Raw genomic sequence first — 56492 nt, forward strand, 5'->3', positions numbered from 1 at the left:
GTATTTTATCTGCCCGATCATAATGGTTGCCACCTTGGATTTGGCGGCGGCAGAGCCGCTCGAGCGTCGATTTGGGCCCGACAGGGAGAGAGGCCATCGTTCTGCACGGGAGTTCGAGGGAACGCGCGATGGCTTTAAGAATCGGGATCGCGCGAACTTTCTTGGAGTTGAGCAAAAGTCCGATCCCGAAGCGTCAGTCATCCGTCCTGACTTGCATCACTCTCCGCGCATAGGATTGCAGCGGTAGGTTGGTGCTTCCCGGGCAACTTGATTGTCGTTGACCCGCGAAGAAACTTCCAGCCAGCGAACCTTCTATTTTGAAACAGTTTGCGGCACGATCCAGGCGTGCCGCGATATGATCCTATCGATTTCCCGGCATGAAATGGTCGGCCACGCTGGCGATCTGTCCGGTCGCGATATCAGTAGCCTGTATCGTAATCGGCGCAGGCGCGACCGGTACCGGCTGGTGCGGCACTAGGATCGAAACGCGAACTTCTGTGGTCTGGTCCTGCCCAACCTTAACGAACAGCCGCCCTCCTACCTGTTTCGCCATGATTTGCTTGAAGTCGACGCGAAGCGGTGCGCTTGCTAAACGAGCCTGCTCGACCCAGCGAATTCCTCACTGGTTGCGACTCTGACATCGTGTCCGGCTCGCCTACGCCTCCGGCCTAGAGCCAAGAAGGGTTGCGCGTCGCCCCGCGATCCCAAAGTTTGAAGCACCACCAGCATCGCGTTTCCCATGCTGTCCATCAGCGGCGGCGTGCTCCGCGTGCTTCGCGCCGTTATCCGTCCAGAATGCGTTGCGATATAGCTCCCGTCGGCACCCGATGGCGCTAAATCGCAGCACCATGACTGGCATAATCGATATTGCAGCTCGGACCGCAGGCGCAATAGTATCCGATCATCGGGTAATAAAACACGCTGCTGCGCCGCCGCAGCTGGACGGCGAACATTCACAGCACAGCTTCCTCAAGCCTCGCAATGAGTCGGCGGATTTGCTGGTTTAAGCCTGCTCTTTGGAAGGCGTGACGCCACAAGCGTTCATATAGTACTCGATTACAAAAATGCGTATGGCGGCCGAGAGGTTGGCCATGTGGTGGTTCTCACCAATTGACCGGACCAGGGCCGCTCTGCTCTGGCCCAAATTGGCAGCGATCTCGTCCAGCGCGGCTAAAAACTCCCTCTCAGTTGTAATACTGACGGACCGGTCGGCCACGAAATACTTCTGGGTATGCCGTCGCTTCAAAGCGCGTGCCTTATGCCTGTTGAACCGGTCGAATATTCCCTGAGCGAGACTATCAGGGGTCGATAGCGCTTGAAACAACACCTATTGCCATCTGCTTTCAAAATTGTCTCTTGATGTCGCGACGCGGTGAAGGCATCATCGAAATCTCGTCGGACCCGATTTTTGATCGGGTGGCTCGGCCGGGCGCCTATCCCCCGGAAACCCCTCAGCGAATAGCACTTAACTAATTCAGGACCGATTGGGCGCTGCCCGTCGCCTCGCTGGTCATATTGGTTTGAAAATGAAAGTTTCCCAATCGTTGCGCCGCGAGTGGCTGACGAACATCCCTACCGAACTGATGTCCGGTGTGCTTGTGGCACTGGCTCTTATTCCAGAGGCGATCGGGTTCTCTATTGTCGCGGGCGTTGATCCCAAAATCGGCCTTTACGCATCGTTTTCAATTGCATGCGTAACCGCCATTGTTGGTGGCCGACCAGCCATGATCTCGGCGGCAACAGCCTCTACGGCCGTTCTCATGATCACCCTGGTGCGAGACCACGGACTGCAATATCTGTTCGCAGCCACGGTCCTTATGGGCGTGATCCAAATGGCGGCCGGAGCCCTGCGGCTCGGCCTGCTCATGAAGTTTGTATCGCGCTCGGTGATGACTGGCTTCGTCAATGCGCTGGCCATCCTGATCTTCCTGGCCCAGTTGCCGCAGCTGATGCACGTCGGCTGGGAAACCTATGCGATGGTCGCCGCCGGCCTAGCGATCATCTATCTCTTCCCTTATGTGACGAAGCGGGTGCCGTCGGCCCTTGTCAGCATTATCGTACTGACTGGTTTCACCATTTATTCCGGCGTCAAGCTGCGCACTGTCGGAGATATGGGTGAATTACCGTCAAGCCTCCCGTTCTTCGCAGTGCCTCAGGTTCCGTTCAATCTGGAGACGCTGAGAATTATATTGCCCTATTCGCTGACGATGGCTGCGGTGGGATTGCTGGAGAGCCTTCTTACCGCTTCGATCGTGGACGACATGACCGACACGGGCAGCAACAAGAACAGGGAGTGCGTTGGCCAGGGCATCGCCAACTTCGTCACAGGCTTCCTCGGCGCGATGGGCGGATGCGCGATGATCGGCCAATCGGTGATCAATGTCACCGCCGGCGCCCGGACCAGACTTTCGACATTCTTCGCTGGTGGATTCCTGCTCTTCCTGATCGTTGTTCTGGGCGACTGGGTCAAGCAAATCCCGATGGCCGCACTGGTTGCTGTGATGATCATGGTCTCGATCAGCACCTTTGACTGGTCATCAGTCACTAACTTGCGGTCGCATCCGTTGAGTTCAAGCGTGGTGATGCTGGCAACCGTTGTGGTTGTGGTAGCCACGGGCGACCTTTCGATGGGTGTTCTGACCGGTGTCGTCCTGAGCGGTGTCTTCTTTGCTGCCAAGGTTGCCCGGTTGCTCGGGGTCGTCACTGAGTTGTCGGGTGACGGTCGGAAGATCACCTATTTTGTCACCGGTCAGGTGTTTTTCGCGTCCTCCAGTAGCCTTGTCGACGCCTTTGATTATCAAGATGCCCCCGAGCGCGTCTGCATTGACGTGAGTGACGCACATTTCTGGGATATCACAGCAATCGGAGCGCTGGACGATATAGTTCTGAAGCTTCGTCGCCATGGCGCGCATGTTGAGGTGATCGGCCTAAACGAGGCGAGTGCGACTATGGTTGAGCGGTTCGGCACTCACCACAAGCTGAACGCGCAGCAGAAGCCCGTGCACTAGCGCATCTGAATTCCAGACATCCGATCCGCGTCTGTCATCAGGCCGTGGCGATTTTCGTGAAGCGTCGTGTCAATGAATTAGAGCCTGGCCGCTACGGGCCAAATCCATTTGCAGATCGTGTTGCTGCCATGACCGTCTCGAGTTTATCGAAGATATTTCACGATCTCGGCCACTGCGCAGCCCCAAACGATCACTGCGACTACGGCGATTCCCGTTGCTATCAAAACGTAGATCGCAGCAAGATCGGAGCGTCTTGATCCGTTGCTTTTTGAACTGCGCCAATGCGTACCCATCGTCATCCTCGGTGATTTAGCTCCTGAAAGCCTCTCTCCGTCGGGCAAATCGCGAGCAAGGAAATGTCACCCAATGATCTGCCTCGGCCAGTCGATAGACGTGTCCGGCTTTCAGACATCAATGGCGCCGAAAGCATCGCTACCCCAGCCGAGCCGAAGAGGAAACCGCGTTGGACGCGTCATATTGACGGACTGCGGCGGGAAGGTCGCGAGCCATTCTGCAGGAAAAGGACTAGTTCGCCGGCTTTGGGCTCATCGCAAGAACAACGATACCGGCCAGCCCCGCTGCTATGGAACCCAAAAGGACGCCAATTTTCACTTCGTTCAAGAGAAGTTCGTCGCCTGGAAACGCGAGGAGACCGACGAAGAGACTCATGGTAAAGCCGATGCCACATAGAAGCGCCACGCCATACACCTGCAGCCATGACGCGCCTGCTGGACGATTAGCCAGCTTGAGAGAGACGGTCAGCCACGTGGCCAAAAAGACGCCGCATTGCTTGCCAAAAAAAAGGCCGGCGGCGATGCCTAATGTCACCGGTGCTGTGAGCACTGACAGCTTTAAGCCAGCAAATGAAACACCAGCATTGGCAAAGCCGAATATTGGCACGATGAGGTACGCGACCCATGGCCGAAGAAAGTGCTCGAGGACTAGGAGCGGCCTCTCCCCCTTCCCTCCTTCAATTCGCGGCGGCAAGGGAATCGTGAAAGCAAGTGCGACACCCGCCAACGTCGCGTGAACGCCGGATTTCAAGGTGAACAACCACAGGAACACACCAAGCAGCAGAAATACCCAAAGCGAGCGTTGTCCAGACGAGGTCAGCGCCGCAAGCAATCCCAGTGTGCCGCCTGCGGCAAGAAGCCATCCAAGATGCAGGGCATCTGTGTAGACCAAAGCAATGATGGTGATCGCGCCAAGATCGTCAAGGATGGCAAGCGCTGTCAGAAATATCTTCAGCGATACTGGAACGCGACGGCCGAGAATGGCAATGGCGCCAAGCGCGAATGCGATGTCCGTGGCCGTCGGAATTGCCCATCCCCGCGCAGTCGCGCCCGACCACCCATTGATCGCCAGATACACCACGGCCGGCACAACCATGCCGCCCATCGCCGCAACACCCGGCAGAATGCGATCCTCCCATTTGGCCAGCTGTCCCTCGATCAGCTCGCGCTTGATTTCAAGGCCGACGAGCAGAAAGAACACGGCCATCAAGCCGTCGTTTATCCAATGCAGGACGCTAAATCCCGCTATTTTGATATTCAGGACTTCAAAGTAGTGCGGCGCCAATGCCGTGTTCGCGACGAAGAGCGCCGTCGCTGCGGCGAACATGAGGACGATCCCGCCGGAAGCCTCATTGGTGAGAAGTTCGCGAAGAGCAGAGATCGGTTTAGATTTTGAATTTTTCGAATGCATATTGCTCGCTTGCACGCCTCACTAAGTCCGACAACATGCATTGGTGAGACCGTTTGATGCACCCCGTCTCGTCAGCGGAAGCTGATGCCGGTTGCTATCTGCAATGCGATCAGCAGGAAGCAGCCAAGACTCAGGATTCCAAGACATTGATGAGGAGAAAACATTCGAGCTTCCTGGGTCGTCATACAGCTTGCTGTCTAGGGGCGCCTCAGATGGTTAATGAATACTTAAAGTCAACCAACAGCGATCGAATTGCGCTCATTTGCCTCATAAAGCAGAGTTCTTCCAGAAGTACGCCGGCTGGAGATCGATAAGAAGTGCGGGACTGCCCGTCTCGCGCGCGCGGCCCGACACACCGGTTCCTCGCATCAACACTGCTTAGCGCCGCCGACGAACGCTCCGCGAGAATGATGCGCTTCTCCAACAAGGATATCGGAACCCTTTTCCTCGGCAAGGCCCTTGGTCTGACACGGGAAGGCGGTCGCGTGGCGATGATACAACCGGCGGGCACGTTGCTGCTGAACGCTTCGGCGAAACGCCAGCGGACCAAGCTGTTCGCCGCTGCTCAGGTCGAGGAAGTCGTCAATTTCACCATCATTCGATTTCATCTCTTTCCGAACGCCGCGTCGCCTGCGTGCAGCGTGGTGATCCGGAAGTCCGCTCCCGACGGCTCTCCGACCACTTACATGTGCCCCAAGCTCCTCCATACGATCGAGGACGGCTAGCGAAACGCCCAATAGCCTCCGTTAGCAGTATCTCCAGTGCGTAGGACGGCTTGATGCCTCGCAAGGCCCTCGAGATTGAGAAGAAGCGAGCCAGACGCGGCATCGCTGCGGCTCAGACCCAACATCAGGAGCACGGGGCCGACGACCCCATCGAAGAAGATGATAACCGTGAGCCATGGAACGTCTGCGAGCCGCAGCGGCGCCTCCGATGCCGGAATTCCAAATCCCGCACGTGCGCCATGCACGATCGCCAGTCCGATACGTGCGCCCAGATAAAGGAGCCCCGCCAACAGTTGAGGCTCGACGGTGCCGAGCATGGCCTTTGACAGCGGGGCGGCAGCGCCAAACAGGACCGCTGATGCAATGGCCAACGGGACGCCTGGCCTAAGCCGCGGAGTCGTGTTTCCGGATGACATTTCGACGTGTGTTGAGCCCAGAGGCCCCTTTTTAGGGCGCCTTATGAACGTGGCCCCTTCTATCGGGCCTCGGTCGCGGGCTGCGGGACGATCACGCCGCCATCCGATGCCGGACGGTTGACGTCGGTGCGGACAGGCCAGCCCCGACGGATGGCCACTCCCGTTAGGGCTTCCTTCGTCCACCGTTGAAGCGGTCGCTCGACGAATCGCCAGATAGCCCACGACATGGCGGCTATGCCAAGGACAATCGACGCCGCGTAAGGCGGTGTCTTTTGGCTGATGATTTCGTTCAAGTAGATGGTGTAGCCCATCTGCATGTGCAGCAGATAGAATGGGTACGTCAAACCGCCCAACGCCAGAACCAAAGTCGCTGGAAGGGGCAGTTTGCGGACGCGGGTGGAGGCGAATATGACCGCTATTGAAATAACACAGATCGCGACGACCACTCGTTCGTCAAAGGAGCCGCCGGTATGAACCCCAAGGCGCTCCAGCTTGTGTAGCGCCTGAAACACGGCCGTCCCTGTCGAGATCGCGAACATGCAATAGAGCATGGCGTCGCGACGTCCGCGGTAGAATTCATGGATCAGCAGTCCGACTGCAAAGAATCCGCTGTCGTCCGCCATAAATATCTTTTCGAAGATCGGCAGGTCTACAGTCAATTCGTTGGCGAAAGTGATGCCCAGCCAGACCATAATGATCGAATCGATGCGACGCGGAAACAACCCTGCCGCCATCAGCACCGCCACCCAGGCGTAGAAAACGACCTCGATAACGAGCGACCAGTAGGACGTGTCCACATACTGCTGGCCGAGCGCCGGCGCCGCAATGAAAAGGTTTGCGAGCCATTGGATGAGGGTCACGTCGAAATGCGGCTTCCCCAACGCGATAATCGCCAAGAACGTCAGCGTCATGCATAAGGCAAAAGTCGGATATATGCGACTGAAGCGCGCGATGGCGAAGCCCGTTGCCGTCCTTCCTTCCGCGGAATAGGCGATGACGAACCCGCTGATGATGAAGAACACGGGCACGCCTAAGAAACCATATTGCGCGAAACCCGCCATTGACGGTATGGCGACCTGGGGGACACCCTGAGCCGCAGGGCCCCAGAAGCCGTAGTGATAAACGACGACGGCCGCCACGGCGACAAGCCGCAGCAGATCAAGCGCCTGAACTCGCGACGAGCCTTGGTCGTTCTTTGGCGACATCCGTTCACCGTCCCATCTGCGGCGTCCAAACGTAACGGTCCTTGGTAAAGGCGCTGTTAATGGATTTGTGGCGTTTTACGGAGCTTCTGGTCCTCGCGACGACCTCACTCATAGGTGTGTGGTCGGCCGCTCGAATCAGAATTAGCTCGGAGGCGCATGTTCGTCAGACGCATCGAGTGCCTCGGGAGGGCTGCGAGGGATCGGCGTATCCACATCAGTTTGAAATAGTGGGCGCCGCGGATCAATTGCCCATGCCGTTTTCCGGCACAATTAATGGAATGAAGCCGAACACACCTGGACTATCGGGATCGACGAGTACCCGCACCGCATGCACCAGTGTCTCGCCATAGACCATCAATTTTAGCACGTTAGGTATTCGCGCACCCATGCTGTTCTTCAAAGGTGTAAGCGAAAGAAAGTGTTCGTCACCATGAATTAGCAGCACTGGTTTGCCGAAACGCTTAGCGCCGGCTTCGATTGCATCAAGGGTTTGCACGAAGCCGGATTGCCGTGGCATCGCGCCGTTCGGAAAGCGCGCTTCGTCGAACTCTGCATGCATGAACATCACCACGGCTTTGGCGCCAGTTCCCTCTGCCTCGGCGAAGGCTGCAGCAATCCATGCGACATTCGCTTTATCACGGGCGAAAAACTCCTTCGCGGACTCGGGTTCCTGAGACTCGAAGCCGTTGTTGGAGCCGGGAACGTGCACGCTCGCGAACAGCACCTCGTTTTTCGAAAAACGAACATTCTCGACATAGATTGAAAACGCTGGCATCGCCTGCGCTTGGCTCGTGACCTTGATGGGGACCTTGCCCAAGGATTGTCCGGGATTCGCGAAGAACACCTGACGCAGCTTTGTCAGCCGTTCGCGAGGATCGAAACCGCCCGCCTGTTTTCGGTGACAATCCGTCCATTCGTTGTCACCGATCGTATAGACGAGCGCACCATCGAAAGTCTGCAGCTGCGCCAGCGCTTGATGGAAGGTTTCGTCACTGCACGGGATTCGGGCTGATTTAATGTCACCTACATGCAGTGTGAAGGCGGGTTTCAGCTTGTTGATGGCCGCAATTAGTCGGTCGAATTTGATGCTGTCATCCGGCAGATTATAGGGCTGATCACCCAACGCCACGAATGAAAACGCCTTATCTCCGCCGATCTGCTCCGCCACGGCACCCTGAAACGATAAAATTAGGAACGCGGCGGCGGGCAATAGTTTTAGGTGCATAGTTGTCACTTTCGAACCAAATGGCACTTACCCGGTCATTGGTAACACTAGGCACTAGGAGTCAACACGGTCCGCGATTGCGCTGTTCGGCAAGCCAAAATCGCGGCGCCGTCGAGGATCGGCCAGTTTTTTCAGAATCGCTATTCAAAGTGCTGAGCGGCTGGCCATTCCTGATCGGCTCACGGCGGTGGCAATCCTTCAAGCGCACACATATTGTCGCATCATCCCGGCATCCCCGTATTCGGGGATGTGACACATGAATGGATGTTTCCGCGCCGCAGACGGTGGCGCGCTTGCGAGCGACAAGATTAGAAAGACAAGGTATCACATAAAAGGCCGCCGGAATCTTTGGCACACATAGGAGACCTGCCAGTAAAGATCACGTGCTTTGACTAACGCTATCGGAAACCGATAATGATGTCCGATGGTCCTTCGCCTAGCAAAGGAGAAAGCAGATGAGATCCTCGGCCGATCGGCTGCGCCTATGCCCTCCTGACCAAAATCTTTTGCACGAAGCGTGCTTCAACCGTCGTGAATTGCTGCTGGGAGCCGGCACCACGGGTCTGGTGGCTGTCGCGAGCCGCCCTTGCTACGCACAAGCAGCGCAGCCGTCTGCCGATCACACTATCCGGATTGCCCCGATCTCGCTGGAAATAGGGCCGAACAAGGTCATCCAGACCACGGGCTACAACGGCACAGTTCCAGGACCGCTGCTCCGTCTAAAGGAAGGCGCGCCGGTAACCATCAACGTCATCAACGATTCCGGCTATCCCAACCTGATCCACTGGCATGGACTGTTCATTCCGCCCCTTCAAGACGGAGCCGTGGAAGAGGGGTCGCCGATCATTCCGCCCGGGGAGTCGTTAATTTACAACTTTACGCCTAAACCCGCCGGGACGCGCTGGTACCACAGCCACGCCATGGCGATGACTGATCTCAGTCGCAGCACGTATTCTGGAGAGTTCGGCTTTCTCGTCATCGATCCGGCCGCGGGTGATCCCGGCCGTTACGACCGCGAGATCATGCTCGCTGCCCACCATTGGGAGGGCTCTTGGGTGAGTATGCAAGACATGCACAAGGGGCCTCCGCCGGACAACGGGTTGGAGGCGATGTACAGTTCGGCGACTCTCGGCGACCGGATGCTCGGGCATGGCGACCCCATTCGCGTGCGCCAAGGAGAACGAGTCCTGTTCCGCATGCTCAATGCCAGCGGCAACATGGGAATCTCGCTTGCGTTGTCCGGACACCGATTTACCGTCATCGCACTGGACGGCAACCCGGTCCCCACGCCGACAACGATCGACACTTTGAAGCTGGACGTGGCAGAGCGCGCGGACGTCATCGTGGAAATGAACAATCCTGGTGTTTGGGTATTTGCATCGACTGACGACGATGACCGTAAAATGGGTATGGGCGTTGTCGTCGAGTATGAGAATCGAAGCGGAGTTCCGGTCTGGTCTCCTCCCTCCAAGGCGGCGTGGGACTACACCGCGTTCGGCCGAAGCAGTCCGTCCGCTTCGCCGGACGAGCGCATCAACCTGAAGTTCGAGAAGATTCCGGGAGGCCGTGGCGGCTACAATCGCTGGACCATCAACGGCAAATCCTGGCCCGATACTAATCCACTATTCACCGTGCAACGCGGGAAACGTTATCGCCTCGTCATGAACAATAACAGTGGCGACGAGCACCCCGTTCACATGCATCGGCATAGTTTCGAGGTCACCAAGGTGGGTGACAAGGCCACATCGGGGCTCATGAAGGACACGATCAGTATGCCGCGCTATTCCACAGCGGAGATAGACTTCGTGGCCAATGATCCCGGCGACACGCTGTTCCACTGCCATCACCAGGACCACATGGACGAGGGTTTTGCTGGACTGATCACCTATGCGGACTAGACCGACTTGCGCCAGGCCGCTTCGTTCCTTTTTCCGTAGTCGCTAAAGGCCTTCATCAGCGCCGAGCACCTCGGCCGATGTTTCAAACGTCGCCTAGAGCCGTGGTTCATGGACCTTCTGGATGTTTTCCCGCAGATGGTGACGGTCTCTGCAGGCGCGCGTTTTCATTTTCTGGGCGTGATGTTGGGGTTTCGGTCTGCCGAGGATGCCATTATTGTTCTATGTGTGGATGGGGCACTGGAGACGCTTGGCTTCAATATCGGTTTCCGATACCGTGGGACGATAGTGGGGACCGAAAACGTGAATTTGATCGATGAGATTCGACGACCTGCTCACCGGCTTCATCCGGCTTCACATCCTGCACCATGCGGCAGAGATGGAAATCTATGGGCAGTGGATGATCGACGAGTTGGCACACCACGGCTATCGGCTCAGCCCGGGAACCTTGTACCCGATGCTCCGTGCGATGGAACACAAGGGTTATCTGATTTCGCGCGTGCAGCGCGATGGGCGCGTCGCGAGAAAGCTTTACAAGGCCACGAAGCTAGGCAAGCAGGGCCTTGCGCTTGCAAAGGTCCGGGTTCGGGAATTCACGGGCGAAGCAATGAAGCGTTGACGCTAGTTGTCGGTGCTTCGTAATGAGCATTGGCGCTTCCGAAGGTCGCGTAAGCGAGGTCTTCACAGCATTCCTGAAGCTGGGCCTGACGTCTTTCGGCGGTCCTATCGCCCATCTCGGCTATTTCCGCGATGAGTTGGTGGTGCGGCGCAAATGGCTCGACGAGACGGCCTATGCCGACCTGGTCGCGCTCTGCCAGTTTCTTCCCGGGCCGGCCTCCAGCCAGGTCGGTTTTTCCCTCGGCATTCTGCGCGGCAATGGTCTTCTGGGTGGCCTTGCGGCGTGGTTCGCCTTCACCATGCCTTCGGCCCTGATCCTGTTTGCCTTTGCGATGGGCGCGGCCGCATTCACGGGACCGGTGGCCGAAGGTTTCCTGCATGGCCTGAAGCTCGTCGCGGTCGCGGTCGTCGCACAAGCCATATGGGGCATGTCGCGAACCCTCACACCCGATCGCACCCGAGCTGGCATTGCGCTCGCCGCAATTGTGATCGTTGTTTTTTTCACTGGATCGTTTGGGCAGATCGCAGCGATCGCGCTCGGCGCGTGCGCGGGCCTTTGGCTCTGCCGAGGAGACGTCGCGCCGGTTTCCGGACATCTAAGTTTTCCGGTCACGCGGCGAGCAGGCTTCATCGCACTCGTACTCTTCGTAGGGCTTCTCTTGATCCCTCCGGTCGTCGTCTCTGCGAGCGGCTCTCAGGCTCTCGCCTTGTTCGACGCATTCTACCGGTCGGGCGCACTTGTCTTTGGCGGCGGCCATGTCGTGTTGCCTCTGCTTCAGGCTCAAATCGTTACCCCCGGATGGGTTAGCAACGAGGCGTTCCTGGCAGGCTATGGGCTGGCACAGGCGGTGCCGGGACCACTCTTCACCTTTGCCGCCTATCTTGGGGCAGTGATGGGCCCTCCGCCGAACGGCTTTGCCGGTGCAGCGATTGCCCTCGTCGCACTGCTTCTTCCGGGCATGCTGCTCGTCTATGGCATGTTGCCGTTCTGGGATGTGATGCGTACGCGCCCCGCCGCTCAGGCCGCCATGCGCGGCACCAACGCAGCCGTGGTCGGCATTCTCGGCGCGGCCCTCTACAACCCTGTCTGGACCAGTGCGGTCTTGACGCCGCGCGATTTTGCGCTCGCACTCGCAGGCTTTCTGCTCCTCACCCTTTGGAAGCTGCCGCCATGGATCGTGGTGGTGCTTCTGGCTGGTGCCGGCATCTTGTCGAAACTCGTCTGAACATCGATCCTAACGGAGACTCCATGGCCAATGATCCTGTGATCGACTCCGCCGCGCTGCTCGATCTCGGCATGGCGCGCCTTCTCGACGTGCGGGAAGCGATGACCTTCGAAGCGGGTCATCGAGAAGATGCTATTCGCGTCCCCATCGAAGTCTGGGAAGCCGCTGCGAAGTCGGGCGAGACGTCCTTCGAGAATATTGGCTATTGGGAACATGCGATCGCTGCTCTCGGTGTCGACGGCTCGGTGCCGGTTGTCGTTTTCGACGATGGGCGTATGACCGAGGCAGCGCGGGTCTGGTTTATCTTGCAGTATTTTGGGGCCGAGGCATTCATCCTCAACGGCGGATGGCCGGCGATTCAGAATCGTGAAGATCTGCGCGGGTTCATTCCAGCCTCCGCCACACCTGCGATTTTCAAGGCGCGCCCTGGATCGGGACCCGTTGGGCTCGTCGATCGACAGACGTTGAAGGCCGAACTCGACGCAGGTATTCGGATTCTCGACGCCCGGACGGTCGGTGAATTTACTGGGGAGGATCTCCGGCGCAATTCACGCGGTGGACATCTGCCGGGGGCACGCGTGCTGCCGCACGTGAGTCTGCTTGAGGGCGGTCGCCTTCGGCCTGCCGGAGAGTTGCAGCAACTACTGACGAACGCCGGGTTTCAGTCAGGGGACCATGTGGTGACCCATTGCGATGGCGGCGGACGAGCCGCGCTCGCCGCGGCGGCAACATTGCGAGCCGGATATGATGATGTCCGCGCCTACTACTTGAGTTTCGCAGATTGGGCCAAAGATGAGACCTGCTCGATTGACCGGGGGGAGAAATGAGCAGGAAGTTCCCCGTCGGGCGCATGCGACGAGTAATCGCGTCCTGCGAGATTCGGAAAATCATCAACTCAGCGAGTTATCATGCTGGCATCGATCCGGGTACGAAGCTTACACGGTCGAGTCTTTGACAGATCCAACATCGCGGCCGCGCCATTTCTGTAGCAGACGATAGCCTGGCCAAGCGAAGCGCGTCAGTGAGGCGTCGATCTGCTGATCGCTTAGCCGCGTCGATGGCCAGCGGTAGATATACCCGTGCATCAGCCAGACCACTAAAAATGCCACTATTCCGCCAGCCACCACGTCGGTAAAGAAGTGCCCGCCGAACGCCATCCGGAGCAGACTGATGACGATGCCGAAAACCGTTGCACTTGCGTAGGCCAGCGTCCGCCACGCTGGCGGGGTCAGGGCGGCAGGCGCGTAAGTCCAGAATGCCGTCGCTCCTTCTCCGGTGAAGAACGAACAGTTTCGTACACAGTGACCACGCGGATCCCACCACGGCACGAACCCAAGGGGACCATTAAATTCTGCTACCGCAACCGGCCTCGGCCGCCCCCAGTGGCTCTTGAACGTGAAATTGGTGAGGACACCCGCCGATAGAATCATGGTGACAAGAAGAAACATCACTGCGCGTCCCGATATCAAGAGTGGCCGGTTCGGACGCAGAAGTTTTACAACGAGCGCGACAATTGCGGGCATCGCGAGCCCCCATGCGACATACATCGCTCCAAAGCGCACGACAGTCGCGATCGAACTGGAACTAAGAGGAAAGGTCCGACTCGCTGGATCGTAAAACAGCGAAGCCAGGAGCAAGTCGAGTTCAGGATGAATTCCGAAAACGATTCCAACAGCCAGCGCGAGGCCGAGCGCGATAAATAGTGCTTTTTTAGTCATAGCGGAGACTGTATCTCACCGAGGTCTAAGTTAGAAGAGCGCAAACGAAATTGAGTATTTTTACAGGCTAACGACCGCAGATGCGGTGCGGCGGAAACTGCTGAACTGAAAGTGCTGGACGGTCCCCCATGGCGTCGCATGCTCATGCGGCCGCGTATCGATCAGATCGAACTGGCTTCCGAGCAACGAGGCCAAGGCGAGTGCGTCATACCGCACGATAGGTAGACCGCTGCATCGTTCAGGACCATCCAGAGCAAACGTTCCAATGATGACGTGACCTTCTGACTTAACAGCCCCTTTTAGCCGTTCGACGTATGCAAACTGGTCGACCGGATTGGTCAGAAAGTGAAGCGCGGCGCGGTCATGCCAAAGATCGTAAGTTTGGGTGGGCTGCCATTTCGTGACGTCCGCCACCACCCATTCGACGTCGGAACCGCCGCTTTGAAGGCGCCTTCTGGCAGCCGTGAGAGCGTTCGCAGATAGGTCCAGCACCGTCAGATGGCGAAATTTCTTGGCGAGCAATTCGTCGACCAGACGGGACGCGCCACCCCCTATATCGATGATATTCGCCCCCACTGAGACGCCCGTTGATGCAATCATTTCGAGTGATGGCGCTGGCGTGTCCTGGAACCAACTGACGTCTTGCTCGCCTTTAGTGCCATAGACATTTTCCCAGTAGGCTTGCCGTCTCGCATCGTCCATACACAGCTCCTAAAAGCTTAAGATCCCAAATCGGACTCAGATGGATATGCCTCCCATACTCGACAATAAGGACACTTCGTCGCCTTCAGTTTTTGCGCCGGCGGCTCTGCTGCGCGAGGCCAGGCGTCAAAAGAAAATTCCTGACGTTCCGGTCCCTTCCGTCTGCTTGCTCGATCCTGACGGCGACCTGGTGCGCGCGTTGCGTGCTTCGGGACGTGCTCGACATTTCCCCGGATGGCCATGTTACCACACTGAATTGGATACCTTTACGCTCGCAGGACAAGAAGTCGGCATTATCGGTCGCGTGGTGGGGGCGTCCTTTGCGGTCCTGGTCGCCGAAGAGTTGTTCGCAAGCGGCTGCAAACTTCTTGTGAGCCTTACCTCTGCCGGACAAATCAAACCGGCCGGGAAGACGCCCTATTTCGTGGTGATCGACCGGGCTTTACGTGACGAAGGCACCAGCTATCATTATGCCCCCGTATCCGATTTCGCGGAAGCGGATACCGAGCTAGTAGCGGCGGCAGCTTCAGCGTTGGCTATTCTCGACCAGCGAAGCGTGGTCGGCGCGAGCTGGACCACAGATGCACCATTCCGCGAGACAGCCGATGCGATCCAATCTGCACGATACAGGGACATACTTGCGGTTGAGATGGAGGCCGCCGCCCTCTACGCGTTCGCGTCTGCTGCCAAGGTTTGCGTTCTTTGCCTGGCGCACGTTACCAACACCATGGGAATGGCGGGCGACGATTTTGAGAAGGGCGAAGCCGACGGGACAATGGATGCACTGGCCGTCCTAGAAGCGACCGTGGCGGCTCTGCATCCGTCGACCTGATCGGTCACGTATTCACCCCACCCTCGGGGCTGAATCATGTGCGCGGAGCGAATAATATAACAGATGCCCGCGCTATGCAGATGATTGCCCCCGTTATGTCCCACCGGTCCGGGCGCTGACCCTCGATAAGCCACAGCCACAAAACCGAAGCCACGATGTAGACCCCGCCGTATGTCGCATACGTTCGGCCCGCAGCTTCGCTATCGACGAGCGTAAAAGGATAGGCAAACAGCGCCAGAGAAGCCATTCCGGGAGCAAGCCAAACCACTGACTGTGAATAGGCATGGCGTTTGACGGTCTTATGAGGTGCGGGACAGCCGATCATCCATCGCAGAATTGCCCAGAGATCGCGGTCCAGTACGTCACCGTCAATCGGTTCGAGTGCGTCCACCACAGCACTGATCTCGAGTCCGCAAGGAAACGGCTCGCCGCTACGGCCAATAAAGACAAGGGCATACGCGATTCCCGACGGCGCACGGACGAAGCCCGGATCGGCCAATCCCTTGCGCTCGAGATCGAAAGTCTTCGCGAAGAACATCCGGAATTCCGGATAATGCCCCAGTCGGTCTTCGACGAGTCCGAATTCCAGACGCTTGTCAGAAAGATCTTGTCTCTCGATGACGGAGACAGCGTTCATTGCGCCCTCTCCTCTGCGTCAAGACGATCGAGGAACGCTCGGATCAGATCGGCGATCTCGGCGCCAGAGTCCTCCTGGAGGAAGTGTCTACCTGTAACCATGTGTGGGCCTTCCGCATGCGGCATCATTTGCTTGAACCTGCTGGAGAACGTTGCGGCGTCAAAGACCTCGTCCTCGCGGCCCCAGATGATCATTGTCGGAAGTTTCGACTGCGACAGTGTCTGTTCCAGCCATTCGAAGCGCTCATAGGCGCGGGCCTCGCTATCTAGCGGAATCCACCGGGGCCATGCCCAGGTCAATAATCTCGACGCTGGATCAGGCAGGACGTCTTCATAGGCGGCTTGTGCCGTCGCGGCGAACTTTTCCCGATCAACCACCGAAAGGTAGACGCCTCGCCCTGCGAGCGCCTTGTGATTTCCGAGTAGATACGGGCCGACCAAGGGAGCGTGCATCATTCGCCAGGGGAAGATGCGGGTATGGAATTCGGCTGGCGGCATCGGCCATGCCCACGTGCTCATGACCGTCAGGGCCCGGATCCGCTCTGGATTACTCATAGCAAACGATAGGCCGGTAGGGCCTCCCCAATCATGGCAGACTAGTGCGATCTTCTTGAGGTCCAGTTGGCGCATAAGGGAGGTCAGGTTGGCCGTATGCCCGTCAAGCGTATGCGCCTGCTCTCGGGTCGGCTTTTCAGACAGTCCAAACCCCACCATGTCCGGAACGATGACGCGGCGCCCTGATGCCACTAGCGGACCGATTACGTCGCGGTAGAGAAATCCCCACGTCGGGTTTCCGTGAAGCAGAACGATGGGATCTCCCTCTCCTTCGTCGACGTAATGCATTCGCCAGCCGTTTACGTTGGCGAATCGTGCCTCATAGGGCCATTCGTCGCGAGCCGAAGCGGGAAGCAGGCTAGTTGTTTCTCTCATCGCGGAACTTCCAAAACACCAATCAGGCGGCACTAGCAACAAACCGGGGCCGCATCGGGGTATTTTAGAGCATACGATCCATAATATGTCGAGGCTGGGTGTTGCGATCATGCCTACCGCAGTGCGAAAGAATCGTCTTCCTAATACACCTGCGGCGGTGGTACTGAGAAGAAAGGGCTATGAGGCAAGGAGAATAGCGAAGTGGCCAGACCGCGTGAATTTGACGAAGGCGCCGTTCTCGACGCCGCTATCGAGCAATTCTGGCTCCGCGGTTACGAAGCGACTTCGGTTCGGGATCTTGCTGGCGAAATGGGTATAGCCGGGGCAAGTTTGTACAACGCCTTTGGGGACAAGCGGACCCTCTATCGAAGCGCTCTCAACCGTTACCTTGAGCAGACCTTTCGAGAACGGATACGTCGACTTGAGAGCACCTTGCCGCCGCACGATGCGATCACTGCGTTCTTCGCGGAAATCATTGAGCGATCGGTCACTGATAAGCGCAGGAAGGGATGTATGCTCGTTAATTCGACCCTGGAGCACGTTCCCGCTGATCGCGATTTTCAGCAGATCGTCATGACGTTTCTGAGCGACGTCGAATCGTTCTTTCTGCGCAGCGTGGCGTCGGGCCAGCGGGAAGGAATAATCACGAAATCCCAAACCGCCGAAGACCTTTCGCGGATGCTTCTCGGCCAGTTGCTCGGAATTCGTGTCCTGGCGCGGATCCGACCGGATCGCCCCCTTCTCGAGGGGATGCTTCGCCCGGTCTTTGCCTGCCTTTTCAACGAACATCCGCGGTCCAACCGGAAGAAATCGAATTAATCGCACGGATGCAATAAATGGCTCTGTGTGCGGATGCGTGGCCGGACAGCTTTAGCCCGCCGTTGTCCGTGTTCCACCGAAGCACACGCCCTCCTCCATTGACGAGATCGCAGTCGCGAGGCATTCTAGAGCAGATGATCCAGAAACGGATCGGCCTTGGCATAATCCAGCAGCATGTTTGCCTTGCGGAGAGAAGCGATTGAGAGAAGCTCATAACCCGGTGCTTCGTTCACTGGTCGGTACGGCCATCAGCGTGCCTATGAAGCGGCCTCTCGGGACCAGCGCCAAGAAGATTACTGAGGCCTGTCTGCTTCTGGTTGATCTCCTTACCGAGGACGGAGTCGAGGGTCGCGCTTACGCTTTTTGTTATCAGCCATCGATTGCCCGCTCGCTGGTCCCGATCGTAGCTGAGCTTAGTGAGCACCTTGCGGGCAAGCCGTTAATTCCGCTCGACCTCGCGCAGACGGTTTTGCGTTACTTTCGGCTTCCCGGCGTCACTGGTCCGCTCGCGATGGCGGCATCCTCAATCGATACTGCGGTGTGGGATGCCCTTGCCAAATCGGCGGGAGTACCGCTGGCGACGTATCTTGGCGCCGGCCTTCAGCCGGTCCCGGCTTATAACAGCAACGGCCTTGGCCTGATGTCACCGGAGGCAGCCGCCGATGAGGCGGAAGCCCTTCTTGATGGCGGCTTTGCTGCCGTTAAGCTTCGGCTCGGCCGCGACCGTTTTGAAGATGATATAGCGACGGTGCGGAAAGTAAGACGCCGGCTTCCAAATTCCGTCCGACTGATGGTCGATTTCAATCAGGCGTTGACGTTTTCGAAAGCTGTGCAGCAGGCGCTCGCACTCGACGACGAAGGCCTCTACTGGATCGAGGAGCCGATCCGGCATGACGACTATCGTCATACCGCCTTGATTGCGCAAGCCGCGCGCACACCGATCCAGATCGGTGAGAACTTCACTGGACTGCCGCCGATGGCGGCGGCCCTCGAAGCGAGCGCTTCCGACTACATCATGCTCGACCTGGATCGCATTGGCGGCGTGACGGGCTGGCAGCGCGCTGCCGGGCTGGCCGCAGCATATAACCGAGAGGTTTCATCTCATCTGTTTCCAGAAGTCAGCGCGCACCTGATGGCGGCGACGCCGGGCCGCCACTGGCTCGAATACGTGGACTGGGCGAATCCCATCTTGGAAGAGCCGCTCGAGATCAAGGGCGGTGCGGCCATCATTCCGAACCGCCCCGGCAACGGGTTAGCGTGGAAGAAAGATGCCGTCGCCAAATATCGACTCACCTGATGATGGTGGCGCGCACCATCTTATCCCAGCGATTGCGGGAGCTCGCGCAACGCCAATGGCGCGACTACCAGGCGGCGATGCCGGGCGGCGTCTTTGCCGACCCGGAGCTTTCGCTAACGCTTGAAGAAGCGTATGCGGTTCAAGTGGAGGTCGCCCGTCTCCGCTGCGCCGATGGGGATGCCGTGGCGGGATATAAAGTCGGTTGCATTGGACCCGGAGTGGTCAGCCAATTCGGAATGAGCGGACCGATCCACGCGCGCGTGTTTCGAAGTGAAGTGCACGTGTCCGGCAGCAATCTCCGCCACGGCGCCTACGCTAACCTTGCAATAGAGGGTGAGATGGCGCTCCGTATAGGCGAGAATAATCTAATCGTTGCGGCATTCCCGGTGATCGAATTGCACAACTTTGTCTTTAAGGCCCCCGTCAGGACGCTGGCTGAGCTCATCGCCAACAACGGCATCAACGCCGGCGCTGTCGTGTCTCAGGATCTCCAAACGACCCCGCTCGATTATTGGGAAAGCTCTAAGACGTTGTCGATTTCCGTTAATGGAGCGACCATCGACAGTGGCGCCTTGTGGGCGATGACAGGCGGCCCTGCCGAGGTTCTTGACTGGCTGAGGAATGATCTCGTTCGCTTCGGCGGCGCCCTGAAGCCAGGAGATCTAGTGCTCGCTGGAACACCTCTCGGACTGCATCCCGTCAAGCCTAATGATCAAGTCGCGATTTGCGTCGATGGTCGACGACTTGTCGAATGCCGCATCTCCTGACAAGAGGCGTTTCGTGGTTTGTGCAACTACTCGGACGGGAAACGCATCGCGTTTTATGTCGGGCGATAGGGCACGACACGCATCGCCGGAACCATCTTCAACTGAATAAGGACAGGTAGGCCGATGACGATTACGACCGTTATTTTTGATGCCTATGGCACTTTGTACGATGTTCAGTCGGTCGAAGGCGTGATCGACGAGGCCTACCCCGGCTACGGCGAAGTCATCACGCAAATTTGGCGCTTGAAACAACTTGAGTACACGTGGTTGCGTTCGCTCATGAGCCGTTACGAAGACTTCGCGCAAATTACGCACGACTCTCTTCAATATGCTCTCACCGTCTTAGGCTTGCGGCCGGACGCGAACACGCTGAAACTCATCATGGATAAGTACGTCCACCTCGACCTGTATCCTGATGCCAAGCAAAGCCTGGAACGCCTTAAGGATTTCAGATTGGCAATCCTGTCGAACGGCAGCACCGCCATGCTAAACGAACTTGTTTGCAACACGGGTTTGGACACGGTTCTCGAAGCCACTATCAGCGTCGATGCCAAAAAGGTGTTCAAGCCCAGCCCGGACGCGTATTCACTCGTCGAAGCCAACCTTAGCGTCAAGCGGAGCAACGTTCTCTTCGTTTCGTCAAATCCGTTCGACGCTTGTGGCGCGAAGGCGTTTGGGTTTTCCGTGGCATGGATTGAGCGAATCTCAACGGATGCGATGGTGCTCGAGTGGAAGAATAGCGGCGGCTTGCGGCCGTTGACTATGTTCAAAGCGATGCGCATGCAGATGGACCATCTGGGATTCGAACCCGATTATCGTATTGCAAGTTTGAGCGCCCTTCCTGCGCTGTTAGCCGGAATGCGCGTGGCCTAGCGTCGAATGCAAGGCCGGTTCTGCTGCACCCCACAGCCCCTCGCGAGATCGTCTGGCACGGCTTAGCGAATTGTCCAATCTTGATGTTCGCCACAAATTCCACGAATCGGCTGCGTCTAATTTACGCAACAAAGTTCCTTGTTTTCAGGCTGGGGTTTGTTGTTATCCATGGCCAGAACGATTGCCAGCCTTGTTAACGCTGGTCGTTCATGGCGGGGATCCGAGATCATGAGAAACAGGAGTTATCATGATGTTTTCATGAAAGAGTGGACGATGGTTTCCGAAGGTCGGAAGTCGGTCCAAGGATGGCCAATGCGAGGCCGAGACTTGCCATCACAAGTCCGAATACTTGGATTATCGTGGGCCACTCGTTGGCAAGCGGTATGCCGATGAGCACCGTGGCCGTCGGCACCATCGCGGGAAACATGGCCGCACGGCCCACACCCAGTTGTCTGATCGAGTAGGAAAAACACGCAGTGGCGATTATTCCCGCGACGAAACCCTGCACAAGTACCTGCGTAGCGATAGAAACCATCGGTATCGCGGCCAATCGATCGGGCCGGACAAAGACGAGATAGTACGGCACGACGATCGTCGCCGACGCAACGCTCACCAGGATCGTTCCGGCAATGGGGTCGATGCGCCACCTTCTGACCAGAAGCGTGAACATCAGCCAAAACGATCCTGCGGCTGCGAACAGCAGGTCGCCGATCCATGTCTGGCCGTTTCCGATCATAAGGGATGAGCCTCCCACAAGCATGATTCCGGCGATGATCGCCGCCACGCCGGACAACTTTCTGACGGTCAGCGTCTCGCCGAAAAGAAATGCTCCGAGAAGGAGACCTCCAATTGCCACCGTGGAAGGTTGAATGATCGCTCCATGCGCCAGTGGCGCATAGACAAAGCCGGAGGACCCCAAGAAAAAGAAGATAGGACCGGCGGCGGCCGTAAGTGCGAGCCCTTTCCAGAATCCGATCCTGCGCACGTCGCGCCAAAGAAACACGAGCGCCGGCGCAGCGATCAGCCCCGCCACGCCGTAACGAAGGAACACGAAATCCACCGCGTGAAGTCCCTGATTGGTGCCGGCCCTCACCAGCGCGAACGATGCGCCCCAACTCATCACGGCGAATAATCCACCGAGGGCTCCGGCCAAAATCGTGCGGTCGATGTTCAATTGCTGATGGCCTTTTCGTCACTGTCGTTCGATGTCCGCCGGACTGTGCGTGGCCTCAATAGCACGTCGGCTAGGGTTGACCATCACGCATCCGGCTGTGCGGCCATTGCGAGCAGATTTCAGTCACAGCGGGCACGAGGACCGCGCACGATCGCTCCGTCCATGACCGAAGTCTCAGTTTTTCATTGCCTTGCAGGGGATGTGGAAAACGATCTTGTTCCTAAGGGTGCTGCCATGGCAGCGAGGCGCCTCACAATGGAGCTACTTTGCAGCGTCAGACGCAGCGGATGGTGCGCCGGTGGAGCAGAGCGACCGCCCCCTTCGCGCCAGTACTGGCCATTCGCTAATTTTGGAAATTCCGCTTCTCTACTTCCGGGTCTGAGCAATAATTGCGAATCCGCGGGATGGCTTCTGCCATGGGGCGTTTACTCGTGCGTGAGAAAATCGTGATGAAGGCCGTATTGTAGTAAGTGATCAAGCCTTCCGCATCGGTCACATAGATAAGCGCCGGGAGCTCACCGAGCGCGGCAGTATGCCGGCGCGTGCTGTAAGGAAGCGATACATACAATTTTATGATTGTGGAACATGCCCCTCATCGTCGGCAACTACCGGTGATTACCATCGGCACTCTTTACGACGCGGAAACTACGCGATCAGAATTGGCACGCAATTAGTACGATGGAAAGTCAATTGGATTATGGTCAGGGAATTATCACCGAGGCTTTCATGTTCCGCACCTTAACGTGTCTTACAGAAGAACACGACTGGCGCCTTGTTGTTCTTGCAGTCGTGGTTTGCTTTGCCGCCAGCATCGTAGCCATCAATATCTTTCATCGCGCCAATGCGTCAAAGGCCATAACGCGCCTGATCTGGATCGCTATTGCCGGCGCCGCTATCGGATACGGGATCTGGGCAACCCATTTCATTGCCATGCTCGCCTATGAGCCGGGTGTGTCCACGGGATATAACACCGTACTGACGGTCTCTTCGCTTATCGCCGCGATGCTGTTCACCTCATGCGGCTTCGGCTTTGCCGCCAGCCCCCCCGGGCGGTGGCGCGCGCCCGTTGGCGGTGCGATCATGGGAGCCGGCATTGCCAGCATGCACTATATGGGGATGTGGGCGCTCCAAGTTCCGGGTCATGTGCATTGGTCGTTTGACCTCGTTTTTGCCTCCATCATCCTCGGAATGGTATTCTCCTGTGCCGCACTTGGCATTGCCGTCCGCTTTCAGGATGGGCCCCGGAGCTGCGCCGCCGCGCTGTTGCTGACGCTGGCCATCGTCACGCATCATTTCATCGCGATGGGTGCGGTGGAAGTCATCCCCGATCCAACGCGGACGCCCGATGCGCTGTCGCTTTCTCCGGCCGTCATGGCGCTTGTAATCGCGGGGGTCGCTATCTCGGTGCTCGGGATGAGCTTCGTCGGCGTGCTGGCTGACCGCCGGCTTGCCATACGAACCAGCAAGTTCGAGCAGATCATCAGCCAGCTGTCACTGGCACGACAGGAGGTCGAAGATTCGCAACGGCAAGTGCACCAGCAGAAACTGCGGCTAGACACCGCCATCAACAACATGGGCGAAGGCCTTTGCATGTTCGATGGGAACAAGCGACTTGTCGTTTGCAACGATCGCTATGCTCAAATGTATCGGCTGCCGCCGAAGCTACTGAGGCCGGGAACGGCGCACCATGCCATCATCCATCACCGTATTATCAACCGCATCTTAAAATGCGACGGCAGCAGCATCGCGACGGACCAGGTGCTCTCCAAGCTGAGGGCTCTCCCTAACGATGCGAGTTCCAGCCGGATCGACGAGTTATCGGATGGCCGCCTGATTTGCGTGACTCGGCAACCCATGGAAGGCGGCGGCTGGGTCGCAACGCATCGCGACGTCACGGAGCAACAACGGACCGAAGCCAGGATGGCATATATTGCCAAGCATGACGCGCTGACCGATCTGCCAAACCGCGTAATGCTTCGCGAAGAGATGGTGCACGCCCTCTCGGTGACGGCCACAGGGGGCGCGGCCCTTGCGGTGCTGGTGCTCGATCTCGACCGCTTCAAGGAAATCAATGACACGCTCGGCCACCCCGTGGGGGACAGCCTCCTGCAGGCGGTTGCTGCGCGTCTGCGCGCCTGCATCCGCAAATCGGCCCTGATCGCCCGGCTCGGGGGCGACGAGTTCGCCGTGATCGAGCGCGTCTCCGATCCTGTAGTTGAAGCGACTGCAATAGCCGAAAGTATCAGGCGGGCGCTGTCAGAGCCGTTCGATCTCGGCGACCATCAGGTGACCACCGGTGCCACCATTGGCATTGCGGTGGCGCCGTATGACGGTGTCGATTCCGACCAGATCCTGAAGGGTGCAGATCTCGCGCTCTATAGCGCCAAGAGCAGCGGACGCGGTACGTTCCGCTTCTACGAGCCCGAGCTTGACGCGGTAATGCGCGCCCGGCGCGACTTGGAGCGAGACATGCGCAAGGCGATCACCAATGGTGAGTTCGAGCTCTACTATCAGCCCTTCGTCGATCTTGAGAGCAACGAGATTCTCGGCTGTGAGGCGCTGTTGCGCTGGCATCATCCGAAGCGCGGGATGGTAGCGCCTGCGGAATTCATTCCGCTTGCCGAGGAAACTGGCTTAATCGTGCCATTCGGGGAATGGGTGCTAAGTACCGCCTGCGCCGAAGCCGCGAAATGGCCCGACCATGTCAAGCTCGCGGTCAACCTCTCGCCCGCCCAGTTCAGGAATAGGGAACTGGTGCCTTCCGTGGTCAGCGCGTTGGCCAGCTCGGGGCTCGCGCCGGCGCGGCTTGAACTCGAGGTGACGGAGACGGCCATCATACATGACAGCGAGGCTGTGTTTGCGGCGCTCGCGCGATTGCACGATTTCGGGGTGCAAATAGCGCTCGACGACTTCGGCACAGGCTATTCATCTCTAAGTTCTCTGCAGAGGTTTCCGTTCGACAAGATCAAGATTGATCGAAGCTTCGTCAACGAGCTGACCAGCGCGAGAGAAGAAGCGCGGACGATCGCCCGCGCCGTGGTTAGCTTTGCCGTGAGTCTGGGCAAGACGACAACGGCCGAGGGGGTTGAAACTAAGGAACAGCAAGACATTCTGCGTTCGGAACGCTGCACCGAAATGCAAGGCTACTATTTCAGTCGCCCGCGACCTTCCGGCGAAATTACGCAACTGCTCGCCGGTGCCACCAACAGACGAGCGACCGCGGCCTAGCGTCAGTCTGACATTCTCGAAATTGCGGCCTCTGCCGTAGACCGCGACAACTTTGCGCGCGAGCATTGGGATGGTGATTAAACGGATTAATGCCTGCAGCGTCCCGATGAGGATTCCGCCTGCACAATGCTGGCATTCTAGCTTTGCTCCTACAACAATTGTTCGCCGTTCGGGTGTTATGGAATACGGTGTCGGACTGATAATGAGCGCAGCGTGCAGGTTTCCGCGGCGTTAATGCGGTCTGACAGCGCTCGCGCTCCTAGAGGGCCTTATCAAGCTGGAGCCTCTCGGAGAGTTTAGCCGCAGCTTCCCGTCGCTCGCTATAGCGATCAGTCAGGTAAGGCGACACCGCCCGCGTGAGCAGCGTGAACTTAACGAGCTCTTCCATCACGTCCACGATGCGGTCGTAATACGGAGAAGGCAGCATGCGGCCAGTCTCGTCGAACTGCTCATAAGCCTTGGCTACCGACGATTGATTGGGAATCGTCACCATCCGCATCCAGCGCCCGAGCACCCGCAGCTGGTTGACGGCATTGAAGGACTGCGAACCTCCGCTGACCTGCATGACCGCAAGCGTCTTCCCCTGCGTGGGCCGCACAGCGCCAATCGCCAGCGGGATCCAATCGATCTGCGCTTTCATGATGCCGGTCATCGCGCCGTGACGTTCTGGGCTGCACCAGACCTGGCCTTCAGACCAGGCTGAGAGCTCACGCAGCTCGGCTACCTTCGGATGGTTAGCGGGCACTCCATCCGGCAGCGGCAATCCGGTGGGATTGAAGATACGGGTTTCAGCACCAAAGGCTTCCAGGAGCCGGGCCGCTTCTTCCGTCGCGAAGCGGCTGAACGAGCGCTCGCGCAAGGACCCGTAAAGCAACAGGATGCGCGGCTTGTGGGATGGTGGCTCCCCATGCAACAGCGCGAGTTCTGGCAATTTGACGGAAGCAATGTCGAGGTTCGGCAAGGAGAGATCAGTCAGCACTGCTAACCTCAATCACTTCACCATCTTCCTTTACGAACCGGCCGATATGCGGGTTCGGCAATAATTCCACTACCGCCTCTGATGGACGGCACAGCTTGACGCCATGCGGCGTCACGACGATAGGCCGATTGATCAGGATCGGATGCTGCATCATGAAATCGATCAGCTCGTCCTCGGTCCACTTCTGGTCCCCAAGACCAAGCTCAACGAATGGCGTCCCCTTCTCGCGCAACAACGCGCGGGCTGGCATCTTCATCGCCGCCAGCAGCTCCACCAGACGTGCGCGCGATGGCGGCGTCTTCAGGTACTCGATGACTTCCGGCTCTTCGCCGCTCTGGCGTATCATCGCCAAGGTGTTGCGGGACGTGCCGCAGTCAGGGTTGTGATAAATCGTTACGGTCATGGCCGCGCCTCCACTTTGTTTGTTGTGGGCTTCGGCGCTCCCTCCTCGTACCAGCCACGCGTGGCTTTCACGATTTTGACCACCGACAGCATCACCGGTACTTCCACCAGCACACCCACCACGGTCGCCAATGCGGCCCCCGAGTTTAGGCCAAACAGGCTGATGGCCGCTGCGACTGCCAACTCAAAGAAGTTGCTCGCACCAATCAGCGCAGCAGGAGCCGCAACACACCACGCCACTCCAAACTGGCGGCTGAGCCAGTAAGCCAGGCCCGCATTGAAGTAGACCTGGATGAGGATTGGCACCGCCAGGATGGCAATCACCATCGGCTGCGCAATGATCTGCTCGCCCTGGAAACCGAACAGCAGCACCAGCGTGGCCAGCAGGGAAACCAAGGAGACAGAGCCCAGACGCCCGACCGTCCGCTCAAACGCGACCGGCCCTTGGTTGAGCAAGGCGCGGCGCCAGAATTGCGCAACCACCACCGGCACCACGATATAGAGCAGCACGGAGAGCAGCAGCGTATCCCACGGCACTGAGATGGACGCGACGCCCAGCAGCAATCCCACCAGCGGCGCGAACAGGAACACCATCAACACGTCATTCAGTGCAACCTGGCTTAGCGTGAAGTGCGGCTCGCCTTCCACAAGGTTGGACCAAACAAACACCATGGCGGTGCAAGGCGCAGCCGCCAGCAGGATAAGCCCCGCGATGTAGGACGACACCTGCCCGGCTGGCAGCATCGGCGCGAACAGGTAGCCGATAAAGAAGGTGCCAAGCAGCGCCATCGAAAATGGTTTGACCGCCCAATTGATGAAGAGGGTTACGCCGACGCCCTTCCAGTGCTCGGCCACCTTGCCCAGCGCCCCAAAATCTATTTTGAGGAGCATGGGAATAATCATCAGCCAGATAAGCACCGCCACCGGCATGTTGACCTTGGCGACCTCGGCGCTCGCAATGACGCCGAAGACACTTGGCATCAGGTGTCCAAGCGCCACGCCCACCACGATGCAAAGGGCAACCCATAAAGTCAGGTATCGTTCGAAGACGCTCATGTTAGGCGACCTGCGGCCGCGTGGTGCTGGCCCCCTCGCCGTCACCGATCTCCTTCAAGGTCGCACGCAGCGACATCTTGTCGATCGAGGCCAGCGGCAAAGCCGAGAACAGCGCGATCCGGTTCTTCATGTATTTGAAGGCGGCAACGAACGCGGCTTCCTGCTCAAAATCCGAGCCGGTTACAGCCGCCGGATCTTCAATGCCCCAATGCGCAGTCATCGGCTGCCCCGGCCACACCGGGCAGGACTCGCCCGCAGCGCTGTCGCAAACCGTAAACACGAAATCCATCTTCGGCGCATCAACGGCGGCGTATTCGAGCCAGCTCTTGGATCGCAGACCGTCGGTTGGATAATCGAAGCTCTTGAGGACCTTCACAGCGATGGGATGGATATCACCCTTGGGCTGGCTGCCTGCGGAGAACGCCTGAAAGCGTCCACCCCCGTCTTTTCGCAGAATGGACTCGGCAAGAACCGAACGCGCGGAGTTGCCGGTGCAGAGGAACAGTACGTTGTAAATACGCTCGGTCACGGGTGCCTCCATTAGGCTTTGGTGTTGGCTTTGGTTTTCCGCTTGCCCGCAGTCTTCGGGGGGCAACAGGGTATCAGGCTGGCTATCAGCGGCTCACATTGTGCGGCATCGCCACCGCAACAGTCCTCGACCATGAACAAGGTCAGCGCCTGGAACGTCTTGAGGTTGGCGCGATAGATGATCGAGCGGCTTTGGCGCTCGCCTACCACGAGCCCCGCCCGCGCCAGGATCGCCAGGTGCGCAGACATGGTGTTCTGCGGAATACCGACCGAGCGGGCCAGTTCTCCAGCCGGAATGCCTTCCGGCTCGCTCTTTACCAGCAACTTGAACGTATCAAGCCGGGTGTTCTGAGCGAGGGCGGCAAAAGCCAATATTGCGTTTTCTGATTCCATATATCCAGCTTTATGGATTCATTGGGGCGCGTCAAGAGGGGAGATGGAATACCTATTTCGAATAAACTAGAAATACGGTTGACATGGGCAGGCTTAGGAGCTTCCATGCGGCTATGAAATTAGATGACGCAGCTGCCCGCCTTGAAGCCCTTGGCAACCCAACGCGCCTGAAGATCTACCGCGCGCTTGTCCGCGCGGGTCAGGCAGGGATGCCGGTCGGTCGCCTTCAGGACAAGTTGAAGGTCGCGCCATCAACCCTCTCTCATCATATCAAGACGCTGATGGTTGCTGGGCTTATTACCCAAGTCAGGGAGGCAACCACTCTGGTGTGTCATGCCAACTACGACATCATGCAGGGATTGGTGGACTTCCTCGTTGCCGAATGCTGCGCGGATGCAGTGGACTGTGCGCCGGCAAAGAGCTCCGCAGCATGAATATTTTTGACTTTTATTTCTATAATTCTAGCAGAAAGGGATAACGCTATGATTCAGACCAAGACGGTTGCTGTCATCGGAGCAGGCCCGGTCGGGCTCGCTGCCGCAGCCCACATCCTGGAGCGGGGCATGACGCCCATTGTGCTGGAGGCGGGCCCCAAAGTCGGCCACGCAGTCCGGCAATGGGGTCACGTCCAGTTGTTTTCACCCTGGGAGTACAATGTTGACCCGGCCGCCAAGCGCCTGCTTGAGGCCACGGGATGGAATTCCCCGGCACCTGGTGACTATCCGACGGGGTCTCAACTCGTTGAGCAGTACCTGGAGCCATTGGCGAACAGGACTCGGCTGCAGGACCATATCCTCACCTCAAGCAAAGTTACGGAAATCAGCCGCCAGGGTTTTGACAAGCTCAAGAGCAAAGGACGCGCCTCTGCGCCTTTTGAGATCCGCTATCAGACGTCGGCCAATGGGACGCAGGTGACCCGCGCCGATGCGGTGATTGATGTCACCGGTACCTGGGCCACGCCAAACCCCGCTGGTGCGAACGGTCTCTATGCCATCGGCGAGAAGGACGCAGCCGACAGGGTCGCTTACGCCATGCCGGACATCCTTGGTTCCGACCGGGCGCGCTATGCCGGAAAGACAGTTGCTGTCCTGGGCGCAGGCCATTCGGCGATTGGTACCCTCACCAGTCTCGCCCACCTCAAGAGCGAAGTACCCGAGACGACCGTCATCTGGCTTCTTCGCGGCGAAGATCACGCAAAGGCATTTGGCGGCGGAGCCAACGATAAACTTGCCGCGCGAGGCGAACTCGGTTCGGCGTTTGCCGCTCTCGTATCAGCAGGTCTGGTGCAGGTCGAACCGGGATTCCGGGCAACGCATTTGAACCTTGAAGAGGGACGTCTGCGCATCTCTGGTGGCTCCGCCTGCTGCGGGCGAAACCTCAAAGCTGATGAGCTGATTGTGGCGACCGGTTTCCGCCCAAGCTTCGACTTCGTGCGCGAGCTGCGCATCAAACTCGACCCGGCCATTGAATGTCCGGTGGCCCTGGCACCGTTGATTGATCCCAACGAACACAGCTGCGGCACAGTTCGTCCCCACGGCGCACGGGAGCTGGCGCAGGATGAACCGGGCTTCTACTTTGCAGGCATGAAGAGCTATGGACGTGCACCGACTTTCCTCATGTTGACCGGTTATGAGCAGGTACGCTCGATTGCAGCTGACATTGCGGGCGACCATCAAGCCGCTGAACGCGTAGAACTCGTTCTTCCCGAGACCGGGGTCTGCTCACGTACATCTGTCGAGAAGACAAGCTGCTGCGGCGATCCTGAACCGGCCGTGAAAAGCAGCTGCTGCGCATGATGAGAAGGGAGCAACCCCTGCACCGACTACAAGCGTCAGGAAGGGACAGTCATAAGTGACTGCGTTTGGGACCTGGCAGGGACGCCCGGCAATTGTCGCCATGTGCATCGGGCAGCTGGGAAGCCTGCTGCCGCACGTAGTCGTGCCGTCGATCCTTGCCCAGTTTCTGATTCCCGAGTGGCATTTGACCGGCGCAAATGCAGGATTGCTCGCTGGCAGTTACGCTGCAGGCTACATGCTTGCGGTGCCGTTCCTCGCCACGCTCACCGATCGGATAGATGCGCGCTATGTCCTGATCGCGGGCTCCGCCCTCAGTGCTCTCGCAACCCTGTTGTTTGGTGTGTTCGCGCAAGGCCTCTGGTCGGGCGCGGCTCTTTGGGCGTTTGCCGGGGTTGGGTTCGCGGGAGCCTATATGCCGGGCCTCAAAGCCCTGACCGACCGGCTCAACCCGGGCGACTCGTCCCGCGCGGTGACATTTTATACGTCAAGCTTTTCGTTGGGCGTCGGCCTTTCATTTCTGGTCTCCCAGCTGGTCGCCGAGAACATCGGGTGGCGCACGGCGTTCTACGTCACCGCAGCGGGACCGCTGGTGATGATTGTCGCCTGCCTTCTGTTGAAGCCTCACACCCCGAAACCGAGCAAGGGACGCCTTCTTAATTTCGTACCTGTCTTCCGCAACAAACCGGCGATGGGCTTCGTGCTCGGTTACGGCGCCCACTGTTTTGAGCTCTACGGCATCCGCACTTGGTTGGTGGCATTCTGGACTTTCGTCGCAAGCAACAGCGGCGGACCTTCTCTGCTTACGCCCATTGCCATCAGTTTTGCGTTTTCCATTCTGGCCATGCCATCCAGTATTTTGGGAAACGAGGTTGCACTTCGGCTCGGTCGGCACCGTGCCGTTACTGCTATCATGGTGATGTCTGCCTCCATCGCCGTTCTCATCGGTGCTATGGCCGGTCAATCACCTTGGCTGCTCCTGCCGCTCATTCTGCTTTATGCAGTCACGGTTCCCGCCGACTCCGGCGCGTTGACCGCTGGTATGACCATGGCGGCCAATCCCGATAATCGTGGGGCAACCATGGCCGTGCATTCCACCGTTGGCTTCGGGTTCTCGGCACTTGGCGCGTGGTGCGTGGGTTCGGCCCTCGATCTGGCCGGTGGGCCGCACGTCGCCTCCGCGTGGTTCTTCGCCTTCTGCGTTCTCGCGGGAGGCATTCTGCTCGGCCCCCTCGCCCTTGCTTGGTCCCGAGCGAAAGCCACCTAGGACATCCATGGAATCCCCAGCCAGCGAACGACAACTTCCCGTTATCCTTGCGCTTGGCACGACACAGACGTTGGCATGGGCATCGAGCTACTATCTTCCCGCTATCCTTGCGGACCCCATTGCACGTGATCTGGGTATCTCCAGCAACTGGTTCTTCGCCGCCTTTTCAGCGGCACTGGCCATCTCTGGCCTGCTCGGCCCACGCGTTGGCAGGCAGATTGATGTTGTCGGTGGACGTCAGGTCCTTTCCATCTCAAACGTGACCTTTGCTATCGGCCTGGCGCTGCTCGGCGCATCGCATTCTCTCTGGATGCTGGCAACCGCCTGGCTCCTGCTGGGCATTGGCATGGGCCTCGGGCTTTACGACGCGGCATTCGGCGCACTCGGTCGCATCTATGGCGACAAGGCCCGTCGCGCGATTACGGGGATCACGCTGCTGGCAGGATTTGCCAGCACCATCGGTTGGCCGCTGACCGCATGGGGCCTGGAAACCATCGGATGGCGCAACACCTGTTTCGCATGGGCGGCCGCGCACGTCGTCATCGGCCTGCCCCTTAATGTGTTTTTCCTGCCAACCGTCCGGCGCGTGGCGACGGCCACGACCGAGGCGGTCAAGCCGCACATTCCGATTGACCGCACGATGGTACTGCTTGCCTTTGCATTCGCTGCCGCATGGGCGGTTACGGGCGCGATGGCGGCCCACCTGCCCCGCATCCTTGAGTCCACAGGGGCCACCACCGTGCAGGCGATTGCCGCTGGCGCGTTCATCGGACCGGCCCAGGTGTTTGCCCGTGTTATGGAGGTCAGCGTGCTTAGTCGCCTCCATCCGTTGACCACCACTCGCCTAGCTTGCATCACCCATCCGCTCGGCGCGATCATCGTAGCGGTTTTTGGTGGTGGCGCTGCCAGCGTATTCGCGGTCTTCCATGGAGCGGGCAACGGCATCCTCACGATTGCTCGCGGCACCTTGCCGCTCGCCATCTTCGGACCGCAGAACTACGGCTATCGACTGGGCCTGCTGGGAGCTCCCGCCCGCATCGCGCAGGCACTGGCCCCCCTCGCCTTCAGCCTCTTGATTGATGTTCTGGGCGGCCGCGTGCTGCTGGTTTCATCTGCGCTGAGCATCCTGGCGTTGCTGGCCCTCAGCTTTGTCCATTCGCGACAACCAGCGAGAGCAGCGAGCAGTGAAAGCACCGCGACCACATAGCCCCTGTTGTCGGTCGAACGTGGGTCATGCGGTTTAGGCGATGCCAAGCTGCTTCTCGACCGACGGGCTGGCTAGATCCGTCACTAGCCCTCGATCGCCTCGCCCGCGGGCAAGATGTCGCCGGCGAACAGCTTGTCCTTGCTGAGCAGGCCGGCGTCCTCGAGCGCCTCCATGTCCGGCAGGTCGCGCAGCGTGTCGAAGCCAAACTGCGCCAGGAAGGCCTTGGTCGTCACATAGGTGTAGGGCGCGCCGGGCTGCGGCGCCCTTGGGCCGGAGCCGATCAAGTCCAGCCTGCGCAGATGCCCGATCACGTCGCGGCTGACCTCCTTGCCGAAGAACCGGCCGAGCTCGCCGCGGGTGATCGGCTGGAAATATCCCACACACAGCAACACCTGCATCTCGCTCGCCGACAGCGCGCTGCCCGGCTCCCCTGCCCCGGTCGCGGTGCGGATCGCATCGGCGAATTGTTTGCGGGTGCGGTGCTGCCAGCCGCCGGCGACGGCGACCAGCTCATAGGGGCGGCCGCGCAGTTCGGCCTGGATGTCGTCGATGATCAGATCGAGATTGCAATCGGGTCCGACGACCTTCGCCAGCATGGCGCGGGTGACGGGTTCGCGCGATGCAAAGATCACCGCTTCGACGCGGCCCATCCATTCGCGCCAGCGCAGCGCGGTCGGCAGATCCGTGAGTTTGGTGTCCAGCGTGAGTTTGGCTTTGGCGCGGCGTCCCATCTTACAGCCCGTACAGTCTGAACGTGGGGCGGCCGGTCAGTTCGCGGACGACGCCGAGCGACACCAGACGTTCGAACAGCCGTCGGCTGGAACGATCGCTGGCGGTCTGCCCTCCCCGCGCCGGTTGCGCGTCCTCGCTGAGCAAGGTCGCCACCATGGTGTCGGCATCCCGGCTGCGCAGTTTCGGCGCCGCGCCGAGCAAGCGATCGGCGCGGTGTCCGAGCTCGGCATAGCGATCCCAGGCGGCCGCCGCGGCGCGCGCATAAGCCAGGCTGCAGACCTGCATCCAGCCTTGCTCATCGCCGTTAGTTGCCGCCCGGCGCAGACCATTGCCGGTGAGATGCGCCGCCAGCAGCGGCACCGGCGCCGGCCAGCTCAAGCGATGGGCGAGCACGGCATCGGCCAGCCACAGCGCCAGCGGCCCGCAGTCCGGTCGCAGCCGCAGGCTCATCGCCGCCGTTGCCGCGGCGGCCTGCACCGGATTGCCGTCGCCGATGCACTGCGCCAGCGCGCATGCGATCGCCTCCTGCAGCGCTTCGTCGTCGCGGCACGCCAGCAGCGCCGGCAGCATCGTCGGCCACGTCTCCTTCAGCGTGAGCGCCTTGCCGGTCCCGAGGCGACGCCAGGCGCCGAGCAGTCGGCCGGCGGGGCCCGGATCATCGCGGCTCTGGCGCAGATACCAGTGATCACGCAGCATCGCTTCGTCTTCCGTGCGACCGCCCTGCCCGGCCAGCCTGGCTGCGCATGTCAGCGCGAGGCGCTGGCGCCACAACGTGCCGAGCAGATGCTCATCGCGCGCGATCGGATGCAGCGCCGCCAGCGCTGCGCCGGCGGCAAATAACGCATCGGATGCAGTGTTTGACGTGTCACAGGGACGCGCCCAGCCCGGCATCGGCGGGAAGCGGCGGGGCGGTGCCGGAATCATGCGGGCGCGGGATGACATGCCGCAGTGTAAGTCGGCGCGGCGCTTTGCGCCATGAAATCCGCCCAAACCGCCCCAGGTTATGGTTAATAAAAACGAACGATAATGTTGCCTTATCGTTCGTTTTTCGAATACTCGCCGCGATGAGTCTTGCCGTCCCCTCCAGCGCCGAATCCGAGTCCCAAGACGGCGCCGTGCCGCCCGATGGCGCGACTGCCGCCGGCGATCGTGCGGTCGCAGACCTCGCGGCCGAGGGCCCAAGCGCCCTCCCCGCCCGGGCCAGAGATTCCCGGATGCCGCCGCAGCTCGCCCGGCTGGCCGATCGCGCCCGCGACTATGTCGATGCCGCAAGCTCCGCCAACACCCGCCGCGCCTATGCCGCCGACTGGAAGCATTTTGCCGCCTGGTGCCGGCGCCATCATCTCGAGGTGCTGCCGCCCTCCCCGCAGACCGTCGGCCTTTACGTCACCGCCTGCGCCTCGGGCGCGGCGGCCGCCGATGGCCTGCCGAATTCCGTCTCCACCATCGAGCGCCGGCTGTCGGCGCTGAGCTGGCACTTCGCGCAGCGGGGCACGGCGCTGGACCGGGCCGACCGTCACATCGCCACCGTGATGGCGGGCATCCGCAACACTCATGGCGTCCCGCCCCGGCAGAAAGACGCCGTGCTGCCCGAGGACGTCATTGCCATGCTGGAGACACTGGATCGCGGCAGCCTGCGAGGGCTGCGCGACCGCGCCATGCTGCTGCTCGGTTTTGCCGGCGGGCTGCGGCGCTCGGAGATCGTCGGCCTCGACCTGCACCGGGACGACACCGAGGATGGCCGCGGCTGGGTCGAGATTCTCGACAAGGGTATGCTCGTCACTGTGCGCGGTAAGACCGGCTGGCGCGAGATCGAGATCGGCCGCGGCTCGTCGGATGTCACCTGCCCGGTCACGGCGCTGCAGACCTGGTTGAACCTGGCCCGCATCGGTCACGGCCCGCTGTTCCGCCGGGTGACCGGGCAGGGCCGGGAGGTCGGGCCGGATCGGCTGCACGATCAGGAGATCGCCCGGCTGGTCAAACGCGCCGCGCTTGCCGCCGGCGTCCGCGCCGATCTGGACGAAGGCGACCGGCCGGGCAAGTTCGCTGGGCATTCGCTGCGGGCCGGCCTCGCCTCCTCCGCCGAGGTCGACGAGCGCTACGTCCAGAAGCAGCTCGGCCACGCCAGCGCCGAGCAGACGCGGAAGTACCAGCGGCGCCGCGATCGCTTCCGGGTCAATCTGACCAAGGCGGCGGGGCTGTAGTGTTGTTTGGCGTGGGCTTGCGAGGATCACTTGCAGCATTGCCGGACGAACCAGACGATCGGAAACTAAGCTGCCTCAATATCGGTCTGCGGAAAATCGCCACCCTTAAACATCAGAGGCTCGCCAAGATGACGAGCACACGCGTAAGCGAAGCAGTCCCCGAAATTCAGCCGAGCTGGGTGTCGACCTTTGCCGAAACGGTCGAAAGCGTTGAGTGCAATCTGGGCCGCCTCAGGCGGTACAGGCACCGCCGTGATCTCCATAAGCGACAAGTAACTTTCAACAGCCTCAGCAGCATCGGCTATCGGAAGATTAAGAACGCGCGCGATGGCGATCGCTGTTTCCCATACTGCGAGAGGCGAAGTCAGTCGGGTTTTCGCGCGCTGGACCCGGGCGAGCAACTCCCGCGCCTCATTTTCGTCGGTCAGCATCGCCGTGAGCGCCGACGCGTCGATAAACATCAGGCGTCTTCATATAGGCTGTCGCGGAACGCCTTATCCGCAGGCTTACCATTCTGCGGATCAGCCTTGGCTCTCAGATCACGACAGAATTGTACCCCAAGATCGACTAAGCTCGGCGCGCCCTGTTCGCGCTCAAGTTCGTGAGCCAAGGCAGCATGCACGGCCTCGGTCAAACCGATATTCTTAAGCGCCGCAACGCGCCGGGCTAACGCGTCCGTCTCGGGATTTTTAATATGGAAAGCCATGGGACGGCCTCTACCTTGCGTCGTGTAGCCTAATATAACGAGAAGGATAGACGATTAGAAGTGGCCGGTGAACGGGAAAAGTATCGACGCTCTGCCCCCGCCCCGATCCGACGTTCGGACTTTCCAGCACCTGATCACCACCTGTCCCAGACAGCGATCGTCCCGGCCGCAAACCTAGTCGCTGATCATTCCGGCGCCCTTCCACCCGGCAGCCGACGGGATCATCCGCTCCCGCCATTTGGCCAGGAGACCGCAGCCGTGGTGCCTGGAGCGGTGGCCCGCGGGGGCCATGCGACCTGTTTTGCGGGAGAAGTCCGTGGCGCGCCGCCTAAATTGACAGCCGTGCAGAATCCAAAATATCCTAGTGATTTCAAGGAACTAAACATACGTTCATTGCGCTCTGGGCGCAATATGACGCTCTTTTCGAGCGCACTGCAGGCAAGATCTCGACGTAAACTCTCCGCTTCCGGCCCGTCACGCCGCGCACACGCGATTCAATCCGCCGTAGACCCGAATATGGCGCGTTAACCTTTCATTAACGGAAAAATCCTTGCCGGATTTCAAGAATCGGGCACATTCACACTTGAACGGTGATTTGCGTCGGAAAAGCGTTTTTTGGGACTGGTCTAATGGATGCGAACACAGATATCGATTTTGACACGACCATCCTGCAGCAGGGTGAGCTTGTCTCCGAGAAGCTGAACATATTGCGATTCGAGCAGTTCCCGCCTGATGCCACCAAAGGGCTTCGCGGATTCTCGCTGGCCGAAGTCGCTGCATTCTTAGGCGTCACCGCCAGTCACATCAAAAAAATCCACCTCGAAGGCAAGGGGCCTGAACCCGCCACCACGCCGTCGGGACGGAGGACCTACACGGCCGAGCAGATGATGGAGCTTCGCCAATTCCTGGACAAGAACGGGCGGGCCGATGTCAAACGGTACGTACCCCGGCGCCGGGCAGGGGAGTCGATGCAAGTCATATCGGTCGTAAATTTCAAGGGCGGTTCGGGCAAGACGACGACGGCCGCCCATCTCGCGCAATATCTGGCGCTGACTGGTCATCGTGTTCTCGTAATCGATCTGGATCCCCAAGCCTCGCTCTCGGCTCTGCATGGGATCCAACCGGAACTCGACAAAAACCCGTCGCTGTATGAGGCCCTACGCTACGATTCTAACCGAAAGTCGATTAGAGAAACGATCCGTCCTACGAACTTTCCTGGGCTGGACATCGTGCCGGCCAACCTCGAACTTCAAGAATACGAATACGAGACGCCTCTTGCTGCAGCGGACCGCAGCTCCAACGAAGGGCGAACATTCTTTACGCGCATATCGTCGGCTTTGAAGGACGTGGACGACCGATACGATGTGGTCGTGATCGATTGCCCTCCGCAGCTTGGCTATCTCACACTTACGGCGCTGATGGCTTCGACCTCGGTCCTGATCACCGTCCACCCGCAGATGCTCGACATCCTATCGATGTCGCAATTTCTGCTGATGCTCGGGGGCATCCTGCAATCGATTAAGGGTGCTGGCGCCGCCGTAAAACTCAAATGGTTTCGTTATCTCGTTACGCGCTTTGAGCCGACCGACGGGCCGCAGGCGCAGATGGTCGGGTTTATGCAGGCTATGTTCGCCGGCAATGTGCTCTCCAACCATATGTTAAAATCAACGGCTATCTCGGATGCCGGCATCACCAAACAGTCGCTCTACGAGGTAGAGAAGTCGCAGTTCATCCGCTCGACTTACGAGCGCGCCGTTGAAAGCATGAACGCGGTCAACAGCGAAATCGCCAGCTTGATTCATAGCGCATGGGGCCGGCGATGAGCGCTAAATTGACAGCCGTGCAAGACGCGAGATTTCCTAATCGGATCAACTGTCTAGCTCCTCGATGGGAGGACCGGTCATGAGGAAGAATTTGCTCGGCACCCTCTCTGGCGCTGATGCGACGCAACGGGGGGCTGAGGTTCCAGCTGGGGCTACGACTGCTCGCGCTGACTATGCGATGCGCGGTGCTTCTGGCGCTATGCGCCGCTCTTTGGATGAACTCGCACAAGCATCCCAAAGGTTGATGGAAGGCGAAACTATCGTCAGCCTCGACCCCGCGCTGGTAGACCAGTCGCCGATCCTCGATCGCATCCAGGCAGATGATCAAGAGTATCAAGAATTGTTAGAGGCCATTCAAGCCCGCGGCCAAGATACCCCGATCCTAGTGCGGCCTCATCCCAAGGAGGCGGGCCGTTACGTCATTGTCTTCGGGCGCCGGCGGCTGAAAGTCGCGCTTGAGCTCGGACTTCAGGTGAAGTCCGTGATCAAGCAGCTAGACGACACTACTGCCATCGTCGCTCAGGGACAGGAAAATGCTGCTCGTTCCAATCTTTCATTTATCGAGAAGTCGCGCTTTGCAAGGCGTCTTTCTGATCTCAGCTACGGCAAGGACACGATAAAGGCGGCGCTGGCCATCGACGATACCTTGCTGTCGCGCATGCTCTCTGTCGCGGAGTTGATCCCGGACGACGTGCTTGAGGCTATCGGCGCCGCAAAGGGTGTCGGCCGCGACCGTTGGGAGGAACTCAAGAAAATTGTGCAGACGCCGACGATGGCCGCCAAGGCCGTCGCCTTCGTTGAGGGCGAGAAATTTGCCGAGGCACAATCGGATGACCGCTTCAACACGTTGTTGAGCCACCTGCAATCCCAACGCAAACCTCAAGGTGGGCCAAAGCTTGCGAAGCCGACGACCTGGTCGCCGTCGGATCAATCCGTAAAGGTCTCAGGCAGGCGTTCCGGAAAGTCTTACACCCTTGCGCTGTCGGCTAAAGACGGGCCGCAACTCGGCGATTGGATTTTGAACAACCTGGAGTCCATTTATCAGGATTTCAGACGAGCGAAGAAGAAAACAGGAGATTAGACGAGCAAAAGAAAAAGGCCCCCGTCACGTCGCCGTTCCGGAAGCCCTTCTCTAAGTTGGCACTCTGAGAATCACACTTCCGCGAATCACTGTCAAGTCTCGGCGCCGTTTTCGGCGAGCGGATTTCTTTTGCCCTAACTGAGGGCGAACATATGAATACGCATACCCCCACGACGCCCTTTGGGCGGCGGTCGCTGACGCTTGCCCATGTGGCAAGTCAGATGGTGGCCACTGAGAGGCCGCCTGAGAAGGTCGTGCACAAATGGAAGGTCTATCAGACCATCTGTGCCGCCCGACCACGGCTCGCGGTTTCCGAGCGATCGCTCTCGGTACTGAATGCGCTCCTGACATTTCATCCGGAGACCACATTGACGGGGGAGGGCGATTTGATTGTCTTCCCGTCCAACCATCAATTGTCGTTGCGTGCACACGGGATGCCGGCATCTACGTTACGGCGCCATCTTGCCGTGCTGGTCGATGCCGGTTTGGTGGTTCGGCGCGACAGCCCCAACGGCAAGCGCTACGCCCGCAAGGGCACTGCTGGCGAGATCGAATTCGCTTTCGGCTTTGACCTGTCCCCGCTGGTTGTCCGATCGGAAGAGTTCGCAGGCCTCGCCGCCGAGATCCAGGCGGAAGCGCGGGCCCTCAAGCTTGTTCGCGAGCGGATCACGCTATGCCGGCGCGACATCGCCAAGATGATCGCTACGGGCATCGAGGACGATGTCCCGACACGTCGGGGAGGGCAGGGCCCGGCCGACTGGCAGGAGGTCCACACGGCCTTCCGCTCGATCGTGGACGGGATTCCGCGCACGGCGACCAGGCAAGAACTTGAGCCGATTGCCGAGGAGCTTTCGCAGCTTGCCGACGACGTCCTCAATGTTCTCGAAACACACATTAAATCCAAGAATACGAGCGCCAATGAGTCCCATTCCGAGCGTCACATACAGAGTTCAAATACAGACCCCCTTATTGATCTTGAACCTAGCCTTGCAGAAGGCAGGGCTGAAACTCTTGAGACAAAGCCGCGGGCAGAGGCGAGGGTGGAAGCGACCTATCCGTTAGGGATGGTGCTGAACGCTTGCCCCGACATCGTCGATTACGCCAAGAGCGGGATTGCCAACTGGCGCGATTTTCTCGCCACCGCCGCGGTCGTCCGGTCGATGCTGGGGATCAGTCCAAGCGCCTGGGAGGAGGCCGAAAAGGTGCTGGGCGAAACGCCGGCCGCGATCGTGGTTGCCTGCATCCTGCAGCGCGGCGAGGCGATCAGATCCGCCGGCGGCTACCTGCGCGGGTTGACACAGAAAGCCAAGGACGGGGAGTTCTCGCTCGGTCCGATTTTGATGTCGCAGATCAATTCGAAGCTTCGGGAAAAGCGGCGGGCGTGACGCGCAACCTAAAACCCAGCTACGAGACGAGTATCCGCCGTTGCGCAGCGACCGACTGCGTCCCAGTCAAAACCTGTACCATCGGCGTACAGGTTATGATGGTCGGATTTCACGCAACACATGCGCAAATCCGAGGGGAAAAACCCCTTCCGATCAGGAAGGGGTTTTTGGGCTGAAACTGTTCTACGTCGGAACAGTTTCTCGAACGCCTCCGCTTTGGAAGACCCCAGTGGCAGCCAAGCCAGGGGCCGGCGTCGGAGCCTCAGTTGGCCCGGGCACCCAGATCAGAAGGTCAATCCGCAAGCTTGACGGATGGCGATCTGAACCGGGGAGGGTGGCAAGCACGGATCGAACTCGTCCCGTGGTAACAGCGGGGGTTGCGCCATGAATCGAGGACGCTGACCGCGATGGGGTTGTGCCGCGTGAACGAGAAACGGATGGCATAGATAGACTGTGCCTGCGGATCCGGTCGCGGCGTCGATCGGGCAGTCCGCGCTGGAGGCGTAACCGTTCGCGGATATCTCCCGGAGTGTAGCTCCCTTTTCGCCATAAGGCAGAAGCTCCCGTGCAATCATGGCATGGGAGCCCCGGCGAATTCTTGTAGGAGCATCGTCAGGGCCAACATCCGACAGTAGGAACAGCATAAGGAGGGCTCGTCCGCTGCTCTTCACATCGGCTCGCCATTCCATAAAATCCGGATTGTCGACGCCAAAGCTCACATCGACATGCCAGCCATCATCCCCCGGCGCTTCCTCCGAAGGGAACCGAATCGGAAAGGTCCCAAGCCCCTTGGGAGCAATCCAACGGTCTACGCCGACGAGCTGATCATAGGCCTCGTGCAGGGCCGGCGTATTGGCCGCCTGAATAAAAGGAGGGGTGGATTTCGAGTTCACTCGGATGACCGGTCGAGTCCAGCCTTTCGGTTCGCTGGCTGACAAGCCGATATCTGTCCACAATTCATCTCGGCATTGCCTTGCAAGGTCAGCACTGAAGGCATTCTCGATTTTAACAAATCCGTCGTCAATGAAGCTCTGGACCCGACGGGAGGTCAGGCCAATCTGCGCACTATTCGGCATTGCATGAATCTCCGCTCGGCTATCGCATTAGCGAAGCCGTCCTGATCTGATCGGCGCGAAAAGCGCCGGACGGCTGGGGGCCGTTCAGGAGAGCGGAAAGAACGTAGAAACGAACATCATGACGCTAGAATACCATGACAGTCGGAGCAGCCTCAAGGTCCACGCCGTGAATGCCAGATCTTACCGCAGCCTGCCGAAAGTCAGCGAACGCGCGTAGCCGCGCCGCGTTTTCTCAAAGCTGCGGGTGTGCCTACTACAGATCGAAGAAATGTTCCTCAGCTGAACATTTCTTTCCTCGCCCAGGACAAGGGTTGCAGCGAGCGTCTGCGTTGTGGACCTGTCCGACTGAGGGTCGGATATGCGCGTGCGTTAAAGGCCGAGGTCTATCCCTCGGATACGGTGAGCCACAACTGGATCGCTCGCGTGGCACGCGTCCACTCTCTGGAACTTTGGGGTATGCTCCGTCCGTACTGCGCTCCGGCAAGCTCGCGGAGGGCGGCGAGCGCTGCTCGTTCAGCCTCGGCCATTGCAGCCGACGTGTTCGGCGTCGCTTGTTCTGTGGCCAGACCGTTAAGCAAAATGCGGGCTTCGTGATCCGTGCTGATCGCGGCGACCTTCAAAATCGATCGGCAGTAGCGGGCCTTGATGAGGCTTTGTTCGTCGCCCGTCTGAGCAGGCTTACGGAGAGACACAGTCATACTGTTCGAATGTCGCGTTGGTCGATGAGACCAGTAGAACGGGGATGGGAGGTGTGAGTTCCCCTCCGTTCAACCCAGGAGGAAGAGAGGACGAAGTTGCATCTCGATGCGCGTCACAGTAGCGGGGAGGTCAGGGTAATACTGTCGTTCAGCAGCGTTCGTGAGTGCGGACCAAATTGCCGCTACCGATCGGAATAATTGCAATCCGGGCGTTGCGGAGAGGCATGCCTGCTAGCCTCTCGTGGAAAAACCAGATTAGCTCGTCGGCGGTCGCATTCGTTTGGGTCACAGAGGTGATGCCATCCGACAGGAGTGACGTGCTGACCTGTCGGTCACTCCGGCGCGCGCAGTTCGTATCGATGGCGCAGCTTGTCTACCGTGGTCTCCAATGCGCGATGCAGGACATCGGGATCGATGCCACCTTCAGCAAATGCGAAAAGGGTCCAGTTGGTGTCGGCCCTAAGATCGGTGTACTGGACGTCGACCGCTCTCAGCGTCTCGCATCCGGGGAGAGTACGCATTTCAGCCAGAGCCTCGCGCTCCAGCTCTTCTTTCGAAAGCGTAACCTTCATCGCGTGCTCCACGGGGGTTTTCTGAAGAACAGTCGCGTCGACGCATCGTTCCTAGCCGTCAGCGTCCGATCGGCGAGCATCGGCTCTACTTGTTCCGATCCGGAACAGGTAGCCGCATCGTTCCGCGGCGGTTGGCGCGCCAGCACGATCACTTATTCGAGCTCATCAGGAGTGGGCCGAAAGCCTCTCGTAGTTATCTTTCACCACTGCTCTGAGATCGGAGCAAACCGCTGAATGGGACGACCCGCCGGCAAGATCGAAGAAAGCCTGGCTAAAGGCCGTTGTCTTTTCGCGCACCATCAAGTCAGCCTCATCCCAGGCCGCCGTCCCGCCCAGCATCAAAACCTGCATACGCAGGGCGACGACCCGACTTGCTTCGAGGGTGAGGAGGGCCGCTTCAGTCATTGCGATGAGGGGTGATGCAAACATGTGAGCTCCGATGGGGCGACATTTTCTGAACAACGGCTATCCAGCATCGTTCCCAGCTCGCACTCGGCATTGAGGTGCTTGACTTGAATGGCATGAATCAGACCTTGGTTCGCACGTTAGGCCTCTGCTTGTAGCTGCTTCTTCGGAAGGGAGTCTCGCAGATGGCGGATTGGAGGAGCAAACCGCTTCTCTGCGAAGCCGGTGGTGTGTCTAAAGCAGTACATCCCGCCGGTCGGATGGTCGGGATCACTCCAAGCGCGTTGGAGTATGGGCGAGAAGGTGTTCGGAGAGATCCCGGCTGCGATCGCGGTCGCCTACCATCCTGTGGCGCGCGAGGGCAGTGGTGTCACTTGTCTTTATTGCACCTCGATGTAAAAATGGGCATCTGATTCTTGGTTGAAGTGCGGTTCGAGGTATCGAGCCAATCATCAGCCACACCCTCAGCCACACCCTCAGCCACACCCTCAGCCACACCCTCAGCCACCCTGGGGTGCTACTGCTGTGGGAGATCGCTACCTGCGACTCGTGCTTCGATCTTTCCATTTGCAAAGACGAGCAGCCGTTCAGCGTGCTTGGCAGAGACGTACTGGACGATCAAGCGACTCAGCGTTATCCAAGTATCGACGCCTGCAACGGTCTGGATACCGATGCAGCTCTGTTCGGCCTTGCATCCGACTGGATGCCGGAACGGATCGTAAGGGACCTCGGGGTTTCTGCGCCGGCAAATCTCGGAAGGAGATTTGCTTCCGAGAATGACGCCTACTCATTGGCAGCCTCGGAGAGCTCTACCAAGCAATGTATTAACGCTCGAAATCGTTGGGATGCTTCCATGGGGACCTTCTTGCTATGAGGGCAATCTGGACTGTCGAGCGACTCAGCGTTATCACTGCCGGGACGCCTGCAACGGTCATTGTGATCGAAGCAGATCGATCTGGTTTTGCATCCCACGGATGTAGGCACGGATTGTGAGGAGCTTCAGAGCTTCGGTGCACCCATGATCCTCACCGAGGAAATGGTACCGCGCGAAGCGCGCCCTGATCTTGGCGATCGCACCGAAGTGTAAGACGCCGAGGCGCCATAACCTTTCGACACAGACAAACATACGTGCGGAGCGCGCGGCCTCAACAGGCTGATCAAACTGCCGTGCTGATGCGCAGGCAGTCAAGCCGTTTCATTTAGATGTAGTGTCGGTTTGGAGTAGCGCCTTGCTCAGTAAGTGCAATGGATCAAAGGTATAGATCCATCCGTGAGGACAACGGCCAACCACCTTAGCTAAAAGTGATGGATTCCTAAAAGCCCGGCTGCCCGCCGGGCTTTTGCGTTTCTGCAGCATGGGATGTGGAGCTCATTCCACACCTTCGATCATCCCCGCGCCGACGTCACCGCCCCTCCGTACGGGCGGCGTTTCTGCTTGAGCACGTCATGCCCGGCCGAAGTCCCTACAACTGCAAGTAACGGAATAACGTCTGTGACGATCATTCGAAGAAAACACACGTCTCGCTATGCCTCATTTCCGAATGCGATCTGGGAAGATCAGCGGATCGGCATCGATGAAAAGGGTGCTCTGGGCTACCTGCTTTCGCGCCATCCTGATTGGAAGGTAAGGCTAAGGCATATCGGCAACGAGTTGGGCGTTGGCAAGGATCGCATGCAGCGGATATTCCGCACATTGATCGCCGCCGGTTATGTTACGCGCGAAATCGTCCGCGACGAACACGGCATGATTGTCGCCCATGAATACGTAGTTACGGACGAGCCTAACGCCTCGACGGACGTTGAAGAAGGTGTGGCCTCACCTTCCGTAGAGCATGTGGCATCTCTACCACAGCCTGAAAACCCGGCTCCGGCTGACCCGGCGCCGGGTAAGGCGGCTGCATATAAAGAAATGAAGACACTAAATACTGATCATACTAAACCCTCTCTTCTTGCAGCGAGCTCTACTGCTGCGCGCGCGCGACCCCCTTCAACGTCACCGCCTCTCGGAACCCACGAGCTGCAATGGCAAGTCGCCAGCCGGCTTGGCGAAGGCGATGCCGAGCGGGGTTGGGGAATGCTCGGCGAACTTAGCCCTAGCAGGATTGACCAGCTTACCGCTCAGCAGCGATCAGGCAGACTATCTGAACAAGGCTTGGCAAAGGTTCGGCTTGAGCTGTTGGCCGGGAGGTTCTCATGACAGGCAGCATTTCAATGGACCGTCTGTCTCGCTTAGCGGACACACTACGCAAGGTCGACGATGCCGATGCGAGATTGCTGGGCAAGCTCATCGAGGGTCTAGTGCGCGTTATGGAGGACGACGGGCGATCTGACGAAATAAGGCAGCTAGACACACCAGCCACAGCTGTGCCCGTTGTTCGCTCCGATCCGTTCGACCGGCCCGACATGCACCCCTTACTGGCCGCGGTGGCGTCGCGTCTTCGGGTCCGGCTTGGCGATGATAAATGCGCCACCTGGATCATGAAGCTGAGCTTTGTCGGTGAAAAGGCGGATACCGTGACGCTGACAGCACCGAACAAGTTTACAGCGGACTACGTCAACGACCAATTCGGTGTGCCGCTGCTCGATGAATGGCAAGCCGAGCAGCCCAGCGTCGTACGGGTGGTGGTTCGTCCTCCAGCCTGAGAGCCATGTTAACTGATGTGTGCCGCTGCAGTAGGCGAGGGCAGGTGAGAGAAGGCTCGTCAACGCGCATCGGTCCGCTTGGGCGCCTCGCCGGCCCTGCAGGCTTCTGTCCGCTGCCGCGGCTGCCGGGCAGGGCAATTCAGCAGGTTTTGCTGGCGAGGCCACCCCCGGTGTAGGGACCGTATGCGGGATTTTCCGCATTACACGGGGTCGCAGCCCCTGGAATCTCGCCAGTAGATCGCTCTGAAAGCGGTACACGCGAACGCGTGCGTCGCACACGTCTGCACGCATTAGCTCATCTACACCCACAAAGTCTGATCGCCGCCAAGCGAGATCCCTGCGCGGCCCAGAGGACGGCTTCTTCATGCGACGTATGGTGGCATGGTGCAGGAAGCGTTGTCCGAGGCAATATGGCCAGATCACGGGCGTGCCCCCTTTGCAGCGGGCCAATCCGATCGGGTCCAGGAACAAATTGGAGCGAATCCGGCTTGAGTCTGATGGTCAGTTATCGGAGTTGCCGCTTGTGTCTAGGTCGCCCGCTTTCCGACCGGTCTGATTCTTTCGTCGACAAAGTCCCGAAGTGGGGCAACCGTCCCAGGCGTGTGAGGGACTTGTGAGGGATCACATCGGCCCATTTCAGTTCCGGCGCGCCTTTGCCCTTCTGTAACGGCCGCCGTCGTCTTTGCGACGGCTGTTTCGATCAAGCTGCTAACTGGAGTCCTGCGATGAAGGATGCAGATAAGCTAGCAAAGGCAGTTCTGGATATTGAATTGCTGATCGCGGATTACCTTTCAGCCGGAGGCGGGGATGCGGACCGCACGATCACCGAGATCATAGAGCTGTTGGATCGCGACAACGTAGTGGTAGCTGCCGAGCGCGTTCAGCAGGGCTGGGGCGAGCGCGCCGGCGGTTCAACGAAGCGAGGCGCAAAGAGTCATGTCGCCTGGACGCCGCAAGAAGACGCACGACTTCTTGAAGAACTAAAGACCGAGCGTCCTTTCGGGATAGTTGCTCGCGCGCACAAGCGCACGGCGAGCGCGATCAAGGGGCGCGTTGCCCGGCTACGGCGGCTCTTGAAGCAGGAAGGTGCGCCACGAAGAGATGGCCCGGTCGATGCGACAGACGACAATTCTTCATCGCCGCAAAGCTGATAGAAGACGACAACTCGGCGAAGGAAGGACTACACAGTGAAAAGGTAACACTCATGACAATTGCGCTCTGTCCTCGTTGTACGTTGCGCATGATGGTCATTAGATCCGTCCCTCATACCTCCGAATACGAAACGGTCGTTTTGCGCTGTGCGCGATGCGCGGTCGTCAAAAGCGTGACCGAGGCGATCGATCCAATGAAATCTCCGCTGGCCGGCTGGTGCAACGCCGATCTCTGTGGGCCGAGCTAAGACCATGGTATGCTCGCCGCTGGACGCAGATGATCTTGTTCGCCTCGTTTAGCTTGCCGACAGCGGAGCAACGCTTATGCGAGCGTGATGATCCTGCAGCGGCGGAACAGACCTCCTTTGGCGCATTCAATTAACGCTCATTCAAAGGAGAAAATAATGCGCAAAGTTCTTTTGGCCCTCGCTGCCTTCGCTGCCATCGGCATCGCCGTTCCGCCGCCACCTCACAGGCTGATGCACAGACCGTAGTAGTTCGGCATGGCGGCGGTCATCAGGGCGGCTACCATGCGCCGAATCTCGCCAAATGCGCACGCGCGACGAGAGACGGCTCAGAGAACGCCGCCGAGCCATCCAGCCTCTGCAAAAGCCGCTTTAAGGAAAATGGGACTAAAGGGTTTCGTTAAGGCTGAGCTCCATCAGCTTTAATAAAAGATGGAACGGCTCCGGCTAGCAATGTCCGATGAGCACAATTACTGCAGAGTGCTGTCTTCCGTAAAGTCGCAAAGCGCAATCCGCGCCCGGGACAGATCTTCGTGAGCGACCCTGACAAGCTGCTCGGCAGAATCGAGCGCTGCGAAGGCTGCCGCGGAAGGTTGGGGGCGCTGCGCTGTGATCCTGACCCAAGCTGCATCGACCTGCATAAGTGCTGCATGCAGATTAGCGACCGCACGCTCAATCGCGTCGTAAAGTTCTGCCTCCTGGATTGCTCGCTGAGCGAAGGTTTCTACCATGACCCGTCCTCCGTTAACGGATGGCCGGTTTCTCGGAGCTGTTGGGAGACGAAGCGGCCCTGTCGCCCGTTAGCAAAGGCCACCACGACAGCGGCTCACTCCGTTCGTATCGCTCCTCGATCGCACCGGCGAGAACCGAGTGCTACCAGCGGTGCCAGCCGCGGTGGTGGTGGCGCCAGCCCCAAGGGCGATGACCGAAGCGCGGTGCAGGGTAGAAGCCGTATGCTCGATAGTAGTTTGGCCGCCACCAACAACGCCCCCAGGGGTTGCACACCCATCGGACTTGCTCGACGTTCGAGATCTGATTGGCATGCGGGAGCCCGTTAGGCATTGCCGTCGCCGATTGCGGGGCAAACCCGATCGCGCTGATGGCAACCAAACCAATGAAGGCAGCTTTGACTTTCATATCGTCCTCCTGAATTAGAGGCTCGGAAAACTCAAATCAGCGCCCGAAGTTGCGGAATATCCAAGATTTAATTTTGATGAACTGGCGCTCTATGGCCACTGCCTCTCAGGCGCAGCCATACCAACGGATGGCCGTTAAAACGCTGACATCGAAAGCCTGCTCGGAACAAAATTCCTATGAAGGATGTTCAATGCCGCGGAGCCATCGCCCGCCGTTCACATCGGCGCCTGTCGCGGATAGCCAAAGGTCAACTGACCCGCTGTTATTCAACTAGCGCTCGCGCGGATAGCCAAAGGCGATGGCTGCCGTCACGTGAACCAAGATCGCACTTTAACTGCAAATGGATGACGTACACGACCTGGTGCTGGCCATGTTTACCTTGGTAATTGCTGCCGTCATGCTGGTGGCCGGAGAGCTTTATCTTGTCGCGCGATCAGATCATCCAGAAGCGACCACGCCTCCCTCGGTCAACATATCATTGCTCAAGCCTTAGCAAGCTATCATCGGCGAATGCGAGCTTTACCGAACCGTTGAAAACTTCCGATGCGTTCCGTTAGCCGCCAGAGGTCCTTCCGTTCTCGTCAACAGCCCCTGCAGATGTCAGGGATCAGCGTTTCGACGCTCCGGTCCGTCGCTTTGCGGCGGGAGGTTTGAGGAACCAGGAGGCGCTTGGGGGACGAAGGGACGGAAGCCGCAGGCCGGTCACTGGCTGGGCTGGTTGATCGAGGGTCACCCTGCTTCGTTTGCGAAACACCGGTTGCCGCAAGGAAGATGAGAGCTGTCGCCAAATATCGGATATTACGGTTCTTCATTGCCTTCAATTCTGGCCACTAATTCGGCGCATGAAAATGAAGCCTGCGGGGCAGGGCACTCAAGCTTGCTACGTCCGCGCAAGCACTCGCGAGTTCACCAGTCGGCAATAACGTAAGGTGGCGGCGCGGGGGGCAGCACGGGTACATAGCTCGGCCGGTTTACGATGATGGTCCTGTCTCGTACGATGGGAGACGCAACAACCGCCGGGCGTACGATGTAACGAGGCGCCATAACGACCGGGTGAGGCTCAACCACGGCGAACGGCTCGGCATAAGTCTCGACATATATGCCTTGCGCTAAAGCGCTGCCGGCCCCGATGCCGAGCGAGCCGAGAAGTGCCAAGCAACGCAGCGAGAGTCTTAAATAATTCCGTTTCATGACGACATTTCCATTAGTTGGATCGGATGTCCAGTAATCCAAATCGTCCCAGGCTTGTTCCTGTTCTTGGCCATTTTTTATGAGTTTGAGTATGCCTCTTTCGCTGTCTTAATCGGATCGGCCGATGTCCTCGATTTTGACGCGGACTGACGTCAGGCCGTCCTTGCGCTTCACCGAGAGTTCGATTTCCCGCCCGACGCCGACGGTCTCGAGCTGGTCAGTCAAATCTGACAGCCGTCTCGCAGGCTGTCCGTTTGCGCTCACGATGATGTCGCCGAGTTCGCCCATCTCGTCGATTCCGCGAAGCCCGGCTTGCGCGGCAGGCGAACCGGGGATGGCGCGCACCACGACAACGCCTTCTATCCCGAGCCGCGTTGCGACTGCCTCGTTGGCGGCGACGATGCCGATGCCCGGTGTCGGAACGCGCCCGTTTTTAATCAATTCGGGAACGACGCGGTTCACCGTATCGACCGGAACCGCGAATCCTATGCCGGCACTGGAGCCGGACGGGCTAATGATAGCCGTGGTGACACCGATCAACCGGCCGGCGGAATCCAGCAGGGGGCCTCCGGAATTGCCCGGATTAACGGCGGCGTCGGTCTGGATGACATTCCCTATTTCGCGTCCGCCGTTCGTTGGCAGCCTCCGCTTGAGGGCGCTGATCACGCCCGTCGTCAAGGATTGATCGAGGCCAAACGGATTACCGATCGCGAATGCTGCCTGACCGACTTTGAGGTCGGCTGAGCTTCCGACTGCGATGGGGCTGGGCAAGTTTCGCGTGCTTCGGAGCCTGACCACGGCCAGATCGTAATTCGGAGCGGTCCCGACAATCGAGGCAGCGACGACTTCGCCGGTGGCCAAGCGGATCGCAACCTCCCTTGTCCCGCTCACCACATGGTTATTGGTAACCACATGACCGGCGCCATCCCAGACGAAACCGGTCCCGCTTTGCCCTCCGCCCTCACTCTCAGCGTATGCGGGACTGGATACATTTGCCGTACCGACCACCTGAACCACGGAAGGAGATACCCGTTCGAAAAGCTCAATTGTCGCACGCTCTGCCTCAGCCAAGTCGCTTCGTGCTGCAATGGGCCTTGGCGATGTCGCCGAAAACAGCGGGCTGTCGACGTAGGGTCGTCCAATCACGACGGCGAGCAGGACGAGCAGGACGACAATAGCCGCCCGGGAAAATTGTTGGCGCACGAGATTACTCCAGAGTGGCGGTTTTCAGCGGGGAGGTCCGATCAGTATGGCCCGCTACTGGGTTCGTTCCGCCCCTTCCGGGTGCGGCAAAATTTCCACTCACTTGAAACCAAAATAAGGCCTTCTAATTTTTTGATAGCCACACGCGGAGTGTGGGCCCCGGGTTCAAGGACTGCGGCGGCAGGCCGTGAAGCTCTCGCTATCGACGTCGGATGAAACGACAGCTGACGATGATACGCGGAGCATCCCATGGCTACGGTGTACGTCTTTGAGCCCTAAACGCGGCAGGCCATTGCAATAGAAAGGAGAAAGGAGAAAATCATGGCACTTCGCGATCTTGTTCCGTGGAACAACAGATCTAGTAATGTGACAGCTCACGGCGGCGAAGCGGGCAATCCGTTCTTTGCGTTACATCGCGAGATGAACAGGCTGTTCGAAGACACCTTCCGAAGTCTTGATCGTCCATTCGGCTCGTCGTCGCTGGGTTGGCCCAACATTGAAATTGACGACAGCGACAAAGAGATCAGGGTCATGGCCGAGCTTCCCGGTCTCGAACAAAAGGACGTCAACGTCGAGCTTGCCAATGGTGTATTGACGATCAGCGGCGAGAAGAAGAGCGAGACCGAAGACAAGGAGCGGCTCTTCAGCGAGCGCTACTACGGGCGCTTCGAGCGGCGCATCCCGGTCGACGATGTCGAACAGGACAAAGTCGCCGCGTCCTTCAAGAACGGCGTCCTCACAGTCACGCTGCCGAAGTCCCCGACTGCACAACAGAAGGTGAAACGGATAGCGATAAACGGCAAGTGAGAGAAAAAAGAGCGGCGGGGAGTGAGTGCCCCGCTCGCTCCTGTTCCCAGGAGGCATCAATGCAGAACCTCGTGTCTCTATCTGAGCCCGCGCACCTTACGCCGCGCGAGCCAGCCCTGCGCGCGGCGCTGACGAAGTCGCCGTTCCCTTCGGACGCCCACGCTGTGATCTACCGGTCTGCTCCCTCGCCGATGACCTCGGGACGGACACGTCTGGACCAATGGAAGCTGCGTTTCGAGCGACGTTCTGCACCCTACATCGAGCCTCTGATGGGCTGGACCGCAGACGATGACACGCTCAGTCAAGTGGAGCTCTGTTTTCCGTCCATGGAATCCGCCGTAGCTTATGCGCGCCGCCAAAGCCTTCAATATACGGTGCAAGGTGCGCCTGAGCGGGAAGGTAAATCGTTCCTGATCTCAGACAATCGCCGCTCCGGCGAAGCACCTGCAACCGTCCATCAACGTCGCCGGCGGTTGGAATGGGTCGAGCGCACGCTTGGACCTGACGTGTCCGGCCAGTCCGGTCGGGGAATTGATCCGGCCGCAACTTACCCGGATCCTCAAGACGTCCTGCGGGACCCCACGCTGACGGAGGAAGAGAAGCGCAACGTGCTGCAACGCTGGGCTTTCGACGCCTATCAAATCGAGATCGAGCATTCAAAAGGCAAACTGCTGGCTGAGCCGTCCCGCCTCCAGCAGGTAATCGATGCACTGCTCGATCTGGAGGATCCGCAGTCTGCCGGCGCATTATTCCACAAGAGCACGAGAAAGGATGATGAAAGTGCTTTGCCGCCACCCGGCTTGGCCGCGTGAGCGAGACTCATGAACAATCAAACACGTTTCAACGTCAGGTATGCGATCGCGGCGGCTTTCGTGATCGCGCTAGTCCAATACGTGGTTGCGCATCCTTCGCGAGCGCCAGGCCCTACTAGAGCAGGCGGCCAAGCGGCTCATGGAAAAGGAAACGATGGAAGAATCGGAGATCGCCGAATTGTCGCGCTCAGCCGCGCCGAAGCGGGAAGCTGCCGAATAGAGCGGCTCGACCGGTACGGTTTCGCCGCCGCAATTGGGCTCAGTTCCGGAGTTGAACGGGTGCTCTGAAGACTTCCTCCCCGCTTTCATCGATGACGACGACAAAGCGACTGGGCCCCGCATAATTGGGAGTGCCCTTCGCGACCCCACGAGCGATGCGTGCTGCATGTTCGATCGCGGCTCGTTGGGACGGAAAGTCGATCCCTGAGTCGTCACAGAGCGGTCTGCCCCCGCGCAAAGGAAAAAAGTACTTAGTCATCTGGACGAAAAACAGATTGCAGCGTGTGAGCCCGCCGTACCTACAGCGGGCTCGCCATCAGTCGCCATGATTGGCTGAGGAGGCTACGTGAGCTTAAAAGCCGACCGCCATTTTCGGCTCCTCGAGCGTCGGAAAACGCATAGCCGGCGCTCCACTCAGAGGCGGAGGATCGTCCTCCTCATCGAGCTTTCTTAAAGCACTCAGGATGCGTCCGACCGGGATAGCAGTGGACGAACCCGGAAGTTGCCTCAGCCAAGGGCTGTTCTCCACGGCGAATGCGTCCGACGCCCACGCCGCCAGCACGCACCGCTTTTCAAGGTTTGAGAGGATCGGGTTGGCCAGCACCTCGGACGGGTCACTGTAGGTCGCTGCCAGAAGTGAGTTTGCATGAATGTCGAAGAGTGTCTGGTTCGAGTTCATGGTCGCCTCCTTTACTCCTTTCTTTTCAAGACGGCGATCAAGATGTAGAGCGGTCGGCGGGCCGGTCAAGAACATCGCCCTGGCAGAAGCCAAAAAATTTGCGGCGCCCCCTTGAAACTTTCTGCCGGTTTTTTCTATTTTAGAACCGTTGGATGCCAAATGTCGGGTCCAACGTGAGGCTGACGCCGGGAGTGTCCGGCGCCTTCTCATACCCATCTTGCTCATTGGAGGATTTGGCTATGAAGACTTATGACTTCGCTCCGCTTTGGCGCTCAAGCATTGGCTTTGACCGCTTGGTTGATCTCGTGGATGCCGCGCAGCGTGCCAACGAGGGCAGTTATCCGCCCTATGATATCGAACGTGTCGAGGATGACCGATACCTCATCTCGCTTGCTCTGGCGGGTTTTTCTCCCGACGAGATCAGCTTGACGGCAGAGCAGAACGTTCTGACGGTCGAGGGCCGCAAAGAGCAACAGAAGCGCGATTTCCTTTTCCAGGGCATCCCCGGTCGCGCGTTCAAGCGGCAATTCAACCTGGCAGACCATGTCCAGGTCACCAGCGCGACTTTCGAGAATGGACTTCTGCAGATCAATCTGGTCCGGGAGATTCCAGAGGCCATGAAGCCGAGGAAGATCGACATCAACGGCGCTTCTCGCTCGAACGTCGAGCAGCTAGAAGCCAAGGCCGCCTGACGCCTTTCGATCGCTCTGTGCAATCATCTGCGACGGCTCCGGCCGTCGCAGGTGTGGCACTTTGGAATGTCCGTTTGATCATTCGCAAATCGACAGGAGGCAGGGATGACTCAGTTCGCGCTTCCAACCTTGGCGGCTGGAGAAGGCCTTACAAATTATCTCACCGCCATCAAGCAGTTTCCTCTCCTCAAGCCTGAAGAGGAGCTCGCCTATGCCAGGCGCTTACGCGAGGACGGCGACAGGGAGGCTGCCTATCATCTTGTGACCAGCCATCTCCGACTGGTCGCCAAATTGGCGATGCGCTATCGGGGCTATGGGCTTCCGATCGCCGATGTCATTTCGGAAGGCAACATCGGCTTGATGCAAGCTGTGAAGCGATTTGATCCGGCCAAAGGTTTCAGGCTTGCGACTTATGCAACCTGGTGGATCAAGGCAACGATCCAGGATTACATCCTGCGGTCCTGGTCGATCGTCCATATTGGCGCCACTTCGACCCAGAAGCGCCTGTTCTTCAACTTGCGTCGCTTGAAGAGCAAGATCGCAGCGCTCGATGACGGCGATATGCGGCCCGATCACGTCGCAACGATAGCCCGCCGCTTGAATGTGCCCGAGCGCGAGGTCATCGACATGAACCGCCGGTTTCTCGGAGACATGTCGCTCAATGCAACCTCAAGGGATGACGACGAAGAGGGAACTGAGTGGCAGGAGCGCTTAGCCGATCCTACGTTCAATTTTGAAGAAGATGTCGCGGAACGCAGCGAGCTTAGCTGGAGGCGGCAGATCCTCAGCCAAGCGCTCGCCCATCCTAAACCGAGGGAGCAGCGCATCATCGAAGCACGATGGCTATCGGACGCCCCGCTTACACTTGACGAGCTGGCCGCAGAGTTGAAGATCTCGCGGGAGAGGGTACGTCAAGTAGAAGTGAAAGCGCTCGAAAAGACCCGCGCGTACGCAGCTTCGTTGGTCTAATTTTGATGCGACGCATACGCGTAGTGCGCGGGCCACGGCACCTGAATGAGAAAGAACAGTGGGGGAAGGCGGGTAGTTCTTCCTGCCACCGCTAAGCAAGCATGGAACCGCTGGACGGCATTCACGAGGCCAAGGCCGCCACCTGGCCCGAATTGAAACTGAGAGACATCGAGGCGAGCCGACGACGACCGGACTATCAATTCGCGAAACTGCCACAAGAACTCCTCATCTCGTCCACAACCAAAACGGCCCATCCTCGTTAGTGAGACGTTGTCATCAACAACAATGGAGAGATCCAATGGCAGACAATGAACGTGGTGGTTCTGGTAATTTTGCTAACGATCCGCAGCGAGCGTCCGAGGCTGGCAAGAAGGGTGGCCAGCAGAGTCATTCCGGACAGCAGCAGCAAGGCGGCGGCTCGCAGGGTCAGCAGGGTAGTGGAAACACTAACCCGGGAAACTTTGCCAATGATCGAGAGAAGGCAAGCGAGGCTGGCCGAAAAAGCGGCCAGAGCTAGTCGAGAGGCCCGGCTTCGGCCGGGTCTTTCTTTTTTCTGACGGCTAACGTATCCACTCGTTATGCAACACACCTGTCGCGCTGTGTGCTAGGTTTGGTCAGCGGTCGAACATCGCAAGTGCGCAGAGTTGCACTCCTAAGACTCCAAGGACGACGCCTTTAACTATCCAGAGCTCTGCACCGCCGCTAGTAGGTTTTTATTCCATAATGTAAGTTATGCGACTCGGGCTTGTTGCAGAGCACCTAAGCAAATTGCGGCGCCGCCAGGCTCGAGGGCGTTCACTTCGATTTCAATATCCGTCGGCCGAAGATTGCGCGGTGAGATCGTCACTTGCCGCTATCCGCTGATCCGTTCAGGGGTTGTTCAGTCCGGCCGGACCATGCTGCTGCTTGTGCAATATACGCCGGCGCGTTGGTACCTCCCCTTGGCAGGCCAACGTCATCTTTGTACCGGACGAACGCCGTCTTACATATGGATTGGCCCGCTGTAGACGGCTCGCCAGCGCAATCCGGGCAGATCGCTTGCACTGCGACTGGCAACCGGCGCGGGACGCGCGGAAGAACGGATTGGCGCATGGCCCTCAAGTCTCTGATCGTCTTCGTCGATCCGTCGCCAGGAGGCGCGGCCCGGACCCGCTATGCCGTCCGCCTTGCTGCTGAGCACGACGCGCACCTGATCGGCGTGTTCATCGCGCCCACAGGCTGGCGGCAAAATCCCGCCGATGGCTTCGTCGCCGGAGCTGGCGCCGTGCGCGAAATGGTGGAGCGCCACAGCCTGTTCGAACGGGAGGCGGCTGCGGGGGCCATCAAGAATTTCGAGACCCTAGCCGGCCGCGAGCGGGTGACCTTTGAATTCAGGTCCATCGAGGCCAACAACGCCGACGAACTGGCACGTCTGCATTCGCTTCACAGCGACTTAGTCA

57 protein-coding genes and 1 other annotated feature (1 of these 58 running past the window's edge) are annotated in these 56492 nt (G+C 59.0%); of the genes, 31 read left to right on the top strand and 26 right to left on the bottom strand.

Features of this window, described 5'->3' with window-relative positions; genetic code table 11:
• Positions 1-247 (top strand): hypothetical protein (locus AB8A23_RS29695; RefSeq protein WP_439066041.1); only part of this gene is annotated, 247 nt, incomplete at its 5' end.
• A gap of 756 nt (positions 248-1003) precedes the next feature.
• Here the strand turns inward: AB8A23_RS29695 and AB8A23_RS29700 are convergent.
• On the bottom strand, positions 1004-1216 hold the full coding sequence (locus AB8A23_RS29700) for a ribbon-helix-helix domain-containing protein (RefSeq protein ID WP_439060614.1): 213 nt from the start codon (positions 1214-1216) through the stop codon (positions 1004-1006).
• A 178-nt stretch (positions 1217-1394) separates the two neighbouring features.
• Positions 1395-1450, top strand: a sequence feature (sul1 is cis-regulatory element that is thought to sense ions involved in sulfur or methionine metabolism; They are found in Alphaproteobacteria).
• Positions 1451-1526: 76 nt separating this feature from the next.
• Between AB8A23_RS29700 and AB8A23_RS29705 the strand changes: the two genes are divergently transcribed.
• Complete coding sequence (locus tag AB8A23_RS29705) at positions 1527-3008, top strand: SulP family inorganic anion transporter (RefSeq protein ID WP_439060613.1); 1482 nt, start codon at positions 1527-1529, stop codon at positions 3006-3008.
• Between the two features lie 525 nt (positions 3009-3533).
• On the opposite strand, the gene nhaA is transcribed toward AB8A23_RS29705, so the two are convergent.
• A complete protein-coding gene (gene nhaA, locus AB8A23_RS29710) occupies positions 3534-4712 on the bottom strand; it encodes a Na+/H+ antiporter NhaA (RefSeq protein ID WP_439060612.1) in 1179 nt (392 codons plus the stop codon).
• 407 nt (positions 4713-5119) lie between these two features.
• Here nhaA and AB8A23_RS29715 point away from each other — a divergent pair, with 407 nt between their 5' ends.
• Positions 5120-5437: a hypothetical protein gene (locus tag AB8A23_RS29715; RefSeq protein ID WP_439060611.1), complete on the top strand. Its 318-nt coding sequence runs from the start codon at positions 5120-5122 to the stop codon at positions 5435-5437.
• On the opposite strand, the gene AB8A23_RS29720 is transcribed toward AB8A23_RS29715, so the two are convergent.
• The 3 genes from AB8A23_RS29720 to AB8A23_RS29730 form a co-directional block, all read right to left on the bottom strand.
• Positions 5434-5808 carry an EamA family transporter gene (locus AB8A23_RS29720; RefSeq protein ID WP_439060610.1) on the bottom strand — a complete coding sequence of 125 codons (375 nt, stop codon included), beginning with the start codon at positions 5806-5808 and terminating at the stop codon, positions 5434-5436. The two genes, AB8A23_RS29715 and AB8A23_RS29720, sit on opposite strands and share 4 nt — an antisense overlap.
• Positions 5809-5912: 104 nt before the next feature.
• Positions 5913-7058 (bottom strand): acyltransferase family protein, encoded by a 1146-nt coding sequence (locus tag AB8A23_RS29725; RefSeq protein WP_439060609.1) that lies wholly within the window; start codon positions 7056-7058, stop codon positions 5913-5915.
• Between the two features lie 241 nt (positions 7059-7299).
• The gene (locus AB8A23_RS29730; RefSeq protein WP_439060608.1) at positions 7300-8226 is read right to left on the bottom strand and encodes a hypothetical protein; all 927 of its coding nucleotides are present in this window, start codon (positions 8224-8226) and stop codon (positions 7300-7302) included.
• 512 nt (positions 8227-8738) lie between these two features.
• Between AB8A23_RS29730 and AB8A23_RS29735 the strand changes: the two genes are divergently transcribed.
• From AB8A23_RS29735 to AB8A23_RS29750, 4 genes are all read left to right on the top strand, one after another.
• Positions 8739-10181, top strand: a complete 1443-nt coding sequence (locus AB8A23_RS29735; RefSeq protein WP_439060607.1) for a multicopper oxidase family protein — start codon at positions 8739-8741, stop codon at positions 10179-10181.
• A 313-nt stretch (positions 10182-10494) separates the two neighbouring features.
• Positions 10495-10797: a PadR family transcriptional regulator gene (locus AB8A23_RS29740; protein ID WP_439060606.1), complete on the top strand. Its 303-nt coding sequence runs from the start codon at positions 10495-10497 to the stop codon at positions 10795-10797.
• A gap of 22 nt (positions 10798-10819) precedes the next feature.
• Complete coding sequence (chrA, locus tag AB8A23_RS29745) at positions 10820-12022, top strand: chromate efflux transporter (RefSeq protein ID WP_439060605.1); 1203 nt, start codon at positions 10820-10822, stop codon at positions 12020-12022.
• 23 nt (positions 12023-12045) lie between these two features.
• The gene (locus AB8A23_RS29750) at positions 12046-12849 is read left to right on the top strand and encodes a sulfurtransferase (protein WP_439060604.1); all 804 of its coding nucleotides are present in this window, start codon (positions 12046-12048) and stop codon (positions 12847-12849) included.
• Between the two features lie 108 nt (positions 12850-12957).
• Here the strand turns inward: AB8A23_RS29750 and AB8A23_RS29755 are convergent, their stop codons facing one another.
• Both AB8A23_RS29755 and AB8A23_RS29760 read right to left on the bottom strand, forming a co-directional pair.
• Complete coding sequence (locus AB8A23_RS29755) at positions 12958-13740, bottom strand: phosphatase PAP2 family protein (RefSeq protein ID WP_439060603.1); 783 nt, start codon at positions 13738-13740, stop codon at positions 12958-12960.
• Between the two features lie 60 nt (positions 13741-13800).
• Complete coding sequence (locus AB8A23_RS29760) at positions 13801-14442, bottom strand: class I SAM-dependent methyltransferase (protein WP_439060602.1); 642 nt, start codon at positions 14440-14442, stop codon at positions 13801-13803.
• A 40-nt stretch (positions 14443-14482) separates the two neighbouring features.
• On the opposite strand from AB8A23_RS29760, the gene AB8A23_RS29765 reads away from it, so the two are divergent.
• Complete coding sequence (locus tag AB8A23_RS29765) at positions 14483-15274, top strand: nucleoside phosphorylase (RefSeq protein WP_439060601.1); 792 nt, start codon at positions 14483-14485, stop codon at positions 15272-15274.
• 34 nt (positions 15275-15308) lie between these two features.
• Here AB8A23_RS29765 and AB8A23_RS29770 read toward each other — a convergent pair whose 3' ends face one another.
• On the bottom strand, positions 15309-15599 hold the full coding sequence (locus AB8A23_RS29770) for a YnfA family protein (protein WP_439060646.1): 291 nt from the start codon (positions 15597-15599) through the stop codon (positions 15309-15311).
• 308 nt (positions 15600-15907) lie between these two features.
• Complete coding sequence (locus AB8A23_RS29775) at positions 15908-16840, bottom strand: alpha/beta fold hydrolase (protein ID WP_439060600.1); 933 nt, start codon at positions 16838-16840, stop codon at positions 15908-15910.
• A 201-nt stretch (positions 16841-17041) separates the two neighbouring features.
• Between AB8A23_RS29775 and AB8A23_RS29780 the strand changes: the two genes are divergently transcribed.
• The 4 genes from AB8A23_RS29780 to AB8A23_RS29795 all read left to right on the top strand — a co-directional run bounded on the left by AB8A23_RS29780 (position 17042) and on the right by AB8A23_RS29795 (position 20596).
• Positions 17042-17659, top strand: a complete 618-nt coding sequence (locus tag AB8A23_RS29780; protein ID WP_439060599.1) for a TetR/AcrR family transcriptional regulator — start codon at positions 17042-17044, stop codon at positions 17657-17659.
• A gap of 199 nt (positions 17660-17858) precedes the next feature.
• Positions 17859-18956, top strand: coding sequence for an enolase C-terminal domain-like protein (locus AB8A23_RS29785; RefSeq protein WP_439060598.1), 1098 nt, complete (start codon positions 17859-17861; stop codon positions 18954-18956).
• Entirely contained in the window at positions 18956-19723 is a 768-nt protein-coding gene (locus tag AB8A23_RS29790) for a 2-keto-4-pentenoate hydratase (RefSeq protein WP_439060597.1), read from the top strand. The genes AB8A23_RS29785 and AB8A23_RS29790 overlap by 1 nt, the downstream gene beginning before the upstream one ends.
• Positions 19724-19846: 123 nt before the next feature.
• Positions 19847-20596: a haloacid dehalogenase type II gene (locus tag AB8A23_RS29795; protein WP_439060596.1), complete on the top strand. Its 750-nt coding sequence runs from the start codon at positions 19847-19849 to the stop codon at positions 20594-20596.
• 256 nt (positions 20597-20852) lie between these two features.
• Here the strand turns inward: AB8A23_RS29795 and AB8A23_RS29800 are convergent, their stop codons facing one another.
• A complete protein-coding gene (locus tag AB8A23_RS29800) occupies positions 20853-21770 on the bottom strand; it encodes a DMT family transporter (protein WP_439060595.1) in 918 nt (305 codons plus the stop codon).
• A gap of 690 nt (positions 21771-22460) precedes the next feature.
• Between AB8A23_RS29800 and AB8A23_RS29805 the strand changes: the two genes are divergently transcribed.
• Complete coding sequence (locus AB8A23_RS29805; RefSeq protein WP_439060594.1) at positions 22461-24998, top strand: bifunctional diguanylate cyclase/phosphodiesterase; 2538 nt, start codon at positions 22461-22463, stop codon at positions 24996-24998.
• 259 nt (positions 24999-25257) lie between these two features.
• Here AB8A23_RS29805 and arsH read toward each other — a convergent pair whose 3' ends face one another.
• The 5 genes from arsH to AB8A23_RS29830 are packed head-to-tail and all read right to left on the bottom strand — an operon-like array spanning position 25258 to position 28356.
• On the bottom strand, positions 25258-25974 hold the full coding sequence (arsH, locus tag AB8A23_RS29810) for an arsenical resistance protein ArsH (protein ID WP_439060645.1): 717 nt from the start codon (positions 25972-25974) through the stop codon (positions 25258-25260).
• Positions 25967-26380 (bottom strand): arsenate reductase (glutaredoxin), encoded by a 414-nt coding sequence (gene arsC, locus AB8A23_RS29815; protein WP_439061211.1) that lies wholly within the window; start codon positions 26378-26380, stop codon positions 25967-25969. The genes arsH and arsC overlap by 8 nt, the downstream gene beginning before the upstream one ends.
• Positions 26377-27435 carry an ACR3 family arsenite efflux transporter gene (gene arsB / locus AB8A23_RS29820; protein WP_439060643.1) on the bottom strand — a complete coding sequence of 353 codons (1059 nt, stop codon included), beginning with the start codon at positions 27433-27435 and terminating at the stop codon, positions 26377-26379. The genes arsC and arsB overlap by 4 nt, the downstream gene beginning before the upstream one ends.
• Before the next feature lies 1 nt (position 27436).
• Positions 27437-27964 carry an arsenate reductase ArsC gene (locus AB8A23_RS29825; RefSeq protein WP_439060642.1) on the bottom strand — a complete coding sequence of 176 codons (528 nt, stop codon included), beginning with the start codon at positions 27962-27964 and terminating at the stop codon, positions 27437-27439.
• An 11-nt stretch (positions 27965-27975) separates the two neighbouring features.
• Positions 27976-28356: an ArsR/SmtB family transcription factor gene (locus AB8A23_RS29830; RefSeq protein ID WP_439060641.1), complete on the bottom strand. Its 381-nt coding sequence runs from the start codon at positions 28354-28356 to the stop codon at positions 27976-27978.
• 113 nt (positions 28357-28469) lie between these two features.
• Between AB8A23_RS29830 and AB8A23_RS29835 the strand changes: the two genes are divergently transcribed.
• The 4 genes from AB8A23_RS29835 (at position 28470) to AB8A23_RS29850 (ending at position 32623) form a co-directional block, all read left to right on the top strand.
• Complete coding sequence (locus tag AB8A23_RS29835; protein WP_439060640.1) at positions 28470-28790, top strand: ArsR/SmtB family transcription factor; 321 nt, start codon at positions 28470-28472, stop codon at positions 28788-28790.
• A gap of 48 nt (positions 28791-28838) precedes the next feature.
• A complete protein-coding gene (locus tag AB8A23_RS29840) occupies positions 28839-30152 on the top strand; it encodes an NAD(P)-binding domain-containing protein (protein ID WP_439060639.1) in 1314 nt (437 codons plus the stop codon).
• Between the two features lie 100 nt (positions 30153-30252).
• Positions 30253-31416, top strand: coding sequence for an MFS transporter (locus AB8A23_RS29845; RefSeq protein ID WP_439060647.1), 1164 nt, complete (start codon positions 30253-30255; stop codon positions 31414-31416).
• 7 nt (positions 31417-31423) lie between these two features.
• Positions 31424-32623: an MFS transporter gene (locus AB8A23_RS29850; protein WP_439060638.1), complete on the top strand. Its 1200-nt coding sequence runs from the start codon at positions 31424-31426 to the stop codon at positions 32621-32623.
• Positions 32624-32706: 83 nt separating this feature from the next.
• Here AB8A23_RS29850 and scpB read toward each other — a convergent pair whose 3' ends face one another.
• The gene (scpB, locus tag AB8A23_RS29855) at positions 32707-33354 is read right to left on the bottom strand and encodes an SMC-Scp complex subunit ScpB (RefSeq protein ID WP_439060637.1); all 648 of its coding nucleotides are present in this window, start codon (positions 33352-33354) and stop codon (positions 32707-32709) included.
• Position 33355: 1 nt separating this feature from the next.
• Positions 33356-34297, bottom strand: coding sequence for a DUF1403 family protein (locus AB8A23_RS29860; RefSeq protein ID WP_439060636.1), 942 nt, complete (start codon positions 34295-34297; stop codon positions 33356-33358).
• Between the two features lie 272 nt (positions 34298-34569).
• Here AB8A23_RS29860 and AB8A23_RS29865 point away from each other — a divergent pair, with 272 nt between their 5' ends.
• The gene (locus AB8A23_RS29865) at positions 34570-35559 is read left to right on the top strand and encodes a site-specific integrase (RefSeq protein ID WP_439060635.1); all 990 of its coding nucleotides are present in this window, start codon (positions 34570-34572) and stop codon (positions 35557-35559) included.
• Positions 35560-35624: 65 nt separating this feature from the next.
• Here the strand turns inward: AB8A23_RS29865 and AB8A23_RS29870 are convergent, their stop codons facing one another.
• Positions 35625-36020, bottom strand: coding sequence for a type II toxin-antitoxin system VapC family toxin (locus AB8A23_RS29870; protein WP_439060634.1), 396 nt, complete (start codon positions 36018-36020; stop codon positions 35625-35627).
• On the bottom strand, positions 36020-36265 hold the full coding sequence (locus tag AB8A23_RS29875) for a type II toxin-antitoxin system VapB family antitoxin (RefSeq protein ID WP_120286850.1): 246 nt from the start codon (positions 36263-36265) through the stop codon (positions 36020-36022). The genes AB8A23_RS29870 and AB8A23_RS29875 overlap by 1 nt, the downstream gene beginning before the upstream one ends.
• A 629-nt stretch (positions 36266-36894) precedes the next feature.
• Between AB8A23_RS29875 and repA the strand changes: the two genes are divergently transcribed.
• From repA to repC, 3 genes are all read left to right on the top strand, one after another.
• A complete protein-coding gene (gene repA / locus AB8A23_RS29880) occupies positions 36895-38088 on the top strand; it encodes a plasmid partitioning protein RepA (RefSeq protein WP_120286851.1) in 1194 nt (397 codons plus the stop codon).
• Positions 38089-38167: 79 nt separating this feature from the next.
• Complete coding sequence (repB, locus tag AB8A23_RS29885) at positions 38168-39169, top strand: plasmid partitioning protein RepB (protein ID WP_439060633.1); 1002 nt, start codon at positions 38168-38170, stop codon at positions 39167-39169.
• A 152-nt stretch (positions 39170-39321) separates the two neighbouring features.
• Positions 39322-40554, top strand: coding sequence for a plasmid replication protein RepC (gene repC / locus AB8A23_RS29890; protein ID WP_439060632.1), 1233 nt, complete (start codon positions 39322-39324; stop codon positions 40552-40554).
• A 284-nt stretch (positions 40555-40838) separates the two neighbouring features.
• Here the strand turns inward: repC and AB8A23_RS29895 are convergent, their stop codons facing one another.
• From AB8A23_RS29895 to AB8A23_RS29905, 3 genes are all read right to left on the bottom strand, one after another.
• The gene (locus AB8A23_RS29895; RefSeq protein WP_439060631.1) at positions 40839-41630 is read right to left on the bottom strand and encodes a phytanoyl-CoA dioxygenase family protein; all 792 of its coding nucleotides are present in this window, start codon (positions 41628-41630) and stop codon (positions 40839-40841) included.
• Between the two features lie 1030 nt (positions 41631-42660).
• A complete protein-coding gene (locus tag AB8A23_RS29900) occupies positions 42661-42900 on the bottom strand; it encodes a hypothetical protein (protein ID WP_439060630.1) in 240 nt (79 codons plus the stop codon).
• 165 nt (positions 42901-43065) lie between these two features.
• Positions 43066-43329: a hypothetical protein gene (locus tag AB8A23_RS29905; RefSeq protein WP_439060629.1), complete on the bottom strand. Its 264-nt coding sequence runs from the start codon at positions 43327-43329 to the stop codon at positions 43066-43068.
• A 1468-nt stretch (positions 43330-44797) separates the two neighbouring features.
• Between AB8A23_RS29905 and AB8A23_RS29910 the strand changes: the two genes are divergently transcribed.
• From AB8A23_RS29910 to AB8A23_RS29920, 3 genes are all read left to right on the top strand, one after another.
• Positions 44798-45502 carry a hypothetical protein gene (locus tag AB8A23_RS29910; RefSeq protein WP_439060628.1) on the top strand — a complete coding sequence of 235 codons (705 nt, stop codon included), beginning with the start codon at positions 44798-44800 and terminating at the stop codon, positions 45500-45502.
• Positions 45499-45948 (top strand): DnaA N-terminal domain-containing protein, encoded by a 450-nt coding sequence (locus tag AB8A23_RS29915; RefSeq protein WP_439060627.1) that lies wholly within the window; start codon positions 45499-45501, stop codon positions 45946-45948. Before AB8A23_RS29910 ends, AB8A23_RS29915 begins: the two co-directional genes overlap by 4 nt.
• 725 nt (positions 45949-46673) lie before the next feature.
• Complete coding sequence (locus AB8A23_RS29920; RefSeq protein WP_439060626.1) at positions 46674-47099, top strand: hypothetical protein; 426 nt, start codon at positions 46674-46676, stop codon at positions 47097-47099.
• A 715-nt stretch (positions 47100-47814) separates the two neighbouring features.
• Here the strand turns inward: AB8A23_RS29920 and AB8A23_RS29925 are convergent.
• The gene (locus AB8A23_RS29925; RefSeq protein ID WP_439060625.1) at positions 47815-48075 is read right to left on the bottom strand and encodes a hypothetical protein; all 261 of its coding nucleotides are present in this window, start codon (positions 48073-48075) and stop codon (positions 47815-47817) included.
• Positions 48076-48821: 746 nt separating this feature from the next.
• Between AB8A23_RS29925 and AB8A23_RS29930 the strand changes: the two genes are divergently transcribed.
• Positions 48822-48974 carry a hypothetical protein gene (locus AB8A23_RS29930; RefSeq protein WP_439060624.1) on the top strand — a complete coding sequence of 51 codons (153 nt, stop codon included), beginning with the start codon at positions 48822-48824 and terminating at the stop codon, positions 48972-48974.
• 806 nt (positions 48975-49780) lie between these two features.
• Here the strand turns inward: AB8A23_RS29930 and AB8A23_RS29935 are convergent.
• The gene (locus tag AB8A23_RS29935) at positions 49781-50875 is read right to left on the bottom strand and encodes a S1C family serine protease (protein WP_439060623.1); all 1095 of its coding nucleotides are present in this window, start codon (positions 50873-50875) and stop codon (positions 49781-49783) included.
• 321 nt (positions 50876-51196) lie between these two features.
• Between AB8A23_RS29935 and AB8A23_RS29940 the strand changes: the two genes are divergently transcribed.
• Together AB8A23_RS29940 and AB8A23_RS29945 are read left to right on the top strand one after the other, a co-directional pair.
• A complete protein-coding gene (locus AB8A23_RS29940) occupies positions 51197-51682 on the top strand; it encodes an Hsp20/alpha crystallin family protein (protein WP_439060622.1) in 486 nt (161 codons plus the stop codon).
• Between the two features lie 59 nt (positions 51683-51741).
• The gene (locus AB8A23_RS29945) at positions 51742-52494 is read left to right on the top strand and encodes an NADH dehydrogenase ubiquinone Fe-S protein 4 (RefSeq protein WP_439060621.1); all 753 of its coding nucleotides are present in this window, start codon (positions 51742-51744) and stop codon (positions 52492-52494) included.
• Between the two features lie 259 nt (positions 52495-52753).
• Here the strand turns inward: AB8A23_RS29945 and AB8A23_RS29950 are convergent, their stop codons facing one another.
• Together AB8A23_RS29950 and AB8A23_RS29955 are read right to left on the bottom strand one after the other, a co-directional pair.
• Positions 52754-52972 carry a DUF6894 family protein gene (locus tag AB8A23_RS29950; RefSeq protein ID WP_439060620.1) on the bottom strand — a complete coding sequence of 73 codons (219 nt, stop codon included), beginning with the start codon at positions 52970-52972 and terminating at the stop codon, positions 52754-52756.
• 93 nt (positions 52973-53065) lie between these two features.
• Positions 53066-53551, bottom strand: a complete 486-nt coding sequence (locus AB8A23_RS29955; RefSeq protein WP_439060619.1) for a hypothetical protein — start codon at positions 53549-53551, stop codon at positions 53066-53068.
• A gap of 80 nt (positions 53552-53631) precedes the next feature.
• Here AB8A23_RS29955 and AB8A23_RS29960 point away from each other — a divergent pair, with 80 nt between their 5' ends.
• The 4 genes from AB8A23_RS29960 to AB8A23_RS29975 form a co-directional block, all read left to right on the top strand.
• Positions 53632-54084 (top strand): Hsp20 family protein, encoded by a 453-nt coding sequence (locus tag AB8A23_RS29960; RefSeq protein WP_439060618.1) that lies wholly within the window; start codon positions 53632-53634, stop codon positions 54082-54084.
• A 105-nt stretch (positions 54085-54189) separates the two neighbouring features.
• A complete protein-coding gene (gene rpoH, locus AB8A23_RS29965) occupies positions 54190-55053 on the top strand; it encodes an RNA polymerase sigma factor RpoH (RefSeq protein ID WP_439060617.1) in 864 nt (287 codons plus the stop codon).
• A 298-nt stretch (positions 55054-55351) separates the two neighbouring features.
• Positions 55352-55570: a KGG domain-containing protein gene (locus AB8A23_RS29970; RefSeq protein WP_439060616.1), complete on the top strand. Its 219-nt coding sequence runs from the start codon at positions 55352-55354 to the stop codon at positions 55568-55570.
• A 444-nt stretch (positions 55571-56014) separates the two neighbouring features.
• Positions 56015-56492, top strand: partial view of a universal stress protein gene (locus AB8A23_RS29975; protein ID WP_439060615.1) — the 5' portion only. The gene runs 494 nt beyond the window's last position; 478 of the gene's 972 nt are visible here — the first part of the coding sequence; the start codon lies at positions 56015-56017; its stop codon lies beyond the right edge, outside the window.

Source organism: Tardiphaga sp. 619_E2_N8_4 (assembly GCF_051810905.1).
GTDB classification, from domain to species: domain Bacteria; phylum Pseudomonadota; class Alphaproteobacteria; order Rhizobiales; family Xanthobacteraceae; genus Tardiphaga; species Tardiphaga robiniae.

Bases quoted from the DNA above. Each gene is read 5' to 3' on its own strand.
- rpoH (WP_439060617.1), top strand. From the start codon at position 54,190: ATGACTCAGTTCGCGCTTCCAACCTTGGCGGCTGGAGAAGGCCTTACA.
- scpB (WP_439060637.1), bottom strand. From the start codon at position 33,354: ATGGGACGCCGCGCCAAAGCCAAACTCACGCTGGACACCAAACTCACG.
- chrA (WP_439060605.1), top strand. From the start codon at position 10,820: ATGAGCATTGGCGCTTCCGAAGGTCGCGTAAGCGAGGTCTTCACAGCA.
- AB8A23_RS29925 (WP_439060625.1), bottom strand. From the start codon at position 48,075: ATGGTAGAAACCTTCGCTCAGCGAGCAATCCAGGAGGCAGAACTTTAC.
- AB8A23_RS29920 (WP_439060626.1), top strand. From the start codon at position 46,674: ATGAAGGATGCAGATAAGCTAGCAAAGGCAGTTCTGGATATTGAATTG.
- AB8A23_RS29895 (WP_439060631.1), bottom strand. From the start codon at position 41,630: ATGCCGAATAGTGCGCAGATTGGCCTGACCTCCCGTCGGGTCCAGAGC.
- AB8A23_RS29845 (WP_439060647.1), top strand. From the start codon at position 30,253: ATGTGCATCGGGCAGCTGGGAAGCCTGCTGCCGCACGTAGTCGTGCCG.
- AB8A23_RS29740 (WP_439060606.1), top strand. From the start codon at position 10,495: ATGAGATTCGACGACCTGCTCACCGGCTTCATCCGGCTTCACATCCTG.
- AB8A23_RS29795 (WP_439060596.1), top strand. From the start codon at position 19,847: ATGACGATTACGACCGTTATTTTTGATGCCTATGGCACTTTGTACGAT.
- AB8A23_RS29970 (WP_439060616.1), top strand. From the start codon at position 55,352: ATGGCAGACAATGAACGTGGTGGTTCTGGTAATTTTGCTAACGATCCG.
- AB8A23_RS29830 (WP_439060641.1), bottom strand. From the start codon at position 28,356: ATGGAATCAGAAAACGCAATATTGGCTTTTGCCGCCCTCGCTCAGAAC.
- AB8A23_RS29765 (WP_439060601.1), top strand. From the start codon at position 14,483: ATGGATATGCCTCCCATACTCGACAATAAGGACACTTCGTCGCCTTCA.
- AB8A23_RS29870 (WP_439060634.1), bottom strand. From the start codon at position 36,020: ATGTTTATCGACGCGTCGGCGCTCACGGCGATGCTGACCGACGAAAAT.
- AB8A23_RS29705 (WP_439060613.1), top strand. From the start codon at position 1,527: ATGAAAGTTTCCCAATCGTTGCGCCGCGAGTGGCTGACGAACATCCCT.
- AB8A23_RS29735 (WP_439060607.1), top strand. From the start codon at position 8,739: ATGAGATCCTCGGCCGATCGGCTGCGCCTATGCCCTCCTGACCAAAAT.
- AB8A23_RS29775 (WP_439060600.1), bottom strand. From the start codon at position 16,840: ATGAGAGAAACAACTAGCCTGCTTCCCGCTTCGGCTCGCGACGAATGG.
- AB8A23_RS29850 (WP_439060638.1), top strand. From the start codon at position 31,424: ATGGAATCCCCAGCCAGCGAACGACAACTTCCCGTTATCCTTGCGCTT.
- AB8A23_RS29945 (WP_439060621.1), top strand. From the start codon at position 51,742: ATGCAGAACCTCGTGTCTCTATCTGAGCCCGCGCACCTTACGCCGCGC.
- arsC (WP_439061211.1), bottom strand. From the start codon at position 26,380: ATGACCGTAACGATTTATCACAACCCTGACTGCGGCACGTCCCGCAAC.
- AB8A23_RS29940 (WP_439060622.1), top strand. From the start codon at position 51,197: ATGGCACTTCGCGATCTTGTTCCGTGGAACAACAGATCTAGTAATGTG.
- AB8A23_RS29860 (WP_439060636.1), bottom strand. From the start codon at position 34,297: ATGTCATCCCGCGCCCGCATGATTCCGGCACCGCCCCGCCGCTTCCCG.
- AB8A23_RS29835 (WP_439060640.1), top strand. From the start codon at position 28,470: ATGAAATTAGATGACGCAGCTGCCCGCCTTGAAGCCCTTGGCAACCCA.
- AB8A23_RS29725 (WP_439060609.1), bottom strand. From the start codon at position 7,058: ATGTCGCCAAAGAACGACCAAGGCTCGTCGCGAGTTCAGGCGCTTGAT.
- AB8A23_RS29865 (WP_439060635.1), top strand. From the start codon at position 34,570: ATGCCGCCGCAGCTCGCCCGGCTGGCCGATCGCGCCCGCGACTATGTC.
- AB8A23_RS29840 (WP_439060639.1), top strand. From the start codon at position 28,839: ATGATTCAGACCAAGACGGTTGCTGTCATCGGAGCAGGCCCGGTCGGG.
- AB8A23_RS29905 (WP_439060629.1), bottom strand. From the start codon at position 43,329: ATGTTTGCATCACCCCTCATCGCAATGACTGAAGCGGCCCTCCTCACC.
- AB8A23_RS29750 (WP_439060604.1), top strand. From the start codon at position 12,046: ATGGCCAATGATCCTGTGATCGACTCCGCCGCGCTGCTCGATCTCGGC.
- AB8A23_RS29930 (WP_439060624.1), top strand. From the start codon at position 48,822: ATGGATGACGTACACGACCTGGTGCTGGCCATGTTTACCTTGGTAATT.
- AB8A23_RS29950 (WP_439060620.1), bottom strand. From the start codon at position 52,972: ATGACTAAGTACTTTTTTCCTTTGCGCGGGGGCAGACCGCTCTGTGAC.
- nhaA (WP_439060612.1), bottom strand. From the start codon at position 4,712: ATGCATTCGAAAAATTCAAAATCTAAACCGATCTCTGCTCTTCGCGAA.
- AB8A23_RS29960 (WP_439060618.1), top strand. From the start codon at position 53,632: ATGAAGACTTATGACTTCGCTCCGCTTTGGCGCTCAAGCATTGGCTTT.
- AB8A23_RS29875 (WP_120286850.1), bottom strand. From the start codon at position 36,265: ATGGCTTTCCATATTAAAAATCCCGAGACGGACGCGTTAGCCCGGCGC.
- arsB (WP_439060643.1), bottom strand. From the start codon at position 27,435: ATGAGCGTCTTCGAACGATACCTGACTTTATGGGTTGCCCTTTGCATC.
- AB8A23_RS29755 (WP_439060603.1), bottom strand. From the start codon at position 13,740: ATGACTAAAAAAGCACTATTTATCGCGCTCGGCCTCGCGCTGGCTGTT.
- repA (WP_120286851.1), top strand. From the start codon at position 36,895: ATGGATGCGAACACAGATATCGATTTTGACACGACCATCCTGCAGCAG.
- repC (WP_439060632.1), top strand. From the start codon at position 39,322: ATGAATACGCATACCCCCACGACGCCCTTTGGGCGGCGGTCGCTGACG.
- AB8A23_RS29760 (WP_439060602.1), bottom strand. From the start codon at position 14,442: ATGGACGATGCGAGACGGCAAGCCTACTGGGAAAATGTCTATGGCACT.
- AB8A23_RS29915 (WP_439060627.1), top strand. From the start codon at position 45,499: ATGACAGGCAGCATTTCAATGGACCGTCTGTCTCGCTTAGCGGACACA.
- AB8A23_RS29715 (WP_439060611.1), top strand. From the start codon at position 5,120: ATGATGCGCTTCTCCAACAAGGATATCGGAACCCTTTTCCTCGGCAAG.
- AB8A23_RS29770 (WP_439060646.1), bottom strand. From the start codon at position 15,599: ATGATCGGCTGTCCCGCACCTCATAAGACCGTCAAACGCCATGCCTAT.
- AB8A23_RS29900 (WP_439060630.1), bottom strand. From the start codon at position 42,900: ATGAAGGTTACGCTTTCGAAAGAAGAGCTGGAGCGCGAGGCTCTGGCT.
- repB (WP_439060633.1), top strand. From the start codon at position 38,168: ATGAGGAAGAATTTGCTCGGCACCCTCTCTGGCGCTGATGCGACGCAA.
- AB8A23_RS29790 (WP_439060597.1), top strand. From the start codon at position 18,956: ATGATGGTGGCGCGCACCATCTTATCCCAGCGATTGCGGGAGCTCGCG.